At 60.8% G+C, this 57671-nt stretch carries 42 protein-coding genes and 1 tRNA gene (1 of these 43 running past the window's edge); 22 read left to right on the forward strand and 21 right to left on the reverse strand.

Features of this window, described 5'->3' with window-relative positions:
- The first annotated feature begins 402 nt into the window (after nucleotides 1–402).
- Both MLD24_RS07420 and MLD24_RS07425 read left to right on the forward strand, forming a co-directional pair.
- Nucleotides 403–2034, forward strand: coding sequence for a methyl-accepting chemotaxis protein (locus tag MLD24_RS07420; RefSeq protein WP_248165770.1), 1632 nt, complete (start codon nucleotides 403–405; stop codon nucleotides 2032–2034).
- Nucleotides 2035–2328: 294 nt separating this feature from the next.
- Nucleotides 2329–3582: an ABC transporter substrate-binding protein gene (locus tag MLD24_RS07425; protein ID WP_248165772.1), complete on the forward strand. Its 1254-nt coding sequence runs from the start codon at nucleotides 2329–2331 to the stop codon at nucleotides 3580–3582.
- 69 nt (nucleotides 3583–3651) lie between these two features.
- Here MLD24_RS07425 and MLD24_RS07430 read toward each other — a convergent pair whose 3' ends face one another.
- The 3 genes from MLD24_RS07430 to MLD24_RS07440 all read right to left on the reverse strand — a co-directional run bounded on the left by MLD24_RS07430 (nucleotide 3652) and on the right by MLD24_RS07440 (nucleotide 6413).
- The gene (locus tag MLD24_RS07430) at nucleotides 3652–4635 is read right to left on the reverse strand and encodes a c-type cytochrome (RefSeq protein WP_248165775.1); all 984 of its coding nucleotides are present in this window, start codon (nucleotides 4633–4635) and stop codon (nucleotides 3652–3654) included.
- Complete coding sequence (locus MLD24_RS07435) at nucleotides 4632–5303, reverse strand: c-type cytochrome (RefSeq protein ID WP_248165777.1); 672 nt, start codon at nucleotides 5301–5303, stop codon at nucleotides 4632–4634. Before MLD24_RS07435 ends, MLD24_RS07430 begins: the two co-directional genes overlap by 4 nt.
- A 198-nt stretch (nucleotides 5304–5501) precedes the next feature.
- Nucleotides 5502–6413 carry a helix-turn-helix domain-containing protein gene (locus MLD24_RS07440; RefSeq protein ID WP_227175361.1) on the reverse strand — a complete coding sequence of 304 codons (912 nt, stop codon included), beginning with the start codon at nucleotides 6411–6413 and terminating at the stop codon, nucleotides 5502–5504.
- Between the two features lie 325 nt (nucleotides 6414–6738).
- Between MLD24_RS07440 and MLD24_RS07445 the strand changes: the two genes are divergently transcribed.
- From MLD24_RS07445 to eat, 3 genes are read left to right on the forward strand one after another with little or no spacing between them, the layout of a single operon-like run.
- Entirely contained in the window at nucleotides 6739–8151 is a 1413-nt protein-coding gene (locus MLD24_RS07445) for an ethanolamine ammonia-lyase subunit EutB (RefSeq protein ID WP_248165779.1), read from the forward strand.
- The gene (eutC, locus tag MLD24_RS07450) at nucleotides 8144–8980 is read left to right on the forward strand and encodes an ethanolamine ammonia-lyase subunit EutC (RefSeq protein WP_248165781.1); all 837 of its coding nucleotides are present in this window, start codon (nucleotides 8144–8146) and stop codon (nucleotides 8978–8980) included. The genes MLD24_RS07445 and eutC overlap by 8 nt, the downstream gene beginning before the upstream one ends.
- Before the next feature lie 19 nt (nucleotides 8981–8999).
- A complete protein-coding gene (gene eat / locus MLD24_RS07455) occupies nucleotides 9000–10433 on the forward strand; it encodes an ethanolamine permease (RefSeq protein ID WP_248165783.1) in 1434 nt (477 codons plus the stop codon).
- A gap of 71 nt (nucleotides 10434–10504) precedes the next feature.
- Here eat and MLD24_RS07460 read toward each other — a convergent pair whose 3' ends face one another.
- From MLD24_RS07460 to MLD24_RS07480, 5 genes are all read right to left on the reverse strand, one after another.
- A complete protein-coding gene (locus tag MLD24_RS07460; protein ID WP_248165785.1) occupies nucleotides 10505–13045 on the reverse strand; it encodes an ankyrin repeat domain-containing protein in 2541 nt (846 codons plus the stop codon).
- Nucleotides 13046–13204: 159 nt separating this feature from the next.
- Nucleotides 13205–15010: a class I poly(R)-hydroxyalkanoic acid synthase gene (gene phaC, locus MLD24_RS07465; RefSeq protein ID WP_248165787.1), complete on the reverse strand. Its 1806-nt coding sequence runs from the start codon at nucleotides 15008–15010 to the stop codon at nucleotides 13205–13207.
- 74 nt (nucleotides 15011–15084) lie between these two features.
- Nucleotides 15085–15477: a phasin family protein gene (locus MLD24_RS07470; RefSeq protein ID WP_248165789.1), complete on the reverse strand. Its 393-nt coding sequence runs from the start codon at nucleotides 15475–15477 to the stop codon at nucleotides 15085–15087.
- Nucleotides 15478–15558: 81 nt separating this feature from the next.
- Nucleotides 15559–16317, reverse strand: coding sequence for an acetoacetyl-CoA reductase (gene phbB / locus MLD24_RS07475; protein ID WP_248165791.1), 759 nt, complete (start codon nucleotides 16315–16317; stop codon nucleotides 15559–15561).
- 63 nt (nucleotides 16318–16380) lie between these two features.
- A complete protein-coding gene (locus MLD24_RS07480) occupies nucleotides 16381–17709 on the reverse strand; it encodes an acetyl-CoA hydrolase/transferase family protein (RefSeq protein ID WP_248165793.1) in 1329 nt (442 codons plus the stop codon).
- Between the two features lie 283 nt (nucleotides 17710–17992).
- Here MLD24_RS07480 and MLD24_RS07485 point away from each other — a divergent pair, with 283 nt between their 5' ends.
- Nucleotides 17993–19387 (forward strand): SLC13 family permease, encoded by a 1395-nt coding sequence (locus MLD24_RS07485; RefSeq protein WP_248165795.1) that lies wholly within the window; start codon nucleotides 17993–17995, stop codon nucleotides 19385–19387.
- A gap of 17 nt (nucleotides 19388–19404) precedes the next feature.
- Nucleotides 19405–20280 carry a LysR family transcriptional regulator gene (locus tag MLD24_RS07490; protein WP_248165797.1) on the forward strand — a complete coding sequence of 292 codons (876 nt, stop codon included), beginning with the start codon at nucleotides 19405–19407 and terminating at the stop codon, nucleotides 20278–20280.
- 43 nt (nucleotides 20281–20323) lie between these two features.
- Here MLD24_RS07490 and MLD24_RS07495 read toward each other — a convergent pair whose 3' ends face one another.
- Nucleotides 20324–21289 carry an AraC family transcriptional regulator gene (locus tag MLD24_RS07495; RefSeq protein WP_248165798.1) on the reverse strand — a complete coding sequence of 322 codons (966 nt, stop codon included), beginning with the start codon at nucleotides 21287–21289 and terminating at the stop codon, nucleotides 20324–20326.
- A gap of 487 nt (nucleotides 21290–21776) precedes the next feature.
- Nucleotides 21777–21853 (reverse strand) — tRNA-Pro (locus MLD24_RS07500).
- Nucleotides 21854–22501: 648 nt separating this feature from the next.
- On the opposite strand from MLD24_RS07500, the gene MLD24_RS07505 reads away from it, so the two are divergent.
- Both MLD24_RS07505 and MLD24_RS07510 read left to right on the forward strand, forming a co-directional pair.
- Nucleotides 22502–24091 carry a BCCT family transporter gene (locus MLD24_RS07505; protein ID WP_227175377.1) on the forward strand — a complete coding sequence of 530 codons (1590 nt, stop codon included), beginning with the start codon at nucleotides 22502–22504 and terminating at the stop codon, nucleotides 24089–24091.
- Nucleotides 24092–24159: 68 nt separating this feature from the next.
- Complete coding sequence (locus tag MLD24_RS07510) at nucleotides 24160–24354, forward strand: hypothetical protein (protein ID WP_248165799.1); 195 nt, start codon at nucleotides 24160–24162, stop codon at nucleotides 24352–24354.
- A 28-nt stretch (nucleotides 24355–24382) separates the two neighbouring features.
- On the opposite strand, the gene MLD24_RS07515 is transcribed toward MLD24_RS07510, so the two are convergent.
- The 4 genes from MLD24_RS07515 to MLD24_RS07530 form a co-directional block, all read right to left on the reverse strand.
- Nucleotides 24383–25342, reverse strand: coding sequence for an alpha-L-glutamate ligase-like protein (locus tag MLD24_RS07515; protein WP_248165800.1), 960 nt, complete (start codon nucleotides 25340–25342; stop codon nucleotides 24383–24385).
- The gene (locus MLD24_RS07520) at nucleotides 25339–26853 is read right to left on the reverse strand and encodes an inactive transglutaminase family protein (protein WP_248165801.1); all 1515 of its coding nucleotides are present in this window, start codon (nucleotides 26851–26853) and stop codon (nucleotides 25339–25341) included. The genes MLD24_RS07515 and MLD24_RS07520 overlap by 4 nt, the downstream gene beginning before the upstream one ends.
- The gene (locus MLD24_RS07525) at nucleotides 26850–27656 is read right to left on the reverse strand and encodes an ATP-dependent zinc protease family protein (protein ID WP_248165802.1); all 807 of its coding nucleotides are present in this window, start codon (nucleotides 27654–27656) and stop codon (nucleotides 26850–26852) included. Before MLD24_RS07525 ends, MLD24_RS07520 begins: the two co-directional genes overlap by 4 nt.
- 203 nt (nucleotides 27657–27859) lie before the next feature.
- Nucleotides 27860–28216: a hypothetical protein gene (locus MLD24_RS07530; protein ID WP_227175383.1), complete on the reverse strand. Its 357-nt coding sequence runs from the start codon at nucleotides 28214–28216 to the stop codon at nucleotides 27860–27862.
- 578 nt (nucleotides 28217–28794) lie between these two features.
- Between MLD24_RS07530 and MLD24_RS07535 the strand changes: the two genes are divergently transcribed.
- Both MLD24_RS07535 and MLD24_RS07540 read left to right on the forward strand, forming a co-directional pair.
- Entirely contained in the window at nucleotides 28795–30129 is a 1335-nt protein-coding gene (locus MLD24_RS07535; RefSeq protein ID WP_248166014.1) for a DNA recombination protein RmuC, read from the forward strand.
- Between the two features lie 27 nt (nucleotides 30130–30156).
- Entirely contained in the window at nucleotides 30157–31023 is an 867-nt protein-coding gene (locus tag MLD24_RS07540) for a hypothetical protein (protein ID WP_248165803.1), read from the forward strand.
- Here MLD24_RS07540 and MLD24_RS07545 read toward each other — a convergent pair.
- On the reverse strand, nucleotides 30998–32035 hold the full coding sequence (locus tag MLD24_RS07545; RefSeq protein ID WP_248165804.1) for an AraC family transcriptional regulator: 1038 nt from the start codon (nucleotides 32033–32035) through the stop codon (nucleotides 30998–31000). The two genes, MLD24_RS07540 and MLD24_RS07545, sit on opposite strands and share 26 nt — an antisense overlap.
- A 225-nt stretch (nucleotides 32036–32260) precedes the next feature.
- On the opposite strand from MLD24_RS07545, the gene MLD24_RS07550 reads away from it, so the two are divergent.
- Both MLD24_RS07550 and MLD24_RS07555 read left to right on the forward strand, forming a co-directional pair.
- Nucleotides 32261–33412, forward strand: a complete 1152-nt coding sequence (locus MLD24_RS07550) for a CaiB/BaiF CoA transferase family protein (protein ID WP_248165806.1) — start codon at nucleotides 32261–32263, stop codon at nucleotides 33410–33412.
- A 130-nt stretch (nucleotides 33413–33542) separates the two neighbouring features.
- Complete coding sequence (locus tag MLD24_RS07555; protein WP_248165814.1) at nucleotides 33543–36176, forward strand: penicillin acylase family protein; 2634 nt, start codon at nucleotides 33543–33545, stop codon at nucleotides 36174–36176.
- Between the two features lie 309 nt (nucleotides 36177–36485).
- Here the strand turns inward: MLD24_RS07555 and MLD24_RS07560 are convergent, their stop codons facing one another.
- Together MLD24_RS07560 and MLD24_RS07565 are read right to left on the reverse strand one after the other, a co-directional pair.
- Nucleotides 36486–39320: a hypothetical protein gene (locus MLD24_RS07560; RefSeq protein WP_248165816.1), complete on the reverse strand. Its 2835-nt coding sequence runs from the start codon at nucleotides 39318–39320 to the stop codon at nucleotides 36486–36488.
- Nucleotides 39321–39631: 311 nt separating this feature from the next.
- Nucleotides 39632–40405: an enoyl-CoA hydratase gene (locus MLD24_RS07565; RefSeq protein ID WP_248165818.1), complete on the reverse strand. Its 774-nt coding sequence runs from the start codon at nucleotides 40403–40405 to the stop codon at nucleotides 39632–39634.
- 300 nt (nucleotides 40406–40705) lie between these two features.
- Between MLD24_RS07565 and MLD24_RS07570 the strand changes: the two genes are divergently transcribed.
- Nucleotides 40706–42220, forward strand: coding sequence for a fumarate hydratase (locus MLD24_RS07570; protein WP_248165820.1), 1515 nt, complete (start codon nucleotides 40706–40708; stop codon nucleotides 42218–42220).
- A gap of 108 nt (nucleotides 42221–42328) precedes the next feature.
- Here the strand turns inward: MLD24_RS07570 and MLD24_RS07575 are convergent, their stop codons facing one another.
- The 3 genes from MLD24_RS07575 to MLD24_RS07585 all read right to left on the reverse strand — a co-directional run bounded on the left by MLD24_RS07575 (nucleotide 42329) and on the right by MLD24_RS07585 (nucleotide 46024).
- Nucleotides 42329–43078 (reverse strand): DUF3726 domain-containing protein, encoded by a 750-nt coding sequence (locus MLD24_RS07575; RefSeq protein ID WP_248165821.1) that lies wholly within the window; start codon nucleotides 43076–43078, stop codon nucleotides 42329–42331.
- Between the two features lie 11 nt (nucleotides 43079–43089).
- Nucleotides 43090–44724, reverse strand: coding sequence for a hypothetical protein (locus MLD24_RS07580; protein WP_248165823.1), 1635 nt, complete (start codon nucleotides 44722–44724; stop codon nucleotides 43090–43092).
- A gap of 367 nt (nucleotides 44725–45091) precedes the next feature.
- Nucleotides 45092–46024 carry a LysR family transcriptional regulator gene (locus MLD24_RS07585; RefSeq protein WP_248165826.1) on the reverse strand — a complete coding sequence of 311 codons (933 nt, stop codon included), beginning with the start codon at nucleotides 46022–46024 and terminating at the stop codon, nucleotides 45092–45094.
- Nucleotides 46025–46154: 130 nt separating this feature from the next.
- Here MLD24_RS07585 and MLD24_RS07590 point away from each other — a divergent pair, with 130 nt between their 5' ends.
- The 5 genes from MLD24_RS07590 to MLD24_RS07610 all read left to right on the forward strand — a co-directional run bounded on the left by MLD24_RS07590 (nucleotide 46155) and on the right by MLD24_RS07610 (nucleotide 52432).
- A complete protein-coding gene (locus MLD24_RS07590; RefSeq protein ID WP_248165828.1) occupies nucleotides 46155–47597 on the forward strand; it encodes an aldehyde dehydrogenase family protein in 1443 nt (480 codons plus the stop codon).
- Nucleotides 47598–47610: 13 nt separating this feature from the next.
- On the forward strand, nucleotides 47611–48612 hold the full coding sequence (locus tag MLD24_RS07595; RefSeq protein ID WP_425562302.1) for a dipeptidase: 1002 nt from the start codon (nucleotides 47611–47613) through the stop codon (nucleotides 48610–48612).
- A gap of 107 nt (nucleotides 48613–48719) precedes the next feature.
- Entirely contained in the window at nucleotides 48720–50291 is a 1572-nt protein-coding gene (locus tag MLD24_RS07600; RefSeq protein ID WP_425562301.1) for a BCCT family transporter, read from the forward strand.
- A gap of 95 nt (nucleotides 50292–50386) precedes the next feature.
- Nucleotides 50387–50761, forward strand: coding sequence for a RidA family protein (locus MLD24_RS07605; protein ID WP_248165832.1), 375 nt, complete (start codon nucleotides 50387–50389; stop codon nucleotides 50759–50761).
- Nucleotides 50762–50863: 102 nt separating this feature from the next.
- On the forward strand, nucleotides 50864–52432 hold the full coding sequence (locus tag MLD24_RS07610) for a methyl-accepting chemotaxis protein (protein WP_248165834.1): 1569 nt from the start codon (nucleotides 50864–50866) through the stop codon (nucleotides 52430–52432).
- Nucleotides 52433–52449: 17 nt separating this feature from the next.
- On the opposite strand, the gene MLD24_RS07615 is transcribed toward MLD24_RS07610, so the two are convergent.
- Nucleotides 52450–53904 (reverse strand): protein adenylyltransferase SelO, encoded by a 1455-nt coding sequence (locus tag MLD24_RS07615; protein ID WP_248165836.1) that lies wholly within the window; start codon nucleotides 53902–53904, stop codon nucleotides 52450–52452.
- 243 nt (nucleotides 53905–54147) lie between these two features.
- Between MLD24_RS07615 and MLD24_RS07620 the strand changes: the two genes are divergently transcribed.
- The 3 genes in view from MLD24_RS07620 to MLD24_RS07630 are tightly spaced (at most 51 nt apart) and all read left to right on the forward strand, a layout consistent with a single transcriptional unit that may run on beyond the window.
- Nucleotides 54148–54951 carry an HAD-IIB family hydrolase gene (locus MLD24_RS07620; protein ID WP_248165838.1) on the forward strand — a complete coding sequence of 268 codons (804 nt, stop codon included), beginning with the start codon at nucleotides 54148–54150 and terminating at the stop codon, nucleotides 54949–54951.
- Nucleotides 54952–55002: 51 nt separating this feature from the next.
- The gene (locus MLD24_RS07625) at nucleotides 55003–56244 is read left to right on the forward strand and encodes a glycosyltransferase family protein (RefSeq protein WP_248165840.1); all 1242 of its coding nucleotides are present in this window, start codon (nucleotides 55003–55005) and stop codon (nucleotides 56242–56244) included.
- Between the two features lie 25 nt (nucleotides 56245–56269).
- On the forward strand, nucleotides 56270–57671 hold the 5' portion of the coding sequence (locus MLD24_RS07630) for an alpha-amylase family glycosyl hydrolase (RefSeq protein ID WP_248165849.1). 332 nt of this gene lie beyond the right edge of the window; 1402 of the gene's 1734 nt are visible here — the first part of the coding sequence; it begins with the start codon at nucleotides 56270–56272; its stop codon lies off the right edge, out of view.

A 57671-nucleotide genomic window follows, 5' to 3' on the forward strand; every position in this document is an offset into this window, starting at 1 on the left:
TCGAGACAGACCATCTCGAGTTCGTGTTGTTGTGGGGAGGGCTCTTTGAGCATGGGGCAGCCTCTGGAAAGTCGCTGACCCCAATTACAACAAACCCCCGCTGCCATGGCGAGGGTTTGTCAGCAGTCTGAGGCGGGTGACGACAGTCCCCGCCTTTTTCTTTGCGTTACTTCCCCTCCTGTTTCAGACCTTTTTTGGCTCGGCCGCGCAAGGTTTTGCAATATCTGACATTTGCCTGCCCTTGACCTGATCTATATCAGGTTGAAAATTGACGCATATCTATAAAGTTTTTCGTCATAACGCCGTCTATGTTTAGTAGGTCGCCCAAAAAATCGATGAGAGGCGAGCGCTTACAATAATCACCACGCCGCCCGGAACTGGCGGACAGGCTAATGGGTCACCATGAAAAAACACTATTCCATCCGTTTTCTCCTGCTTGCCGCCCTGGCGGTGGCGTTCTCCCTGGTGCTGGTCTTCACGGTGCTGTACAGCGCCCAGGCTCAGCGTGCCCACCTGGAGGATTACACCCATCGCTACGTGGACGGCCTGGCCAAGTCCTACTTTGATGCCCTCAACACCATGATGGTGACCGGCACCATTGGTAATCGGGCAATGTTGCGGGAGAAGGCCATGGCCTCGGAGGACGTGCTGGACGTGCGGGTGATCCGCAGCGATCAGCTCAATGCCATGTACGGGGCCGGTACCAAGGCGGAGCAGCAGCGCGGAGAACTGGGTGAACGGGCCCTGGCCGGAGAGCGGGTGGAAGAGTACTCCAGCAACGATCAGGGCCGGATCTACACCCTGATCGAACCGGTGATCGCCCGGGAGAATTACCAGGGTGTGAACTGCCTGGGCTGTCACCAGGCCCAGGACGGCGATGTGCTGGGGGCGATCCGGGTGGACTACTCGCTGGCCGAAAGTGATGCCCGACTGAACCAGCAACTGCTCACCAGTGGCAGCATTCAGGTGTTGATTTTCGTGGGCGCCTTCGCCCTGACCACGCTGGTGCTGGGGCGTTTGGTGTTCTCCCGGTTGCGTCGGTTGCGGGACCGGATGGACGAGATTTCCTCCAACTCCGATCTCACCATCGAACTGGACGTTACCCGCAACGATGAGATTGGCCTGGTGTCACAGTCCTTCAACCGCATGATGACCCGCATTCGTGACAGCATGCACACGGTATTGGACAACGCCCGTCAGGTGGAAGAAGCGGCTCGCAGTATCGCGGAGAAATCCGACACCACCGAGCGGGAGGTGCTGGCGCAGAAAGACAACACCGACCAGGTTGCCAGTGCCACCACCGAGATGGCGGCGTCTGCGGTACAGGTGCGGGAAAATGCCATCAACACCGCCCGCAAGTCGTCGGACACCGCCGAATCCGCCAACACTGGCGAGCGTCTGGCCCGTACCGCGGTGGAAGGCATACAGGCTCTGAACGGCGAAGTGCAGGCCGGCGCCCAGCGTATTGAGGAGCTGGATGAGCGCACCAGCCGCATGAACGACATGCTGGAAGTGATATCCACCATTGCCGACCAGACCAACCTGCTGGCCCTCAACGCCGCTATTGAGGCCGCCCGGGCCGGTGAACAGGGCCGTGGCTTCTCGGTGGTGGCGGAAGAGGTGCGGGCCCTGGCATCGCGGACCCAGGACTCCACCGGCGACATTCGCGCCACCATCGACAGCCTCAAGGGCGAAGTGGTCGACTGCGTTGCCACCATGCGTCACGCCTCGGAAATGGCGGGGCATCAGGTCGATGCGATTCTGAAGGTGGAAGCGGAGCTGCAGAGCATTGCTGCGGCGGTGCGGGAGATCACCGATCTCAACCAGGAGATGGAGAGTGCCGCCAATGAGCAAAGTGAGGTGTCGGAGTCCATCAACCACAACGTGATCGAGATCAGCCGTTCTGCCGAGCAGACCTCGTACGACGCCCAGCAAACTGCGCAGATTGCCGGAAACCTGCTGTCCATGGCGGAGACCCTGCGTCAGACCATCGCCCAGTTCCGGCTCAGCCAATCCACCGAGCAGTCGGATTGACCTTAACAGACACGCACAAAGGCCCAAATTCACCAGCCTTTGTGCGTTTGTTAGCCTTCTTACATATGGTAACAATAATTACCATGCCTACCTTGTTGGTTTGATTGATTATATGTGCCCTCAAGGAGCCTAGGCTCCTTAAACTGAGACTATTCGGTCCCACAACAAATCCAAGAAATGGTACCGGTCTCCAACAGGCTCTCTGGACGATGTCAGGGGTGCAGGAGCGCCCACCGCGTCAGGAAGGTTCTAGCGGCACAAGACCGGTACAGGCTAATAAGGAGAATTCAGCCTATGAACCGGACACGCCTGTTGTTCCTGGGAGCTGTGCTGTTGCTCAGCAGCTTCCAGTTGATGGCGGACAGTATCAAGCTAGGCCTCAACTACCCCCAGACCGGCCGCTATAAAGATCAGGGATTGCAGCAGCGGTTGGGCGCTTTCCTGGCGGTTGAGGAGATCAACAACACCGGCGGCATCATGGGCCGTCCTGTCGAACTGATTATTCGCAACACCACCGGTGACCCCGAGCGGGGCGCAGCCAATACCGCCGAATTGATTGACGACGAAGGCGTCGACATGGTGTTTGGTGGCTCCTCCAGCGCGGTGACCATCGCATCCGGTAAGGTGGCCCGTGACCGCGGTCGAATCTACTTCGGTGCCCAGACCTCCTCCAACGCCACCACCGGAAGCGAAGGGCATACTCACATGTTCCGGGAGTATCCCAACGCCTGGATGACCGCCAGCGCTCTTGGCAAGTACCTGAAGGCCAACTTCGCCAGCGACGAGTACTTCTACCTCACCGCAGACTACATCTGGGGCTGGTCCACCGAAGAGTCCGTGCGCCGGTTCACGAATACGGAGAACGTTCAGGATCATGGCCGCGCACTGACCCCTTTCCCCGATGCCTTCATCAGTGACTTCAGCGCGGCACTTGAGCAGGCGGCAGCCAGTGATGCCACGGTGTTGGTGCTGGTGCTGTTTGGCGACGACATGGTTCGGGCACTGCGCCTGGTTCATGAAATGGGACTGAAGGAGCGGATGCAGATTGTGGTCCCCAACATCACCCTGGGGATGGCAAAGAAAGTGGGAGCCACCATCATGGAAGGCGTCATTGCCACCACGCCGTGGGAGTGGATGATTCCTTACCAGTTCGACTTTGCCCGCGGCCAGGCCTTCGTCGAGTCCTTCAGCAATCAGTTCGACCTGCGTCCGTCGTCAACCGCAGCGACCGCCTACAGCATTGTCTATCAGTACAAGGATGCGGTGGAACGTGCCGGTACCACCCGCACCGACGCCCTGATCCGGGAGTTGGAGGGGCACAGCTACAGCCTGCTCAAGGATACCCAGCAGTGGCGTGACTTTGATCACCAGAACCTGCAGACCGTTTACGTGGTGCGCAGCAAACCCCGGGAACAGGTGGTGGTTGATGACATGCGCAGCGACTTCTTCGAAGTGGTGGACTCGATCGGCGGGCTGGAAGCGGCGCAGACACTGGAACAGTGGCAGCAGGAGCGCCGCGCCGCCAACAAGCCGCTGACCCTGCAATAGGCCCGGCGGCTCATGGCTCAACTGCGGTAAAAAACCGGTGACTGCCCCGATTGGGGCAGTCCGGCGGTCTCACTCGAAAGTACGTGGCCGCAGGTTGTCGGGTTTCAGGAAGGGTTTGTGGCCGGTGTTGTCATGGTCTCCCAGTAACTGGCCATTCACCTCGGTGCCATAGTTGGTGTGTTGGTGGAAGTTGTAGAACTGCTCCCGGGTTTCACGGACATCGCCGGTATAGCGTGGGTCCTGTGGGCGTTCCTGGGAGTTGATGTAGTTGGCCACCTGCCAGGCGTCGTCGTCTGACAGTGAGCCGGGCTTGCCCAGTGGCATGTTGTTCTTGATGAACGACGCCGCAGTGAAGATGCGGGTCATCCCCGCGCCCCAGTTGTAGGAATCGTCTCCCCACAGTGGTGGAAACACCACCTGGCCATCCTTGTGCTGGCCCTGGCCATCGTCGCCATGACACACCGCGCACTGTTGTTCATACACCTCACGGCCACGCCCATAGTCCAGTTCCGGACGTTCCCGACCCAGATGGCTGAACCCCCGGCCGGCAATGTTGCGTTCGTACACCGGTGCGGAGCGGGCAAGCCATTGGTGATAGGCCACCATGGCCAGCATGTCGTCGCTGCCATAGGCTGGCGGTTGGCCGTTCATGGAATAGGCGAAGCAGCCAGCGATGCGTTCCTCCACCGAGTTGACGTGCCGATTCTTGCCACGGAAGTCCGGCAGGGTGGTGACCGCCGGCCAGACCGGTCCGGACCAGTTCATTCGGCCCTCGCCCATGTGGCAGGACTTGCAGGTCATGTCGTTGAAGACGTACTCGCCGCGGAACTGCTGGGTGTTGAGGAACATGTCCCGGCCCTTGAGGATCACCTCCCGCAGCTCCGGATGCAGACTCTCATCGGCCATCAGGTCTTCGACGGTGGGAGCCTGGTGGACGTACTTGCCTTCCTCGTAGGTGGGCAGGTTGACCGGAACCTCGGTCTGTGCGGCCAGTGGCGTTGTCAAACTCAGCACCATGGCGGTGACAGCGGTGGTGTAGCGCAGACTGTTCATGGTTTGATCTCCCCGTCGTCGCTGGCGTTGAGGCGACCTAGGTACGCCGCCACCGCTTCGATCTGCTGATCGCTCAGTCGGGTAGCGACGGCCGCCATCAACTGGTTGGGGTCGTTATGGCGCTGACCGCTCTGCCAGGCTTTCAGTTGCTGACTGAGATAGTTGGGGCTCTGCCCCGCCAGCGCCGGGAAGCTGGCGCCGACGCCGCGATTGCCGGGGCCATGGCAGGTGGCGCAGGGGGGAATGTAGCTGTCCCAGTCACCGTTGTTGGCAAGCGTCTCACCCAGTGCCAGCAGCTCGTCACTGACGGTACCGGTGACGGTAACCGAGCGACTGGGCAGGCCGGCGTAGTAGGCTGCGAGGTCGCGGATCTGTGCTTCGCTGAAGCTGTCCACATTGGGTTGCATGATCGGGCTGACGCGGGCACCGGAACGGTAGTCCAGCATCTGTTTGGTCAGGTAGTCGGCGTCCAGACCCGCCAGGCGGGGGAAACCGCCGGCGTCGTTGCCCTCGCCATTGGCACCGTGGCAGGCCAGGCAGGGGGCGCCGCTGCCGTCGCCCTGGCTGGCCCATTGCTGGCCCCTGGCTGCATCTCCCTGGGCCAGGGCCGGGCTGCAAGCCAGCGCCGACAGGGCACCTGCCAACAGCAGGTGTGTCGAATATCGCATGGTGGTCCTCTCTATCCGTTTTCTGTTTTTGTAACTTGCAGGAATAACTATATTCCTTGTTGTGATGGTTGCAATGGACGCTTGAGGTCCTCAATCACTTTCCAGTGAGGCGGCCTTTGGTACGGGTAAAACCGGGCCGGGGAGCGGTGCAGAGGATAGGTGCGGGGAGAGCAGCGGGGGCGCGGTGCCCCCGATGCGTCAGGCGGGGATCGCGCGGTTGCGAAGGGTGGTTGACGGAGTCTCGCCGAACAGCTGCTTGTAGTCGGCGGCGAACTGGCTCAGGTGATAGAAGCCCTGGCTGGCAGCGGCGTCGGAGACGGTGGTGGTATCCGGGGCGGTTAACCGCCGCTTTACCCGGTTCAGCCGGGTGACCCGCAGGAACTGCACCGGGCTGATGCCGAGAATGCTCTCAAAACTGTATTGCAGGGTACGACGGCTGACGCAGGCGACCTTGCACAGTTCGGTAACCGTCAGTGGCCCTTCGTCATGGCTGTCCATATAGGCCTTGATGGTGTCCACCACGGTACGGCGATGACGATAGCTGGGCGCCACCGACGGTGTTGGCGTGTCCTGGGCCAGAACCTCCAGCAGCGCGGTCAGCAGCAGATCCCGGTGGATACGGCCACTGAATTGACTGGTGTCGGCGCAGGACAGGCGACGAATCAGATAGCTCAGCTGCTGCCGGGTGTTGTGGGGCAGGGTCAGCCGGGGCTGGTGCTCGAGGATGGCCGGCGATAGCGCGATGCCCTGGGCTTCGGCCACGGCCTGGAGCGCCTGCCTCGGTACCACCAGCCCGAGGATTTCCTGTTCGGGCGGTGTTACCAGCTCAAACAGGGTGTCTCCTGGGCGGCAGAACAGATCGTTCCGGCCCAGAGCCTGGCCATTGATGCGGCATTCCGCGTGTTGGCTGGGGATACCGATCCACAGACTGTCGGACCAGACCTGGCATTGCTGGCGCAGTGCCTGGCTGGTGCTTTCCCGATACACCTGGAGGTCGCCCAGGTGCAGTTCGTCAATCCGGCCGTGAAAGTGGCCGGGGCTGATCTGGTCGTATTCCTGATGCCATCGACTGAGGTACCTGGCCTGTCTGTGGGCATCCTGGCTTAACATTGTGCACCGCCTTGGTGCGCACTGGTTGTTGTTGTCGTGCACCGCTGGCTCCCTGTGGTTGGAGATCTCTACCAGCTTGGATGCGGATGGTGTTTTTCGCCACTCTTTGCCTGGACCCTCGCTGACAACCGCGTCGTCTGGCCCCGTGCCTGAATCTGCGGCTGGAGCGGCGCCCAGCCACGAGTCCATTGATGAAGCCATGCGGCCGGCCATTGCCCTCGGGTTTGCCAAAATTCGATAACTCCTGCGTGCTGTCGTCATTACAGTGAAGTGACTGAGCAAGATCCATTCCCGCTGCGGCGGGCGCGATGTCACAGGAGTTCCGATGAGCAGTCGCTATGTCTACACGCTGGGGCCCCGAACCTGGCGTTTTCGCAACCTGGCGGAGTTGATGGCCAAGGCGACGCCGGCGCGGTCCGGAGATCGCCTGGCCGGTGTGATTGCCGATTCCGCCGAAGAGCGCGTGGTCGCTCAGATGTGTCTGGCGGAGGTACCGCTGAAGCGGTTCCTGTCTGAAGCGCTGATTCCCTATGAGGACGATGAAGTCACCCGACTGATCCTCGATCGCCACGACCCCCTGGCGTTCCAGGCCGTCGAACACCTGACCGTGGGTGACTTCCGCAACTGGCTGTTGAGTGACCTGGCCTCCAGCGAGGCGCTGACCGGTCTGCGACCGGGGTTGACCCCGGAGATGGTGGCGGCCGTCAGCAAACTGATGCGCAACCAGGACCTGATCCTGGTCGCCCGCAAGTGCCGGGTTGAAACCGCCTTCCGTAACACCATCGGTCGCCCCGGCCACCTCTCGACCCGGCTCCAGCCCAACCATCCCACCGACGATGAAACCGGCATCGCCGCCAGCATTCTCGACGGTCTGCTGTATGGCAACGGCGATGCGGTCATCGGCATCAACCCGGCCACCGACAACGTGGCTCAGGCGATCAAGCTGATGCGGCTGATGGACGAGGTGATCCAGCAATACGACATCCCCACCCAGTCCTGCGTACTGACCCACGTCACCAACACCCTGGAAGCGGTGGAGCAGGGCGCACCGGTGGATCTGGTGTTTCAATCCATTGGCGGTACCCAGGCCACTAACGAAAGTTTCGGCTTCAGCCTGGCCACCCTGAGAGAGGCCCAGGACGCGGCCCTGTCCCTGGGGCGGGGGACCGTCGGCGAGAACGTGATGTATTTCGAAACCGGGCAGGGCAGTTCGCTGTCCGCCAATGCCCACCATGGCCTGGATCAGCAGACCTGCGAGACCCGGGCCTACGCGGTGGCGCGGGAGTTCAGCCCACTGCTGGTGAACACCGTGGTGGGCTTCATCGGGCCGGAGTACCTGTTTGATGGCAAGGAGATCATCCGGGCCGGGCTGGAGGACCACTTCTGCGCCAAGCTGCTGGGCGTACCCATGGGCTGCGACATCTGTTACACCAACCACGCCGAGGCGGACCAGAACGATATGGACAACCTGCTGACGCTGCTGGGCGTGGCCGGGTGTACCTTCATCATGGGCATTCCGGGCTCGGACGACATCATGCTCAATTACCAGACCACCTCTTTCCACGATGCCCTCTACGCCCGCCGGGCCCTGGATCTGCGTCCGGCGCCGGAGTTTGAACACTGGCTCGAGCGCATGGGGATCTTCGACGATGTCCGGCGCCATGAGCCCAGTGCGGCGATCCCACCGATGTTCGGCCGCCGCCTCGCGGCGCTGGACGGGGAGGTGCGCCGTGGCTGATCAACATCCCTCCCCGGTGGTCACCAATCCCTGGCATCACCTGCGCCGTTACACCGACGCCCGCATCGGCCTGGGCCGCGCCGGGATCAGCCTGCCAACCCAGCAACTGCTGGAGTTCCAGCTGGCCCACGCACGGGCCCGGGACGCCGTCCACCTGCCGCTGGACATTGACCGCCTGACCGGCGACCTGGCGTCGCTGCCCGGACTGACCGAACCCGGCGAACCGGTGCTGCTGCACAGCCAGGCTGTGGACCGATTCCAGTACCTGCAGCGGCCGGATCTGGGGCGGCGTCTGGATGACGCATCGCGGGAGCGGCTGGCGGACCGGGCCAGCGCCAACGGAGCCGACCTGGCGCTGGTGGTGGTGGATGGCCTGTCCTCGTCCGCGATCCAGGCCAATGTGGCGCCATTTCTGGCCTGCTTTCTCGATGTTCTGGGCCAGACCGAACCGGACTGGCGTCTGGCGCCGCTGACGGTGGTGCAGCAGGGACGGGTTGCCATTGGCGACGACATCGGCCAGTTGCTGTCGGCGCGGGCGGTGGTGGTGCTGATCGGCGAACGCCCCGGCCTGAGCTCCCCGGACAGCGTCGGGATCTACCTGACCTGGAATCCGAAACCCGGGCTGACGGACGCCAGCCGCAATTGCATCTCCAATGTGCGGCCGGCGGGGCTCAGCTTCGACCAGGCCAGCGAACGACTGATCTACCTGCTGCGGGAGGCCCATCGTCTGGGCCTGTCCGGCGTCGGCCTCAAGGATCGTACCGGCGAGGTTGTGATCGACTCTTCCACCAACAACAAGAACTTCCTGACCAACGACGGCCAATCATAACGACTTGTGGAGTGACTGCATGACAAACACGGTTGATAACGACTACCTGGCCAAGCGCCAGCTCAAGAAAGGCACCGCCGGCTGGATACTGCTGGCTGGTCTGGGGGTGTCCTATGTGATTTCCGGCGACTTTGCCGGCTGGAACTTCGGGATTGGCGAGGCCGGCTGGGGCGGTTTTGCCGTTGCCATGGCGTTGATGGCAACGATGTATTTTGCCCTGGTGTTGGCGCTGGCTGAGATGTCGGCGGCGATTCCGGCCGCTGGCGGGGGCTACAGCTTTGCCCGTCACGCCATGGGACCGGCCGGGGGTTACCTCACCGGACTGGCGGTGCTCATCGAGTATGCTCTGGCGCCTGCCGCCATCGTGATCTTCATTGGCGCAGCGGTGGAAGAATTGCTTGGCATCAACGGCCCCTGGGTCTACGCCCTGTTCTACGCCATCTTTGTCGGCATTCACCTGGCGGGCGTGGGCGAGGCGCTCAAGGTCATGATGGTGATCAGCGGGCTGGCGGTGTTTGCCATCCTGGCCACCGCGGTGGCGTTGGTGGGGGATTTCGACTCCGCCAACCTGTTCGACATTGCGCCATCGGCCGCGGCCGGTGCCAGTGAAATCCTGCCATTCGGCTGGTACGGGGTCTGGGCGGCGCTGCCCTTCGCCATGTGGTTGTTCCTGGCGGTGGAAGGTGTGCCACTGGCGGCGGAGGAAGCCAAGGACCCGGCGCGGGATATGCCCCGGGGCATCATCGGCGCCATGGTGTTCCTGCTGGGCACCGCACTGCTGGTGGTGATCCTGCTGGCCGGTGCGGCCGGTGCTGAAATGATTGGTGCCAGTGGGGTGCCCCTGGTGGATGCCCTCAAGGCCACGGGTAGCGGCTCTCTGGCCACGGTGATCAATGTGCTGGGGCTGGCCGGTCTGATCGCGTCGTTCTTCTCCATCATCTATGGTTACAGCCGACTGGTGTTCGCGCTGTCCCGGGCGGGCTACCTGCCACGCTTCCTGTCCCTGACCAGTGAGCGCAAGGCTCCGGTGTGGGCGTTGGTGGTGCCGGGGATCTTCGGGTTCCTGGTGTCGCTGAGCGGTGAGGGGGATCTGATCCTGGGTATGGCGGTGGTGGGGGCGACCCTGTCCTACGCGCTGATGGCGCTCAGCCACATCCTGCTGCGGTTGCGGCAGCCGGACCTGGCGCGGCCGTACCGGACACCGGGTGGAGTCTTCACCTCCGGTCTGGCCCTGGTGCTGTCGCTGGTGGCGATGACCGGGGTCTACGCCTTTGACCCCCGGGCCTTCAACTACACCCTGGTGCTGTTTGTGGTTGGCGCGCTGTACTACGCCCTTTACGGTCGTCACCAGCGGGTGGCCGGCACTGCCGAAGAGGAGCTGGCGCTGGTGCTCGATGCTGAGCACAGCCTCGATGACGACAGCCTTGCCGATGCGCGAACCGCAGGCGCCTAGCGCCGACCGCGCTTAACGTCTGACGGTTCTGCCAAGCCGCCCCACGGGGCGGCTTTGTCGTTTGTCACCGGCTACCGTTGGGCGACGGGTTGCTGCTCCCGAAGCAGTGCCAGACAGTCCTCGGCACCCACCCGCACCGCTTCATCAGCGGCGGTGCTGCCGGCATTGTTGGTGATGCCGGTGTTGGCTCCCTGTTCGAGCAGGGCGGCGACCAGTTTGGGGCGGGTGTTGCGGACGGCGAGGATAAGCGCAGTATTGCCATCGACATTGCGACTGTCGGGATCGGCGCCCGCGGCCACCAGGTTTCTGATCAGGTCCGGATCTTTCTGATGTTCGCGGTACCATTCCAGAGTCACCCTGGCAATCAGATGGAGGCTGGTATCACCGGTTGCGGTGACCTTCGCGTTGGGGTCCGCGCCGTGATCCAGCAATATGGCGGCGGGTTCATGGCGGCCATTGAGAACCGCGTAGAGCAGCGGGGTCCAGCCAGCCCTGGTGGGAATGTTGGGGTCGGCACTGGCTGCCAGCAGGGTCCGGGTCGCACCGGCATGGTGGGTGGCCAGAAAGAGCGGGGTTTTGCCTTCATGGTCCTGGGCATCGATATCGAGGCCCGCGTCGATCAACGGTTGTATGAGGTCGGCGTGGTGGGTGAAGGCAGCAATGTGGAGCGCGGTTCGGCCACTGCTCTCGTCGGGGGCCAGATTGACCCCGGCCGCCAGCAGTTTCTGGACGGATTCGCGTTTGCCGTGAGACGTTGCCCGTCCCAGCAGCGAGCCGACGTCAATCATGGTCGCGTTGGGGTTGGCATCCGCTTCAAGCAGCTGATCGCGTACCTCTGGAAAGTCATTCATCACCGCCATGAACAGGGGGGACAAGCCGTTGTCCGCCGGCAGGTTGGGATCGGCCCCGGCCTCGATCAGCAATCGTGTGATGCGTGCTGGTGCCGACCTGTCGTCAGGTTCCTTGTTGGTGACGGCTTGCTGGAGAACGCTGCGGCCAAGGTCGTCCCGCTGGTTGGCATCGGCGCCCACGGCCAGCAGTTTCTCCACTGAGGTCACCTGGCCGTAGTAGGCGGCAAGGCCCAGTGGTGCCCAGCCATTATTGTCGTCAACGCCGGGATCGGCCCCGGCGGCCAGCAGGACGTCGCGCATATTCGCCCGCTCATTGATGATCGCCAGGGCCAGTGGCGTGAAGCCATCGCTGTTGCGCGGGTTCAGGTTGGCACCTGCCTGAATCAGTTGTTGCGCCAACAGACGGTCGTACTTCCGATTGCCGTGCTCCAGGGTGTTGGTGGTGTAGTGCAACGGTGTCCAGCCGTTCTCGAATGTGGTCTCGAGGTTTGCCCCGGCCTCAATCAGGGCGATGGCGGCAGCCTCCCGGCCCCAGAACACCGCCTCATGGAGGGGCGTCCAGTTATCGTGCGTGCCGATGTCCGGATTGGCCCCCGCGGCGAGTAACTGCTCTCTCACGTGTGGCCGGTCATTGGCAATCGACCAGTACAGCGGGGTGGTGCCTTTGTGGTTGCGGATGTCCAGGCTAGCGCCTGCAGCAATCAGCCGTCGGGCCAGTTCGGGGTCATTTTCAAGGCCGCTCAGGCAGCTGGTATCGGCGGTCAGGTGAAGTGCCGTTGCGCCGTCATCGGTCTGCAGATCCGGAGTGCTGCCGGCGGCCAGTAGTGCCTGTGTCGTGGCCAGGTCACCCCTGTCGACTGCCGTCATTAGCGGTGTCCAGAGCCGGTCAGTTGCGATGTCGGGATTGGCGCCGGCCGCTAGTAGCTGGTCCCGCAGGTGTGGCCGGTCAAGCCGGATGGCATTGTGCAACGGAGTTCTGCCCTGGTCATCGCGGATGTCGGGGTTGGCGCCGGCGGCCAAAAGCGCGTCGACAACCCGGGGGCGATCGTTGAGCACCGCGAGCTGCAGGGCGGTGACGCCGGAAGGGGCATTGGCATCGAGCTTGGCGCCGGCCTGAACCAGCAGCTGGATCAGCGCCAGGTCGGAAGCGCGCTGACCGCTCAATTCCGGGCTCGCTGTCAGGTGCAGGGGGGTAAGCCCTTTGGCGCTTGCGTCGTTGACGCCGGCACCACCTGCAATCAGCAACCGGGCATTGGCGAGGCTGCCGAAACGAATCGCCTGCATCAGCGGAGTCAACTTGTCATCGCCGAAGCGGGTCTGCGGACTGGCACCATGATCCAGCAGCACCTGAAGGTGGTCCTGGAAGCCATAGCCGGCGGCCAGGCTGCTGAGCAGGGTGTGGCCCTGCTCATCGATGGGAACGTCGATGTAGAAGCGCTGCTGCGCCAGGTACTGGTCCAGTTCACCGGCCTTCAGCTGTCGCTGGCTGATCTGGCGGAGCAGGGCGATTGCGGTGGTTGAACTCTCCGCCAGCAGGCGCTCTGCCAGTGCCCGGGCATCGCTTCCCGGCGGTGACTGCAGACCCCGAACCAGCGGGGTACGGCCGTTGTCTGTGACCTGGTAGGGGGTGGTTTCCAGGGCTGCAACCAGGTCGGGCACGGGCTCGATTGTTGGCGTGGCAGCGGGGGTTGGCGGTTGCTGGGCGCAACCGACCAGAGTCGCCAGGGTGACGGCGAGGGTCAGGGGCCGGTAGGCAATCACTGTGAAAATCCTTTTCCAGTGTGGGTGGTTTGATCGCTGGCATGCTACCGCAAGTTGCAGCCAGGGCCCAGAGGGGCGTCCGGCCGGCCCATGGCCTCAATCTATGAGTTATCTATGAGCTATTTATGAGGTCAGGGAGGTCATGGGCCGGCGTCTGGATCAGACCAGTCGCTTCTGGACGTAGTGCCCGGGGGCGTCCTCAACGACCTCCAGTTCCCCGTCACCGGGCAGCCGCGGTGCCACGTCCTCGCCCTGGAAGCGGCTGACCCAGGATTGCCAGTGGGGCCACCAGGAGCCCTGGTGATGCTCGCTGCCTTCGAACCAGTCCTCGGCGGTTTCGGCCTCGTCGCCGTTTTCATCGTTGTTGACGTTGTTGATGTTGTTGACATAGTAACCGTACTTGCCCGGTTCCGGCGGGTTGATGATGCCGGCAATGTGGCCGGACTGTCCCAGTACGAAGTGTTTCTCGCCGCTGAACAGGCGGTAACCGGCGTAAGTGGATTTCCACAGGGCGATGTGGTCCTGCTGGGCGGACACGAACATCGACGGGGTGTCGACGCTGGCCAGGTCGATGGGAGTGCCGGCGATGGTGAGGGCATTGGGCTCACGCAGGCGGTTGTTGATGTACATTTCCCGCAGGTAGTACTTGTACATGGTGGCCGGCAGGTTGGTGGAGTCCGAGTTCCAGTACAGCAGATCAAACGGCAGCGGTGGCTCACCCTTGAGGTAGTTGTTGACGAAGTAGGACCAGATCAGGTTGTTCTCCTTCAGCGAGGAGAAGCTCAGGGCAATGAAGCGGCCGTCGTAGTAGCCGATCTTGTCGATGTAATTCTCCAGGGCCTGAACCACCCGCTGGTTGAGGTAGACCCCGATCTCGCCCGGATCACTGAAATCCAGCAGGGTGGCGAAGAACGTGGAGGATTTCACCCGGTCGTCACCGGCTTTCTTCAGATGGGCGAGCGTCGTGGCCAGCAGGGTGCCGCCAACGCAGTAGCCGATGGTGTTGAGCTGACGCTCACCGGTGGCTTTCTCCACCGCGTTCATGGCTTCCAGCACGCCTTCCTGAACATAGTCCTCAAAACTGGTGTCGCGGTAGGACTCGTCCGGGTTCACCCAGGAAATCATGAACACCGTGTGGCCCTGGGCCACCAGCCAGCGCACCAGCGAGTTCTTCTGCGCCAGGTCCATGATGTAGTACTTGTTGATGAACGGCGGCACCACCAGCAACGGCGTCTTGTGAACGGTGTCGGTACTTGGCTGGTACTGGATCAACTGGAACAGGCGGTTCTGGTACACCACTTTGCCCGGCGTGGTGGCTATGTTCTCGCCTACCTTGAATGCCTTCTCGTCGGTCATTGAAACGTTGAGCAACTGACGGCTGCGGATGATGTCGCGGTAAAAGTTCTCCAGCCCCTGTACCACACTCAGGCCCCAGGTCTGACGGCATTTGCGTACCGCTTCCGGGTTGGTGATGAAGAAGTTGGTGGGGGCGAGGGCGTTGACGAACTGGCGCACCAGGAAGGTGAGCTGACGGCGGTTGGCGTCGCTGAGGCCATCGAGATCGTCCGTCAGCTTGTCGAGGTACTCGGCGTTGATCAGATAGCTCTGGGCGATGGCGTAATAGAAGGGGTTGCGTTGCCAGGCCTCGTCATCGAACCGGTGGTCGCTGCGCTGGGGCGCAACCACCGGGTCTGTGGGCTGGCGCAGTGCGGTCAGCGCCACGTTCTGGGTGAGCTGCCAGTATTTCATCGCCAGATCGGCGTTGTCCTGCATGAGTTTTGACGGATCGATGATGGCCTCGCGAAAGGCGGCGGAGAGGCTGCTGCTGACATCCTGAACAAAGGAGCTGTCCGGGGTGGAGAGTTTGGCCGGGTTGAGGGTACGGGCGACCGTATCCTGGGACAGTTTCAGCAGGGCGGAGGCATGACGAACGTAGTCTTTCGCGAACTTGGTCAGGGATTCCATCGGGGACCTCTGGGGCAGGAGCATAGAAATGCCACCGGGGAAGCCCGGTGGCGGTTGGCCGTATTGCGGACCGACTAGCTGGCAGGCGTTGCCGTTTTCTTCTGGGCAGTCTTGGCGGGCGCCTCTGGCTTGGCCTCGGCAGTGTCTTCGGCATTGCTGGCGACGGACTCCTGGAACAGCTGGCTGGCTTCGTTGCGGAAGTCCTCGGCCACTTTGCTGAGTTGCTGGAAGTCCTCGGACACCCGGTTGACCAGCTGGTTGAAGCGCTCGGGCTGGCTCTCAATGAAGCCTTTGACGCCATCGGCGTCACGAATCGAGGCCGCAGCCCGGGTCTGCTCCTCAATCAGCCCCAGGTAGCCCTTCAGGCTTGCCATCTGGGCTTCAACAACGCCTTCGCAGGTGTCCATCATCAGCTTGTTGACGCGGGTCATCGGTTCGGAGGAAAACTTGAATGAGTCAGTGAACATCGCTTGCTACCTTTTCGGTTGGGTTCGTCGTGCATGCGCCTGTACACAGCAACAGGCTCGGTCGTTACCGGCGGTGTCTGCTCAGTGCATGAACATGCCGCCGTTGATGGAAAGATCGGCCCCGGTGATGAAAGACGATTGCTCGTCCGCCAGGAACGTCACCAGCCGGGCAATTTCCTCCGGTTGACCGAAGCGGCCAACGGGGATCTGGGCTTTGATCTGCTCGCGGATCTTCTCGTCGATAGCCCGCACCATGTCGGTTTCCACATAGCCGGGAGATACCGTGTTCACGGTAATGCCCCTGCGCGCAGTTTCCTGGGCCAGTGCCTTGGTGAATCCGTGGATGCCCGCTTTGGCCGCGGAATAGTTGACCTGGCCAAACTGCCCCTTCTGGGCGTTGACGGAGGAGATATTGATGATGCGGCCATAGCCCTGGGCCAGCAGGGTGTCGAGGAAACAGCGGGTGACGTGGAAGACGCCGTCCAGGTTGGTGTGGATGACATCGTGCCAGCTCTCCAGTGGCATTTTCTTCATCACTGCATCCCGGGTGATACCGGCGTTGTTCACCAGCACATCCAGGCGACCGTAGCGTTCCAGCAGTTCGCTGGCCGCGTGCTCGCAACTGTCGGCGTCGGCGATGTCCGTCTTCACCAGGTCGATCTCCAGACCGTCATCCGCCATGCGTGCCTGCCAGTCCCGGGCGTCCGGTTCCCGTTCCTCGTTGCGGTAGGTCGTCACCACCTGATAACCATCGGTCGCCAGCGCCCGGCAGATGGCCTCGCCAATGCCCCGGGTGCCGCCGGTGACCAATGCAATGCGTGAGTTGTTGCGGGTCGTCATTGCTTACCTCCCTGTGTGTACAAGAATTGAACTAGAAACTGGCTGGTTGTTTTTTGTCCTGGATCAAAGCAGCCCCATTGAGGCGGCCTCGTTTTCCAGGCTTTGCCGAAATTCCGGTGCCGCCAGGTTAATCAGTGCCCGGGCCCGCTGGGGAATCGACAGCCCCTTTAAATTGACGCAGCCGTGTTCGGTCACCACGAAATGCACGTCGTTGCGTGGATCGGTCACAGTGCCCCCGCGCAAACGCGGCACCACCCGACTGAGCCGGCCGGACTGGGCGGTTGAACGCAGAGCGACAAAGGAGCGGCCGTTGCGGGCGGAGTAGGCACCGCGAACAAAGTCCAGCTGGCCACCGGCACCAGAGAAGGGGCGATCGCCGAGCTGTTCGGAATTGATCTGGCCAGTGAGGTCAATCTCCAGCGCGGAGTTGATGGAGACCATGTTGTCGTTGAGGCGGATGATGTCCGGGTTGTTCACCCAGGACGCTGGATAACCGACGATGGCGGGGTTGTCGTCGAGGAAGTCGTAGAGCGCCCGGTCCCCCAGGGCAAAGGTGAACACATGTTTGTGTTGCATCCAGGTCTTACGACGACCGTTCATGACGCCGGACTGGATCAACGGCATCATCGCCGGTGAGAACAGTTCGCTGTGCAGGCCCAGATCGCGGTGATTGGCCAGCTTGGCGAGCACCGCGTTGGGAACACCACCAACCCCGATCTGGAGGGTGTCGCCATCTTCAATACGCTCGACGATCCGGTCGGCGATGCGCAGGTCCACGTCGGTCGGCGGGTTTGGGGTGGCCTCCACCAGCGGATGGTCGTGCTCCACAATATGGTCGATCTCGGAGATGTGGACCGAGCATTCTCCGAACGTCCGTGGCATCTGGCGATTCACCTCCACCACCACCTTGCGGGCCTTGCGGATGACCGACGCGCCGTAATCCGCGTTGGTGCCAAGGCTGAAGTAACCATGGCGGTCCATTGGCGACACCGTCACGAAGAAGCAGTCCGGTTCGATGTGCTCGGTCAGTAGCCGCCCAACCTGATGCAGCATGGCGGGAACGAATTCCACCCAGTTGGGGGAGGCGGACTGGGCCATGGCGTCCCGGTCTGCCGGGCTCAGGAACAGCGGTCTTGGGGTGAGCCGGTCAGCGAGCTCCGGTATCAGCAGGCTGCGGCGTAAGGCGTCGGTCCCGTGCAGGTAATAGAGCGCGAGGGGGCCGATCAGCCGATCCTTGAGGGCATCGGCGGCAGCCGCCATCAGGGCGGGCGGTTGGGCCGCGCTCATGCCCAGAATCAGGTTGCGACAGTCTGCAATCTGCAGCACGGCGTCGGCTGGCGTCAGCAGCCTTTGGTGATAGAGCGCCTTTAACTCCGGGTTCCAAGCATCCATTTGCCACCGGCTCCTTAAGGGTCCAAGTCTGGCCTAATCTGCCTGAGGGTTATGACCGTATGGTGACCAATATATGACCAGTGGCGCTTTGGGCATCAGCCATTGGTCGAGTACTGACCGCCGATTGCCGCCGCCCTCACGAACCCTGATACCAGACCTCAGATCTTACGATTGGACCGTTTCAGCACGGTTTGCCATTGTCGTTATCCAATGACTCAGGCGGGAGATCGGCGCATCTCCCGGGTGTATTGATAGCCGGTATGGTCCGGTTTGGGAGAGTGCGATGGTGGGGGTGTTAACGAAGTACTGGCCGGGGCAGCATGGCCAGGTGTTGCTGATAATCCTGGCGGCGGTGGTCCTGTGGGGCCTGGGCCATCAGTACCTGGCCTGGGATGTGGCCGTGGTGGCAGGCCTGACGGTGTTCTGCATCGGCAGCTGGGCCACCGGTGCGATACCCGACTATTGGGCCGCGTTGGTGTTCATGCTGCTGGCGGTGCTGACCCAGGTGGCGCCAACGGAGGCGGTGTTTGCCGGTTTCCGCTCGTCCACGTTCTGGCTGCTGTTCAGTGGCATGGTGATCGGTGCCGCGCTGAACTACACCGGCCTGGGCAAACGCCTGGCGTCGCTGCTCGCCCGCTGTATGGGGCAGAGCTATGGATCGGTGCTGGCGGCGACGCTGGGGTTCGGCATCGCGCTGTGCTTCGTGATGCCGTCGTCGATGGGACGGATGGTGCTGTTGATGCCGCTGGTGCTGGCGCTGGCGGACCACCTGGGGTACGAGCCAGGTAGCAATGGCCATACCGGGATGTCGCTGGCGGCGCTGGTGGCGGTGTTCTTTCCCGGCTTTACGATCCTGCCGGCCAATGTCCCCAACATGATTCTTTCCGGCATGTCGGAAACTCTCTACGGCGCCGAACTTGCCTACCTGGACTATCTGGTGCTGCATCTGCCGGTGTTGGGCCTGCTGAAAGCCCTGGCGGCTCTGTTGCTGATCCTGTGGTGGTTTCCGGCCGATCCTCCGCGGCAGCGGGCCGACTCGTTGGTGACGGAGCCCCTGAGCCGGCAGGGTCGGCACATGGCTGTGGTGATGGTGGTTTGCCTGGCGCTGTGGATGAGCGATGGCTGGCACCATATTGCGCCTGGCTGGATCGGCTTGGGAGTGGCGCTTTATTGCCTGTTTCCCGGCGTTGGGCTGGTCGGTAAGGACACCCTGAACCAGAAAGTGCAGTATGGCGCGCTGTTCTTCGTGGCGGCGATCATCGGGCTGGGCGCGGTGATGGCAGAAGTAGGTGTCGGGCAACTGGTGATGGATGCCATCGCCGACCATGTGCCACTGAACAGCGACCAGCCGGTGGCCAATGTGGCGCTGCTGGCCCTGGTGTCCTCGCTGGTTGGCATGGTCACCAACCTGCCGGGAATTCCACTGATACTGACGCCGATCAGCCAGGAGCTGGCCAACACCAGCGGGCTGGCGCTGGCGACCGTACTGATGACCCAGGTGTTGGCCTTCTCCAGTGTGCTGCTGCCTTATCAGGCGCCACCATTGCTGGCCGCGGTGCAGATGGGGTATGTATCTCTGGCGGTGCTGAGCCGGTTGTGTCTGGCGCTGTTTGCGATCACCGTGGTGATTCTGCTGCCGCTGGATCTGGTTTGGTGGTATCTATTGGGCAGGCTCTGAACGGCGAGGCATGACACTTGGAAATACATCAATTGCGAACCCTGGTGGTGGTGGCCAGGGAGGGAAGCATCACCCGGGCGTCGGAGCAGCTGTATCTCAGCCAGCCGGCCGTCAGTGCTCACATCAAGGCGATTGAGGACAGCCTCGGCGTGCCCATCTTCGCCCGGACACCCCGCGGTATGGAAATCACCCCGGCCGGCGAGCGTCTGTTGCAGCGGGCCCACGAAGTGATGGCGGCCCACCAGACGTTGATGTCCGAGGCCAGCCGGATTCGGGGCCAGTTGATCGGGCAGCTGCGCCTCGGGGCCAGTGGTGACACCAACACCAGTCGGGTTGGCGAGCTTGTAAAAAGCGTGACGGAGCACTTTCCGGAGCTCGACGTTTCCCTGAGGTACTCCACCCAGGTTCAGCAGGACATTCGCCATGGCCTGTTGGATGCGGGCTTCTACAATGAGACCGGCAACCGGGAGCCCGGGTTCTCCGCCCTGGAGGTGGAAGACTTTTCCATCTATCTGGTGGCATCGTCGGGGCTGCTTGAGAAGCCGGAGGTGCTGGACTGGAAAGCACTGGAAGCCTTCACCTGGGTGCTGCCGAATGCCAGAACCTGCTGCGGCCGAACAGCCGAGGCGTTGTTTGAAGCGCACGGCATCCGGCCCAGAAAGATCATCAGTGTGGATCGTGAACGCCACACCCGAGCCCTGATCGCCAGCGGAGTGGGGATTGGCCTGCTCCACGGCGAGTCCACCCGGCTGGGTCAGCAGGCCGGCGAACTGGATGTGCTTTGTCCCGCCACCGAGTCCGCAAAGGTCCTGTTCACCTGGCTGGCCAGTCGTGATCAGGACCCGTTGGTCGCAGCCGTGGTGAGTCTGCTACGGTCGCAGTTATTGGCGTAGGCTCATCAGTGTCCGGTTCGGTCGGCCAGACGGAGCACTGGTGCTAGTCGGCACCGGTAGTTGCTCGCCGTAGGGTTCTGGCCGGGGTCTCACCAAAGCGGGCGCGGTAGGCGCGGGAAAAATTACTGACGTGGTTGTAGCCGACCATGCCCGCAACGTCTTTCACGGCCAGCTCGCCACTTGCCAGCCAACGGTTGGCGGCCACCATCCTCTCGTTGCGAACATACTCGGCACAGCTTTGCTGGAATTTCTGGCGAAAGAGTTGATCCAGGCGGTTTTCGGACATGCCGGCCTGGTCTGCCAGGCTGGCAATGGATAGCGGGCTGTCCAGATGTGTCTCGATGTGCGTGATGACATCCGCCAGGGCCTGGGCTTCCCAGACGATGATGCGGTCGTCTGTACTCACCTCGTCGCAGAAAAGCTCAATGATCTCCGCCAGAAAAAGATTGGCAATGCCCTCCAGTTTTAACAGTCGGGCGCTGCCCCGTGCATGCTGGTCGAAGAGGTTGCCCCCCAGTTGTCGCAGGCGCTTGCTGGGTGAGAACGATTGGCCGAGCTGAAAATCACCAAAGTCTTTGTCACCGAACAGGGCGAGCCGTTCCGGCAGCTCGCCGCCAAACCGGGCCTTCAGGGGCGCCTGTGTCGATGCCACGCCGACATGGCGGATGAGCTGACCCTTGAAAAGGTTAAAAAGGCTGCCGGAAGGGTCCACACGCATCAGCAGGGCGGAATCGGGTGTCAGGGTAAAGGTCTTGCCGTTGGGGTAGGACAGCTCCGAGTGTCCCTGCAGGTGCATGGCCGACCCCAGCCAGGGTTCGCTGAAGCTGTTCTGGACCTGCACCGAGCAATCCTCCAGGGCCTCGTATTCCATGCGGTAGAGCACCAGGCCACTGGCAAACTCCAGACGCTCCATGCGACCGCGAATTCCGGGCAGATCAATCGCCTGCCCCCCATTCATGTCCGCCCGAACCGTGGGCGTGTCGTTACCGTTCTTGGAATTGTTTTTCATGGTGCAATGTTACCTGAATTACTCGGCTTGATCGGGTGTTGGTGAACAGGATCAGACCCTGAAGAAGGAGATAAGTGCCATGTGGGTTTTGATACAGGAGCTATCCGGCTTGTTGCCCGGCTAGAGGCGAACCTGGACAGGCCGTGAGGCTCTTGGTTTAGCGGTAGCTGAAGTGCGGCTCACCCAAGTTCTGGCATGGCTTATAAGGGGAGGGGCTCTGGGTATCCTTGGAAGATCAGATAACCAAAACGTATAAACAGCTGAGATCCAATAAAACACCGGGAGGCGTCAATATGCGAGGCTTGTTGACTGGGGTAACTGCCGTTCTGGCTCTCACGCTGTCTGAATGACAGCACTCTGTCACCGGGTGGCGCAATCAGGCAAGAGAGGGCGGGGCAGGGTTTTGCATATGTTTTGCTTTTATTTTGCTTGGCCCAAAAACGAAAAAAGGCAGCCACCCGTAAGTGACTGCCTTTCTTGAGGTATTTGGTCGGGACGGCAGGATTTGAACCTGCGACCACCTGCACCCCATACAGGTGCGCTACCAGGCTGCGCTACGCCCCGAGACGCTTCCAGACTCTGAGCAGAAAGCCGGGCTTTCTGTGAGCTGGTGCCAGGAAGTTTTTGACAACTCCCAATGGCTTAGCGGGAGCGAATACTACACTAGCCTTTTTGAAAAAGAAACAGGTTTTGTGGCAATTGATGCTGCAAACGGCCGATTCCCGGCCTGGTGGTTATCCTGTCGCCAGAAAGACCTGCCAAAAATCGGGGTTAATCATTAGTGGTGTAATCAGTCTGCCATGGGGGAGCGCCTACTCTGGTTCTCACTGGAGTCCTTTTCCTGTTCATTTGCGGTTTTTGTTTGCTCGATTTTTGATCGTTTGGCCCCCGTTGAGCAAGGGTTTTAGCGCTTCGGGCTCAGCTCAGGAAATTGAACTACGCTTAGAGCTAAGGGATAGCGCGTATGGAGTCTTTTGATATTTTGACGTCAAAAGAATAAAATCCGCCGCGTTACAACTTTGTAAATCATGGACTCGCCGGAGTCCCTGAATTACTCCTGGATCTCCTCTGCCGCGCAGGGCGTCTGCCATCGGGTTTGAGCGGGAGGCTCCGCACCCGGACCAGTCGGCGTTTTGCTGGCTGGTTGAGACGCTTCAGGAGTTGTTTATGGGCTCCCAAGTCGACACAAACACGAAATAGGAGACTCCATTCGTGGGAGACGTAGTCAAAGACGAGTACCAAACCGACTACGTGGTAGGTCAGGACAACATCAATCCTTTGGGTCTTGACCTCCACGCACCGGTTTTCCCGATCGCAGCCGTTCTGGTTGTGCTGTTCGTGGTGGGCACCCTGATCTTCCCGGCCGAATCCAAGGAACTGCTGGATGGCGCCAAGTGGGGGGCCATCAATACCTTCGACTGGTTCTTTCTGATCAGTGCGAACATCTTTGTTGTGGTCTGTCTGGCCCTGATCTTCATGCCGGTGGGTAAGATCCGCCTGGGCGGTCAGGATGCCAAGCCGGAATTCTCGACCATGTCGTGGTTTGCCATGCTGTTTGCCGCAGGTATGGGCATTGGTTTGATGTTCTGGGCTGTTGCCGAGCCGGTGGCCTATTACACCGACTGGTACGGCACGCCGCTGGGCGCTGAGGCCAACAGCGAAGAGGGTGCGCGGATGGCCATGGGTGCCACCATGTACCACTGGGGTCTGCATCCCTGGGCGATCTACGCGATCGTGGCGTTGTCACTGGCGTTCTTTGCCTTCAACAAGGGCATGCCACTGACGATCCGCTCCGCGTTCTTCCCGCTGCTGCGTGATCGCGTCTGGGGCTGGCCAGGTCACCTGATTGATATCCTGGCTGTGCTGGCCACCATTTTCGGCCTGGCCACGTCTTTGGGCTTCGGTGCTCAACAGGCGGCCTCCGGTATGGATTACCTGTTCGGTATCTCCAGCGGTATCGGCGTGCAGATGACCATCATTACCGGGGTAACACTGGTGGCGCTGCTGTCTGTTCTGCGTGGCCTGGACGGTGGTGTGAAGGTGCTCAGTAACATCAACATGGGCCTGGCAGCCTTGTTGCTGTTCTTCATCATCTTCGCCGGTCCGACCATGACCATCATCGAGACGCTGTGGGTGACGTCGTCCACGTATGTGGCGAACATCATGCCGCTGAGTAATCCGTTCGGTCGTGAAGATGAGACCTGGTTCCATGGCTGGACCGTATTCTACTGGGCCTGGTGGATTTCCTGGTCACCGTTCGTTGGCATGTTCATCGCCCGGGTGTCCAAGGGTCGTACCGTTCGCGAATTCGTGACCGCGGTGCTGATCATCCCGACGGTGATTACTGTGTTCTGGATGAGTGCCTTCGGTGGCAGCGCCCTGGATCAGATCCAGAACGGTATCGGTTCGCTGGCAGCCAACGGCCTGACGGAAGTGCCGCTGGCCATGTTCCAGATGCTGGAGAACCTGCCGCTGACCGCGATCACCTCCTTCATCGGCATTGTGCTGGTATTGGTGTTCTTCGTGACCTCATCTGACTCCGGTTCGCTGGTCATCGACAGCATCACCGCTGGCGGCAAGACCGATGCACCGACGGCCCAGCGCGTGTTCTGGGTCATCATGGAAGGTGCCATTGCAGCGGCTCTGATCTTCGGCGGCGGTGCAGATGCCCTCGGGGCTATTCAGGCAACCGCCATCACCGCAGGCCTGCCATTTACGCTGATCCTCCTGGCGATGACCTGGGGGCTGCTGAAAGGCCTGACGCACGAGCGCAAGCTGCTGGCCTCGCAAGGCAAGCTGTAAGCGCCCCGAGCTAAAAAAACCCGGGCATTGTCCGGGTTTTTTTATGCCCAAAGAACGGCGCCGGTGAGATGGCGGGGGGCGCTGTTGCCCTGCAGGTGGTGCCCGATGCTCCAGTTGCCCTGGAGAGCGTGCTGAGGGCAGCTATGGCCGGTGGCTTCCAGTTGGCCATGGCAGTGGCCGGGCTGGCGTGTGTGACGGCCATGGTTTTGGTGATCTGGTCGCCGGCCAGGGCCGCTGCCGACCCGGCTAAGGTGTTGTCCTGAGACCGGTCTGCCTGCAGGCTCTGCGGTCTCACGCCTGTTGGACAGGCTGGGCGAAAGTCTCCATGGCAAAGGCGACCCGGCCTTCGGGTGTAAAGTGCGGTCGCTTCAGGCGCTCCACGGCTTTCAGGCGGGTCAGCAGGCCGCGACCGTTGGCCATCTGGATGGCGAGGCCCGGGCGGGCATTGAGTTCCAGCAATAGCGGCCCTTTCTGGGCATCCACCACCAAGTCGACCCCCATGTAGCCAAGGTTGGTGGCCTCGTAACAGCGGGACGCCATCAACAGCATCTGTTGCCAGTCTTCGATGGCGATGTTGGCGAGATTGAGGCCGGTGTCCGGGTGCAGGTGGATGGCCTTGTTGAACTGCACCGCATTGAGGCTGTGGCCGGTGCCGATATCCAGGCCGACGCCGACCGCGCCCTGGTGGAGGTTGGCTTTGCCATCGGAATCCCGGGTGGCTAAGCGCAGCATCGCCATCACCGGGTAGCCCTGGAACACCACGATGCGGATGTCCGGCACGCCCTGAAAGGAGTAGTCCGCCAGACTGGCGGACGGCTGCACCAGGTCTTCGACAATCGCCACATCCGGGGTGCCCCCAAGAGAGTAGAGCCCGGCGAGGATGTTGGACAGGTGCCGCTCCAGCGTGGCCAGGGTGACCTTGGCGCCGGAGGCCTTGACGTACTGATCGCCGTCGCGCCGGGTGATCACGGTAATACCCTTGCCGCCGGACCCCTTGGCTGGCTTGATGGCAAAGCCGTCCAGCTCATCCACCAGTTCCCGGAAATGGGAGATCTCATGTTGCTGGCGTACGACCTGCAGCAGCTGGGGGGTGCTCACGTCGTACTCGGCGGCAATCAGCTTGGTCTTGAGCTTGTTGTCCACCAGCGGGTAGGAGGCGCGGTCGTTGTAGCGCCCAATGTAGTCCACGTTGCGCCGGTTCATGCTGAGCATGCCGGCGCGTTGCAGGCGAAACGGTGAGATCCAGCTCATGGCTCATAGGCCTTCATGGGATGGAAGCGCCTGAGTTCGCTGAGTTTGTAGCCGGTGTACTGTCCCAGCAGCAGGATCAGGCCCAATACCACCAGGTGCAGTTCCGGGAAATTGAAGGTGAGATGGCTTGCCAGCGGTGCGCTCATGGCCAGGTAGGCCACAACCGCAACGAACAGCGAGCCGAAGCCCTGGATCAGAACTTCCCGTGCGCCTTCTTCCTCCCAGAGGATGGACATCCGCTCGATGGTCCAGGCCAGGATGATCATCGGGAAGAAGGTCACCGTCATGCCGGTGTTGAAGCCCATCTGGTAGCCCACGATGCTGAGCCCGGTGGTGATGAAGATCACCAGGATGATCAGCGCCGATATGCGCGATACCAGCAGCAGGTTGAGGGCGGACAGATAGCCCCGCATCAGCAGGCCGAGGCACACCACCGCTATGAACGCGATCAGCCCCGGCACCAGAGAGGTCTGCACAAAGGCGACGGCGATCAGGACCGGCATGAAGGTGCCCGAGGTGCGGATGCCGATGACAATCCGCATAAACGCGACCACCAGGGCGCCAATGGGTAGCAACAGCAACATCCGAAACATGCTCTGTTCTTCGATGGGCAGCTGGTAGAGGCTGAGGAAGCCGAGACCGTTGTCGTTTGCCTCGACCCTGGCCAGTTGTAGGGCCGGCACGGTCTGGCGCAGCATCGAGAAGGTGACCTGGGAGTCGCTGCCGCCCATCACGTCCAGCAGAGAGACCGCTGTCTGGCGCCACAGCACTACATGTTCAGGCAGGCCCTGGGCGCCGGTGTGGGGGTTGAATGTCAGCCAGCGTTCGCCATTGTAGATCTGCAGGAACGGCTTGAGGGTCTGGCGCCGGCGGGCATCCTCCAGTTGCAGACCGTCGGCGATGCGGGCGGGAATGCCGGCGTGATTGAGCATGCGCTCTAGCAGGCTGACGTAATTGGTACCAGAGGTGAGCAGGGTGGTGTTCTGCTCCGGCGTCTCTGGCTGCATCAGCTTGATCAGCTCGCGTGTGAGACTCTCCGGGTTGGACGACTTGCTGCGGGCCTGTTGCAGGACTTCCCGGACCGCCGTGGCCTGGGGCTCTTCCCAGAACACCGGCTTGGCCACCGGTGCCGGCCCGCTGGGGGTGTCATCGCCAACGGTGTCGGGAATCAGTTGGGCCTTGAAGTAGAGCGTTTGAGGCCCTTCGGCGAAGCGTTTGGACCATTCGGCCCGGCGATTGCCGTCATGCTCAACGATGGAGAAGCCGTAGCCGGGAGACGCGGCCTGCTCCGACAGCAGCAGGAAACCGGGGGGCTGGTCCGGAATGTTCAGGCTCGCCAGCACGGGTTCCTGCTGGGCCTGGAAATCAACTCGGGCTTCCACCAGCCAAACCGGACGCTGTTCGCCGGGAAGCCACGGAATGCCCAACTCCACATGACGCAAAACCGCCAGAGCAAGTCCGGCGGTGATCAGTACAAACAGGGCGAAGTAAAAGGGCGCGCGGGAGGTCAAGACGGGTCATCCTCGCCATTGGTCAGGGACGTCGGCAGTTCGGTGGCGAATTCCTTGCCAACGTCGATCAGCATGACGTCGCGAAGGATGTTACGGCCGATCAGCACGGTGTGGCTCATGTGTTCACGGTTGGACAGGGTGAACTCCGCCTTTTGGCGATGATTGCCGATGGCAAACTGCAGCTCCACCACCGGGCGGCGTTCGTAATCCTCCTCATTGGACTGGATGATTCGAACGTTCCGGGCGATCTCCCGCTCGAGCGTGTACAGCTCGCCGTCCTGCTCCGGGTTGGGAATGTCGAAGCGTACCCAGTTCTGGCCATCGCGTTCGAAACGCTGGATATTGCGGGCGTCCAGGGATGACGTTTCGGCACCACTGTCGATGCGAGCGGTGAAGGTGAACTGGGGATCGATCAACAGAAATTTCTCACGCTCACCCACCACCAGCTTGCCGGCCAGTCGGTTGGCATAACCCTCTCGCTCGGCGGTTACCGCAGACTGGTCCGGATGGCAGGCGGCAGGCTTGGGCGGCGGCGGACACACCGGTGGTTTGACCCGTTCGTCGATGGCGGCAAGCACGGTGTCGGTCGCCAGGCGGTTCTGGCGAAGCAGGGTGTCGTGTTGCTGGGCGGAAGACATCAGCAGCGTCTGCAAACCGATCTTTTGCGTTTGCAGGGTGGTGTCCAGGTCCCGGATATCGTTGTTGGACACCAGGTAATAGCGATCGTTGGCGCAACCTGCCAGTGTCATGGCGGCCAGCAGACAGGCCACCGATGCCTTGCCCGGAAAAATGCGAGCGTCCATTCAAAACCTCTGAATTTGCAGCTGGCCGATGTGTCTGGGCTCGATCCCGCTGTCGTCATGCATGCGTGGGCCGGATAGCCATTTTTCGGGGCTCCGGTCGTTTGCCGCGGAGTATACCTCAGCTACGGAGCCTGTTGTTTTACGGATGGTTAAGGTGAAAGCCGCATCGATTTGGGTCACCGTTGCCGGCGCAAATCAGGGCGTCAGCGATCGTCGTCTCGGTCGTTGCGGACCAGAAAGTGGTCGTCGCCCAGAATGTCGCCAGACCGGAGATAATCCTGGATCACCGGCGAGCAGTTGAGGTAGAACAGCAACAACTCCCGTTGCACGTCCTGATCCTGGATTCGGGCCGCGTAACGTATCAGCTGACGAATGGCGTCATCGCCCTGTGGTTCCTGGTCCAGGTTATAGCGGTCCTTCAGCAGCCTGGTGAGCCGGTCGAGGTGGAACTCGCCGGTGTGCGTCAGGTGTGGCAGTAACCGTACCTTGGTTGCCTTGTCAGAATGCTTGGCCGACAGGGCTGGGTGTCCCAGTGTCTTGCGCCAGAGTTCTTTGAGCATCCCCGATCCCGTTGTCCTGATGTGTCGACGTCTCGTCAATCCATGACGAAAAGCCTATTTCAATGTCTAGCCCATACTGTAGGCAGCGTCCAACCCGGCGCGGATCAAGTCAACCGCTTTCCCGTTCAAGTCGTTGAATCTGCGACCTGTGCCCTGAGGTAGTCAGACGAAGCGCACAGTTCCCGGGAAATGTCCCCTGCTAGAAAGGGATACGTTAGACTGTCGCGATAGGATCTTCCTCGCCGGAGTCCCCTTGGTTTGTTTTCTGTTCAGTGAAGAGGTTTGTGCAAGTGTCTGAAATGTTGCAGTCGTTCCTGGCATCCCCGGGCTGGGTCTGGTCCACTCTGGCGATCCTGGCGGGGCTGTCATTGCTATTGGCCGTCACCGCGCTGCGACAGAAAAAAGCATTGGCAGCGCTGAGCCGGGAGCATGACCAATACCGGCAGCAGGTCACCGAGCTTGAGCATGCCCTGGCGCTGGAACGCCAGCGTGAGGAACAGCTGGAAGTCCGTTGTGACGCCCTGGCTGACGACTGTGAGCAGCAACGTCAGACACTCGATCAGGCCCGCCGCCAGGCGATGGCCCTGGAGAACCGCCTGGCGGCGGCGGATGCCGAAAGCCGGGCTGCCGGCGATCGCCTGGCGCAGCTGCAGCACGAGCGTGAGGAGCAGGCCCGGCGGCTGGAGCAGACCGGCCGCGATCTCCAGGACGCACGGGTGCAGTTGCGTGAGAACGAGGTGGTCATTGAGCGCGAGCGACGTGCGGCCCAGGAAAAGCTGGAACTGCTGGAGCGAAACCGGGATGCCCTCAAGCAGGAGTTCGAGAACCTGGCCAACCGCATCTTCGAGCAGAAGAACGAGCGTTTCAGTGAGCAGACCCGCAGTAACCTCGATACCCTGCTGAACCCCTTCCGGGACCAGCTACAGGATTTCCGCAAGCGGGTGGAAGACGTTTACACCACCGAAACCAAGGATCGCCAGGCGTTGCGCAGCGAGATCAAGTCGCTGCAGGAGCTGAACCGCCAGATTACCGAGGAAGCGGCCAACCTGACCCGGGCCCTCAAGGGCGACAAGAAAATTCAGGGCAACTGGGGGGAGCTGATACTGGAGCGGGTGCTGGAGCGTTCCGGTCTGCGCAAGGGCATAGAGTACGAGACCCAGGGCAGCTACCGGGATGAGCATGGCAACCTGTTGCGTCCGGACGTCATCGTACATTTGCCGGACAGCCGCAACCTGGTGGTGGATTCCAAGGTCTCGCTGGTGGCCTATCAGCAATGGATCAGTGAGGACGAGGATGAGCCCCGGGCCGCCGCACTCAAAGCCCACTGTGAGGCGGTGCGGAACCACATTCGCGGCCTCAGTGAGAAGGATTACAGCCAGCTCAACGGCTTGCATTCCCCCGACTTTGTGCTGCTGTTCATGCCTATTGAACCGGCGTTTGTGGCGGCCTTCCAGGAGGACGAAAACCTCTTTGCCGAGGCCTTTGAGCGCAAGATTATTGTGGTGACCCCGACCACCCTGTTGGCGACCCTGCGTACCATTGAGAACATCTGGCGCTATGAGCGGCAAAGCCAGAACGCGCGGCGGATTGCGGACCGCGCCAGCTCGGTTTACGACAAGCTGCGGGTGTTTGTGGAATCGATGGAAAAGCTTGGCTCCCAGCTGCAGACGGTTCAGGGCACCTTTGATGGCGCCATGAACACGCTGACCCGGGGGCGCGGTAATCTGGTGTCCCAGGCCACCCGTTTTGTCGATCTTGGGGTTCGTGTTAAAAAAGAGTTACCGAAATCCATTCTTGACCAGGCGGAACTGGCCACGGACGAGGAGGATGGCACAGGGACGGAGCTGGCTGGACAGCCTGCCGTTGACGACGGCGACGGGGCAGTGACCTCGGCGGCGATCAGTGAGAAGTGATTTCAGGAATTCAGTGAGGAACGCGGTATGGCAGCAATTCAATCAATCGCACGGGTTTTCTTCCGTCCGGCCCGGGTGGTGATGGCGGTAGCCGCCATGACAGCGGCGTCCGGCGTCCAGGCGCTGGCACCAGAGCATGAAGTGCGGCGGCTGATGCTGGCCACTGAGGCTGCGGTGGCGGACGAACGTTGGGGCGACGCTGGCGAGTATCTCAATCGCCTGCAGGTGCTTCAGGCCAACAAGCCGCCGGCTTACATGTTCTATCGCGGCCAGGTGATGCTGGAAGGTGGCCATTTCAACGAGGCCCGCTCCGCGCTGGAGCAGTATGTGTCGTCCGCCGGGAATGACGGTGCCTACTACGACAAGGCCCTGGAGATGATCACCCGTATCGAACGCCAGCAGCGCAGCAATGGTAACGGTGTCAACGGCCAGCCTGCGGATGGCGAGCCGGTGGCAGTGATTGAGCCGGCCTCTGAAGAAACGGTGGACTCCCTGCGCAAGCTGTATCTTGCCGATTCGGACACCGGCGCCCTGGCGATGCACCTGAACAGTCTGCTGGCGCTGAATGGCTGGCGGGACGATCACCGCATCGTGCGTGCGGACCGGCCGGCGGATATCGAGTACCGGGTATCGGTGGGTGATGGCCAGATCCGCATCCAGGAGTCCCGGCTGGCCGATGCGGGAGATCGCCGTCAGGTGTCCACCGAGGTGCTGTCAGTCTATGGTGTCAGCCCGCTGGTACGCTGGGACTGCGAGCCGCTGAACAAGGCCTGCTGGATCTATGATCCAAGGGACGGCGCGCGGCTGATGCAACTGGGCACCGATCGGGATCACGCCCGCAATGCCGCCCAGACTCTGGGGCGGCTGATCAGGACGATGCAGAATCCGGCTTGAGGCTGGCGTCCCGTTCACCTTCCCGATAGGCACCGGGGGTGACCCCGGTCCATTTCTTGAACGCCCGGTGGAAGGTCGACGGTTCGGTGAACCCGACCCGATGGGCGATGTCGTTGATGGGCAGGTCTTCCCGGCTCAGCAGATAGATCGCCAGATCCCGCCGTAGCAGATCCTTGATCTCCTGAAACGAGGTATTTTCCTGCTTGAGCCGTCGCCGCAGGGTCTGCGGGCTGGTGTGCAGCTCTGCAGCAATCCACTCGAAGTCCGGTAACGGTTGCGACAGATCGCGGCCAATCAGCGCCCGGATCTGGCCGGTGTAGGTGTTGCTCTCATCCGGTCGCGACAGCAGGTCCGCCGGGGAGGTCTTGAGGAACTGGTGCATCTCGGGCCGGTCGCGGATCACCGGTGCCGCCAGAAAGCGCGCGTCAAAGCTGAGGCTGATGTCGGCTGCCTCGAACGCCAGCGGGCAATGAAAGATGTGCCGGTACTCGTCGCCATGGGGCGGTCGCGAGTAGTCAAAGGTTGCGCCGGTCAGTTCCACTGGCTGGCCGATCAGCCAGCTCCCCAGCCGATGCCAGATGACCAGCAGGCTTTCCCGCAGGAAACAGGTTGGATCGTCAATATCCCCCTCAATCACCGCCACCAGCCGTGCCTGGTCTCCGGTCTGTTCCAGCCGCATACAGATGGTGGGGTCAAACAGCCTGGAGAACTGGTACGCCCGTTCGAATACCTCACCCAGGGTCGCGCTGTCGATCACCAGTGCGCACATGGTGGCGAAGGTGCCGGGCCGACAGCGCCGTGAGCCCATGCCCATGAACTCGTCGGCCATCTCTCCCCAGATAACCTGCATCAGCCGGCTGTACTGCTGGCTGTTGACCCGGGCTTTCTCAATGCGGAGCAGCTCCGGGGCAATGCCTGCCCGGCGCAGCATGGCGTCGGTATCGTAGCCCTGCCTCCGGGCTCCACTCAGGGCGGCCTCAACAAAATGTCGGGAGACGGTCAACTCAGTCATGATGGGGTTCCCTGCGGGTCCGGCCGGGCGTCGGCCGATGTCCGTAACGCGTTGGTTGGTCGGCGATCATCTTAAGTGGGCAGGCGATCATTGCAAGTGTTGTGGCAACGCCCATGCTCATCATGCTGGTAGAAATGGCCAATTGGAATGATGCAAGCGGCGGTTGGCCTGAGCGGGAAATCCCGGCAGCATCACCAACAGACAGGACAACAACAAGGAGATGCCATGACCGGTCCACTGAATCATCTGAAAGTACTGGATTTCAGTACCCTGCTGCCAGGGCCCTACGCCACCATGATGCTTGCCGATATGGGGGCCGATGTACTTCGGGTGGAAGCTCCGGACCGGCTCGATCTGACCCGGGTGATGCCTCCCCATGATGGGGGTGTCAGCACCGCTCACACCTACCTTAACCGGGGCAAGCGTTCGGTGGGGCTGAACCTGAAAGCGCCGGGCAGCGTGGAGCGCATCAGGGCCCTGGTGGCGGATTACGACATTGTGGTGGAGCAGTTCCGGCCGGGGGTGATGGACCGGTTGGGACTCGGCTATGAGGCACTGAAAGCGGTCAACCCGAAGCTGATCTACTGCGCCATTACCGGCTATGGCCAGACCGGTCCCTACCGTGATCGCGCCGGCCACGACATCAACTACCTCGCCCTCGCCGGCGTCAGCAGCCACAGTGGGCGTCAGGACGCCGGACCGCCGCCGCTGGGTATCCAGGTTGCCGATGTGGCCGGCGGTTCCCACCACGCCGTGATGGGGATTCTGGCGGCAGTGGTGCACCGTCAGCAGACCGGCGAAGGCCAGTTCATCGACATCAGCATGACCGACGCGGCCTTTGCCCTTAACGCCATGGCCGGGGCGGCCAGCCTCGCTGGCGGTGCCGAACAGCGGCCAGAGGGCGGTCTGCTCAACGGTGGCAGCTTCTACGATTACTATCGCACCGGCGATGACCGCTGGATCTCGGTGGGCAGTCTGGAGCCCCAGTTCTGCGCCCGTCTGTGCGAGGTGATTGGCCAGCCCGAGCTGAAGAGCCTGGGGCTGAGCCAGAACCCGACACATCAACAGCAGCTCAAATCCGCACTGCGGGAGGCGTTTTCCGGTCGGTCTCTGGCTGAGTGGGAGCAGATCTTTGCGGACCAGGACGCCTGCGTGGAGCCGGTCCTGACCATCTCGGAGGCGGCTGAGCATCCGCAGCTTCAGGCCCGGGGTATGGTGATCGATGTGGCCCGGCCGGACGGTGGTGTCCAACGGCAGTTGGGGCATCCGATCAAGTTCAGCGCAACGCCTTGTCAGAGCCGTTATATCGGACGCACCCTGGGGGCGGACAACCCGTCGGTGTGGCCGTCGGAGGGTGATGATTCAGGGGCTGGCTGATCAAGATGTAGTCAGACGTGACAATGGGTTTCGACTCTGTGGTGGCTTTTGGTACATTGCAATGACACGGCCCTGGTTTCCCGAATAGGAGAACCGGGGCCGTGTCCACAATAACGATAAGGAAACCATCATGAAGTACAAATATAAAACCGCCCAGGACGGTCGCCAGCGTCCCACGGTCCGCCTGTTGGCTGCGGCCATTGGCACGGTCATGCTGGCAGGTTGTTTTGATGGCGACAGCGACTCTTCCGGAGACAACAACACGGTCGACAAGGGCCCGCTGCTTCCGTCCAACGGCCAGTACCAGGCTGATATTCGTCGAACCACCAATGGGGTACCACACATCCGCGCCAATGACCTGGCGTCCGCCGCTTTTGGACATGGCTATGTCCAGGCGCAGGATAACGTCTGTTTGCTGGCTGAGGCGGTCGTCAAGGCTCGCAGTGAGCGTGCCAAGTACTTCGGCCCCGGCCCGGACAACATCAATATCATCAATGATTTCAGCTTCAAGGCCCAGAAGATCCTCAGTGGCGCTGAAGCGGAGTACCCAACGCTGAGCGATGAGAGCAAGGCGATGGTGGAGGGCTTTACCGCCGGCTACAACAAGTACGTCAGCGATACCGATCCTTCCGACCTGCCGGCCGAGTGTCGTGACCAGCCCTGGGTGAAAGAGATCGCGCCAACCGACCTGCTCGCCCATTACCGCATCGTTGGCCAGTACGCCAGTGGTGCGCTGTTCTCCACCGGCGCCGTGTTCCTCGCGATTCCCGGTGAAGATCCGGCTGCAGCACAGCCGACCCCGGTCATGGCCGCCAAGAGCGATACGGCGTTGCCGGATGTCTCTGCCAGCGCCCGGGCTCTGGCGTCATCCCGCGACAATTACCAGGAAACCGGTCTCGCCAGTAACGCCTGGGGTGTCGGTGGCGATCTGACCGAGCAGGGGCGCGGCGCGCTGCTGGCCAACCCGCATTTCCCTTACACCGGCCATCGCCGGCTGTATCAGGTGCAGATGACGGTGCCTGACTACCTGCACATCAACGGTGCCGGACTGCTCGGTACGGCGCTACCGCTGATCAACTTCAACGATCGCCTGGCCTGGTCCCACACGGTGTCCACCAGCCGTCGTTTCACCATGTACGAGCTGACGCTCAAGCCGGGTGACAACCTCACCTACATCAAGGACGGTGAAGAGAAACCGATCACCTCCGAGACCTTCCAGATTGAAGTCAACACCGGTGGTCCCAACCCGGTGACGGTTGAGCGTACCTTCTACTTCTCCGAGTACGGCCCGATGCTGTCTGCCAACGCGGTCACCAGTGGCGGCCTGCCGAAGTGGGGGGAAGCCGGCACCGCGTACACCTACCGCGATGCCAACGAGAACACCAGTGGCCTGCTGGATACCTGGCTGGGCATGAGCCGTGCCAATAACCTCAACGAGTTTCAGGATGTGTTCCGCAACTGTGGCACCACGTTGTGGGTGAACTCGACCTACGCCGATGCTGATGGTAACGCGTTCTACATCGATAGCAGCTCGGCACCGCATCTCTCTGAAGAGGCGTTGGGCGTCATCGAGTTCAAGCGTGGGCTGAGTCCTGAGTACAATCAACTGTTCGATGCTGGCCTGACCCTGCTGGATGGCAGCACCTCAAGGGATGACTGGGTCGAGGGCGAATGCGCCGGCCTGACCCCGTATGAGAAGAAGCCCAAGCTGGTCCGCAGTGACTGGGTCCAGAACTCCAACAGCAGTTACTGGTCCACCAACCCGGCTGCCTTCCTGACGGGCTATTCGCCGCTGTATGGCGCCGAGGAAGCGGAGATCAACCCGCGTACTCGTCTGGGCATCAAAATGCTGCAGAACCCTGCTGATTCGGGCTTCCCGGACGCGCCGGCGCCCGCCGGGCAGGACGGCAAGTTCAGTGCTCAGGAGCTGATCAGTGTGATCTGGAACAACCGGGCCTGGTATGCCGAGGCATTCCTGCCGGAACTGCGGGAACGGTGCACCATGATCGGTGCCACGCCGGTCAACGGTGTTGACCTAACGCCCTGGTGCGGACCGTTGCAGACCTGGGATGGTCTGTATGACCTGGACAGCGTCGGTGCCCATATCTTCCGGGTATTCATTGGTAACTATCGCAATCAGTTTGACGCCGATCTGACCGTGGCCTTCGATCCGGCCAACCCGGTTTACACGCCGGCAGGCCCTTCTGCTGCCGGTAAAGGCACGGCCAACGACGCGATGTTGCAGGCACTGGCCACTGGGGTGCAGGCACTTGAGGCTCAGGGGATAGCGCCCGACGCCCAACTGGGTGCGGTGCAGTACTATCGTCCTTCCGGTGATGTGCCTCCGGGTGGCACACCGGTGTTCCAGTCCCAGCCGATTCCCTGGCATGGTGGCGACGGTAATGTGGACGGTGCCTTCAACGCCATTGGCGTGGTCACCGACAACGTGGCGGAAGACACCATCTTCCCACGCATTGCCCCGTCGACCATTGCCAATACCGCAGGTCTGTCAGACGGCACCGGCGGCGTGGATGGCTGGCTGATTGCCCGTGGCACCAGTTGGCACTTTGGTCTGGAATTCACCGATAATGGCCCGCAGGCCTACGGTCTGGTGAGCTACTCCCAGTCGTCTGATCGTATGTCGGAGTTCTTCACTGATCAGGCTGAGCGGTATTCCAACAAGGATTTCCGCAAGCTGTATCTGGATGAATCCGAGATCGAGGCCAATGTGATCAGCCGCATGGAGGTCAGCGGCACCCGCTGATAACTATTGTCGGCCCTTGCCGGGGCCGGCTTCCCAATAACCCCGTTGTGGTCATGGCGACCCCTCGGGGTTTTTTGTGTCTGGAGATCGAGGCTGAGGTTTCCTGCTGTGGAGGAGACTGCTGAGGAGGTTGCTGGCCACTGAGCAAGGCGCGAAGATTGTGCCTGTGCCTGTGCCTGTGCCTGTGCCAGGGAGGGGAGGGGAGGGGAGGGGAGGGGAGGGGAGGGGAGGGGAGGGGGATTTTCTTCAGGTACAAAAAAGCCCCCGCGTGGCGGGGGCTTGATTGGTCAACCTTTGGATTGGCCCCGGTTAGGGCGTAAAGGTCGCATCGGCACCGAGCACCATGGTGGCGAAGGCCGAAGCCGGCTCACCGGAAACCGGTGTGGCGTGGCTCAGCGGATCACCGCCTTCACTGGCCGGGAAGTTCGCCTGCGTCATGGCGTTGTACATGACGTCTGCGACGCCGTCCACGTACATCATGCTCAGCGGGCGGCTACCTGCCAGAGGCGCGTTGAAGCTGTTCACGGTCACCGATACCGGCAGTCCGCTCTGAGAGCCTGGCACGGTCGCTGACAGCGACGGAATGCCCCAGACAGCTTCATCAGCAGCGTTCGGAATCACTGTGTCACCCTCAACCTCAAACTGGGTGTAGGCCGGGGTGGAGGCTGCCAGGTTGTCGACAAAGTTGATCGGGTCCGCGGTGTCGATGGTGGCCTGGAACACGTTCAGGAAGGCTTCCAGGCTGGCATCGCCCTGGGCCAGGCCGTTTTGGCCCAGGCCCGCGAGGATGCGCGGTGCGAAGGAGCGGGAGTTCTCCAGCAGGCGAACCACACCGCCGCCAGGCGTCAGCATGGTGACGGCGTCGATGTTGTTGTAGCTGGATGGTACCGGACCGCCGCTGGTGACAACTGCCGGCAGTTGATCGGTGTTAACCGCTGACACGAACGGCGCACCCGTGATGGTACCCAGGGAGTGGCCGACGAAGTTGAAGCGGGCATTGCTCAGGTCAGCACCACCCAGTGGTCCCAGATCCAGGTCAGCCAGGCTCACTCGCAGGTTCATCTGATCGACGGCGCTCTGGCGCATGTTGTCCCGGGTGTTGGTGAAATTCAGCAGGTTGATGAACATGCTGCCGGAATCACCGGTACCGGCGTCATAGTCGATGGCAGCCAGTGAGCCGGGTTGTGGGGCAAAGAAGCCGAAGTGGCGTTCGTTGCCGGTCATCGGTGCCAGGCCCGGAACGGTGCTGCCGGCGTTGGCGACGGTGTTCTCTAGCGACAGGGCGCTACCCAGAGCCGTCTGGGCGTCAGCACCGGCGTTGCCGGCCAGCACGGATTGCAGCGCGGCGTTGATCTGGGCCTGATCGGTCGGATCGGTGATGCCCAGAGCCGGAGCGGGCGCTCCGCCAGCTTCCAGCTGTGCCTGGATCTGCATCAGGACGCCAACCTTGAAGGTACCGGCGATCAGGGCGGCGCGGGTTTCGGCGTCGTTGCTGATGGCCGGATTGGCGGCAGCGGCCTTGGTCAGCAGCTTGCCGGCCAGCGCATCCTGCTCTTCGGCGGTGAAGGCAGCAACACCGTGTACCGGTTGATCAATGGCAACCACGGTGTAGCCAAGAGTCGCCATGGCGGTGCCGAAGCTCAGGGCCGCACTACGGTCGGTGGTGATGCCGTGTTGGTACATCACCACGCCCTTGGTGGCGTTGCTCTGCGGGTAAATGATCAGCACCGGAACGTCAACGTCAGCCGTTTTCTTGGGGAATGGGAAGACGTAGTTGACGGATGTGGTGCGGGTCGGATCGGCGTGCGGGATCTGCAGACCGATATCCTTGAACTGGTCGTTCAGGCCGGCGGCAATGACGTTGTCGGCCTTCCAGGAGTCCGCCAGGATGTCCTGGCCGGAGGTGCCCAAGTAGTAGGGCAGGGAAACTGTGCCCTGAACCGCCAGCACGTCAGGTGCGGTGCCACCACCGGCTTCCACCTGTGCCTTGAAGGAGCTGTAAACGGAACCGGCAACGGCCGACACCATGGCGACCGGTTGCGGGGTGCCCAGATTGAAGTCGCTGGCGTCGCGGTTGTCCGGCGTCGGTGTTGGCAGGATGCCGGCAATCTGGGAGGCGATGCCCGGCGCGATACAATTGATCGCGTTCTCGCCACTCAGGCCCTGACAGCCCTGGGGTGGAGGCACGTCAAAGGCCGGTGCCAGAGCGGCCTTGATGCCATCGCTCGGGAACGCGTTCAGTGCACCGTTGACGGCGGCGGAAACCTGGTCGAAGCCCTGGGCGCCACCAGCAACTGCAGCCTTGGCGGCAGATACCTTGACGAAGGTCAGCAGCTGGTCGGCAAACCAGGCACCCGGCTCGGCAATGTACTGCAGCACTTTTTCGTCGTTGGAAGTGGTGAAGCTGTAACTGATGGCAATGTCGTCAGCGGTCAGCGGGATTTGGGCTGCGGCAAAGAAACCTTGCGCCGTTGCTTCCCACAGGCCATTGATCAGCGCCTTGACCGGTGCCAGTGCCGGGTTGCCCAGAGCGCCGTCAGGGTCGGTCAGGCTGGTGTAGCTCGGCGAGGAGACGATCGGGTCGCCGTTGATGTCGGTAACGCCCTTGGTCACCACCGCAACGTAACGTTTGCGTGGGTTCAGCGGTTTCAGCGGCAGGATGCGGATTGCGGACGTACCGCTCAGGGTTTCCACATCGGCGCGGGCAGTCGCCAGCCCGGCCACGGTAGGTGGCTCCTGATTACTCAGACCCTGGACCGGGTCGCCACTGGCATAGGCCAGCTCAACCAGGAACACGGTCTGGCCGTAAACGACGGTGCTGGGGTCCAGCTGACCGTTGAACTGAATCACGGCCGGGGCGACGGTGGAAGCGCCGGACAGCTCGTTCAGCGCGGTGGTGACCGGCGGCGTGGTGTCGCCAACGCCAAAGGTTCCATCCCCCTGCTCGGAATCAAAGAGGAGGTCGTTCGGCACCGGCAGTTCACTGGTCAGCGGATTGAAAATTGGCCAGGTCTTACCTGCAAAGTCGGGGTTCTCAATTGGGTAGTCCGGATTGGCGTTCTTTCCGGTTGTTCCGTCGCTGAAACAGCCGGTCAACCCAACGGAAGATGCCACGGCAAGACTGAGTAAGGTTTTCTTGAACATGGGTGGAACCTTTTCCTGTTGTTGTGTCGTTATAGGTGGCGACTGGCGGGGCCGGCTGTGTTGCTCATCCGGTAAGCCCGTTGCCAGTGGCCTTGTTTGTCTGAAGTACTAATCAGCAAGTTACGCCACTTTATAATTTATCAGCCTGACTATATCGAAACTGGGTGGATACTGTTGATCGCTCTAAAGTGTGATTCTGTCCTTTCCGGGGGAGGGCTCCCTGTCACTCTGGCGACTGCCCTGGGGCAACTTCAAAGAAAGTAGTTGCTTGTCAGGTATTTGTCGAGCCGGAGGTGGGGTGACCGGTCGGCTCAACTGAATCGGCTGAAGTCCGGCTGGCGCTTCTCCATAAAGGCCCGGAACGCCTCGGCGGCTTCTGGCGAACGCAGCCGTTCGCTGAACAGATTGCCTTCGGTTTTAAGGGTGTTTTCAACGGCCTGGCGTTGTGGCCGATTCAACAGTGCCTTGGTGGCGCGGATGGCTTCCGGAGCCTTGCTGGCCAGCGCCTGGCAGGTGGCGATGGCCCGGACTTCGGTGTCTTGCGCCGAACAGATGCCATTGATCAGTCCCAACTGATCGGCCCGCTCGGCGTTGAACGCATCTCCCAGCATCAGCAGTTCGGATGCTCGCACCCGGCCCAGCCAGGCAGGTAACAGCAGACTGGACGCGCCCTCCGGGCACAGCCCCAGGTTGACGAACGGCATCTGGAAACGGGCATTGTCGCCCGCGTAGACAAAATCGCAATGCAGCAGCATGGTGGTGCCAATCCCGACGGCCGGTCCGTTAACCGCCGCCACGATGGGCTTGGACGCATTGGCGAGCAACATCAGGAAGCGTCCCACCGGGGTTTGTTCAAACTCCCCGGGCATACCGGCAGCAAACTCCGCCAGATCATTACCCGCGGTGAAGCAGTCGGACTGACCGGTGAACAGCAGGCAGCGCAGTGCCGGCTCGTCTTCCAGTCTTTGCAGGGCATCGCCGAGGGCGCTGTACATGGTGTGGGTGAGGGCGTTGCGGCGCTCAGGGCGATTGATGCGTACGACCAGAACCTGGCCCTGTTGCTCAGTAAGAATGGTATCGGTCACCGTGGTCTCCGGTTGTTGTAATTAGCTTGATTGTTGTTTTTCGGTGCTTGCACCTACAGATCCAGATTCAGATCCGTGGAAGGTGGCACGGTCTGATTTAACCGTAATTGCCAGAGCGGTGCAAAGTAGATAGCTGGCTAACAGTGGTTCGCCGATGGTCGACGGGTGGGTTGCTGTATAAACGCCGGGGCGGCTGGTAAACTTGACGTCCGTTTTTCCGACAACTGGCTCCGGACCACCGCTGGGCTGGTCCCAGTTGCCTCTCGCCATAACCAGAATGTTCAACCTGATGAGACGCCTATGACGACCGTAATCCGCCAGGACGACCTGATCGAGAGTGTAGCGGACGCGCTACAGTACATTTCCTATTACCATCCCAAAGACTTCATCCAGGCTGTGCACGAGGCCTACCAGAAAGAAGAGTCCCAGGCGGCAAAAGATGCCATGGCGCAGATTCTGATCAACTCGCGCATGTGTGCCATGGGCCACCGGCCGATCTGTCAGGACACCGGTATCGTGACGGTTTTTGTCAATGTTGGTATGGATGTGCAGTGGGAATGTGACATGCCGCTGGACGATGTGATCAACGAAGGCGTCCGCCGGGCCTACACCCATCCGGATAACGTGCTGCGGGCGTCCGTGCTGGCAGATCCTGACGGCGCTCGCGCCAACACCAAGGACAACACCCCCGCCATCATCCACTACAAGCTGGTGCCGGGTGACAAGGTGGAGGTTCATGTTGCCGCCAAGGGCGGTGGTTCCGAGGCCAAGTCCAAGTTCGCAATGCTGAACCCGTCCGACTCGGTAGTGGACTGGGTGCTGAAAATGGTACCGCAGATGGGCGCCGGCTGGTGTCCGCCGGGTATGCTGGGTATTGGTATCGGCGGCACCGCCGAGAAGGCGATGGAGCTGGCCAAGGAAGCCCTGCTGGACCCGATCGACATTCACGACCTGAAGGAACGTGGGGCGTCCAACCGCTCCGAAGAGCTGCGTCTGGAGCTGTTTGAAAAGGTCAACGATCTGGGCATCGGCGCCCAGGGCCTTGGTGGTCTGACCACCGTTCTGGACGTGAAGGTGAAGGACTATCCCACCCACGCCGCCAACAAGCCGGTGGCGATCATCCCGAACTGCGCGGCCACCCGCCACGCTCACTTCGTACTGGATGGCACCGGTCCGTCGCTGCAGACGCCCCCGAGCCTGGAAGACTGGCCGGAAATCACCTGGGAAGTGGGGGACAACGTCCGCCGCGTCAACCTGGACACGGTCACACCGGAAGACGTCAAAGAATGGCAGCCGGGTGAAACCGTACTGCTGTCCGGCAAGATGCTCACCGGCCGCGACGCTGCCCACAAGAAGATGGTGGACATGATTGCCAACGGTGAAGAACTGCCGGTGGACCTGAAAGGACGCTTCATCTACTACGTCGGCCCGGTCGACCCGGTGCGTGAAGAAGTCGTTGGCCCAGCCGGCCCGACCACCGCGACACGGATGGACAAGTTCACCCACACCATGCTCGAGAAGACCGGCCTGACTGGCATGATCGGCAAGGCCGAGCGCGGCCAGGTAGCCATCGACGCTATCAAGGAATTCGGCGCGGTTTACCTGATGGCCGTGGGCGGCTCCGCGTATCTGGTGTCCAAAGCGATCAAGAACGCCGAAGTGGTTGCCTTCCCTGAGCTGGGCATGGAAGCGATCTACGAGTTCGAAGTGGAAGACATGCCGGTAACGGTCGCGGTGGATTCCAAGGGAACCTCCGTGCACCAGACTGGTCCTGTCGAGTGGCAAGAGAAGATTATCGCTGCCAAGGCGGTTTGATCTTTAGTTGTCGAATGCCCTGCCTCCTCTTGGGGAGGCAGGGAGAATACGGGGGGGTGGGAAGTATGTTTCTTTCGCCCCCTTTCTCCTTTCCCTTTATCTAGTTATCTAGCGTCCTCCCGCTCCCAGCCGTGAGTGCTCACTGTTCTCCACCAGAACCCCTGCACCAATCCGATTGATCTGTGACCAGAGTTCTTCATCGATAGATAGGCCCTGATGGATGCTTTTCCGTTTATTGCGGGCAACCTGCTCTGGCGAGATAGTGAAAACTTCCCGGTTGCCATCAGATTCCTGTAGCGACGATGTCAGATCCACACGGGAACTGCAGATAATGGTCAGGGCTTGGTGATCTTCGGGGGTTGTATCCAGGCTTGTCTTGGCCTCGCTGTAGCTGGGATAACGCTGTCCGGCCCTGATGGCGGCGGTGTGTTCCATCACGGTATGGCTGCCATTGCGCCAGTATGCGGCCACGCTGATGCCGCGTCGACCACAGTCTGTCAGGGCCTTGAGAATGAAGCGGCGATTGTGGCAATTGTGCACAGTGATCGTTGCAATACCGCTCTCCAGGGCTTTGGCATGGGCCAGGTCAACAGACGCGGCGATGCAGTTGAGCGCGCTGCGGTCGTGACTGTCGATGATGGCGGATGTGCTATCCTCGTAGACCACGCTGCTCAATGGTTTGTCCCGATCATGGCCGATATAGGGCAGGGCCATCTCAAACTCCTGAAGCCCGTTGAGTCCGTGTTTCTCTAGCCAGAGCACCATGTTGGCGGCATCCTCGTAGTTGCCGACGAAGTATCCCGTGGCTTCAAGGCAACGCCGTAATCCGGCTTTCAGCTCATTCATTGAAATATGCATGGAGTCTCTCCTTACTGCCTGGGCGCCAACGGCATGAACCAGTCGTCGTCAAACATCTTGCCAATGTCTTCGAGCAGCGGTGCGCCCTGGAACATGGTGTTGCGGACCCAGAGCCGGGACCGTGGATCAAATTTGCTGACACCGAAAAAGGCGAGCTTGCAGCGCAGCAAGTGAATGGGGAGCATATCCCGATCAAGCAGGTTGGCCTGAATGTCGCCGTAAGTGCACTTGTTCATGGTCTGAATGCGGCGGACGATACCTCGCATTTTGGGACGGGCAACCATGAAGCGCGCTGTGGTGTGGTCCGGATAATCCGCCATATACTCACAAAGCTGTACGTAGCACTTCTGCACAGCACAACCCACGCCAAGCGCCATCTGCTTTTTGCGTGCATTGACGTCAGCGATACTGCCAAGGCGTGGCTCCATCTTTTCTTCAGACCGGTACCAGCAAGTTTCACGTGCGCCTTCAGCACCGAAGTCTATGTTCAGGGCCCAGGCATAGCGGGTTTCGATGATCGATTTGAGTCGGTGTAGCGGCATCAGGGGGTCGAGGTCGAGGAACTCATCGGTGCAGTGGTACTCTTCCAGGTCGTCCACCAACTCCGGATACAGTTCCAGCAAAATGGATACCAGCAGTTCCTGGCTTTGAACCGAGCAGTTGCGTTCACTCCAAAGCAGCAGGTCATCCCATGTTGTCAGGCTTTCTGATACATACGCAGCCAGACCCGCCAGGTCGGCCAGTATCTGGCGGTTGTTGTCTGTTTGCCAACCATCCTCTGTCTTGGTTTCCTGTGTGTGCCGAATACAGCGGTCGATCAGGTCATCAAGGTTGCACCGAACCCGCTGATTGATCTGCCCGAGTGCACGAACTCGAGCCAGCGCCAGCTCCCTCATCTCGATCCACCGATTAATCAACTGGGGATGGTTGACCAGGTAGGGGGCCATGCCCAGTCCCGTTGAGTTGCCTATACCGAAGTAGCGTTTGATGTCAGGCGCCATCTTGACGAAAGTGTCGGGAGCGCGATGGTAAGCAATGTGCTCGGCCTGCATGAGACTGAAGTTACGAAGCATCAGGCAAACAAACATCTCCGCGGCAAACGGGCGTGCGAAATCGCCATAGGTGCTGGACACCTTGTCCCAGTCAGCCATACCAAGCTTGCCGCTACCGTAGACTGCGGTGGTACGGTACAGATAACCCACCCGGGTAATCTGGGTGATATCGGGCTGATGGCCGTTCGCCAACTGGTCGACGACATAGTCGAAATTGCGGGTGCTGCGGTTTGCCCGTGACAGAACGAAGACCCGGGCATCGACGCGGCCTGCCTCCTGTTTGGGAACGTTCAGTCGAAGCTTCTCCAGGTATACGTCGTCTACGTCGCCTTCCACCAGGGCCATGGTGAGGTCCCATTTGGTGGCAATGACCCGGTCATTGCGGTCTTCGTCCGTTAACTGGTTGGAAAAGACGACAAAGTTGTAATGCCCCTGAGGTGCCTTGATCCGGTATATCACGCTGCCGTAGCCCTGCGAATCCAGCTCTATTCGTGAGGGCTCAATCTGCCAGCGCTCCCGCATGATGCAGCGCATCAGCGTCCGCATGAAGCTCAGGCGACTCTGGTGCATGGCGCCCAGTCTCTCCAGGTTCATGACCTGGTGTGGTGGGCGTAGGGGGAGGGCGTGGTCTCCCCTCAGTGAACTCTCGATAGCGGCAGGTGTTGTCATTGTTTTGACCCTAGTAAGTCGACAGATCGTTTATCGAGTTAATGGTGGGTCAAAATATCACCAATGCTCAAATCAAAAGCTGCTATCAGTTGATAAGCTAAGCTTATTGTTGCTGATGAAGCTATGACTTTTTCTTAGGGTCGGTTAACTCCCGATCACTTCTGGGGTTCTGGAAGGGCGCGCTGGGGACTACACCTGCGGCGTCGCAGTCCCGCAGTCAAGGGCGACGGCCATTGGCGTCGAACCGCGCCTTGTCTCGGCAGCCCTCAGATCGCGCAGAGTCGATTCGGCGTTAATCGGAGCCTCTCTGGTTGTCCGGTTTGCCAGGGCAGGGGTGCTGGCTGTTATCAAGAATAAAGTTGATTAATGCTTCGGCGGCTGGCGGCAGTGAGCGATTGCTCATTCGGACAATACCGATCTGTCGTGTCACTGAGGGCTTGGTCAGTGGAATAAACGACAGGGTCTGGCTCTCTCTGGGAAACGCAAACCAGGGGAGGGTGGTAACGCCCAAGCCCTGTTCCAGCATGGCTACCAGGGAAATCATGTTGGAGATGTAGAATTGTCGTGCGCTCAGCAGGGGCTCAGCTTCAGTGCCCTCCAGCAATCGGGAGGTTCCATTGCCTATCAGCCTGTGTTCGCGGAGGGATTCCCAGTTCAGTTCCGCGCAATCCGCGAGCGGGTGGTCACTGCGGCATACAACGCCCACCTGGTCCTCCCACACGGGTATAAACGACTTGTCACTGTGCTCATTGGCCTGCCAGAGACTGGCGATGCCGAAGTCGACCTGTCGGTTTTCAACCATCTGCAGCACGGCGGAGGCATTGTCATCGTAGAAGCTGATGTGCAGATCTGGTGCATTCTCGATAAACCGGGACAGGATTTCCGGCAGCATCCGGCTGGCAATGGATGGCACCGACGCCAGTCGTAAATGCCCGGTTCGGTGCTCAGCCAGGAGCATCATGTCCTGGGCGATGCGGTCGTGGTGTGCTATCAGCTCTTTCGCCTGTGGCAAAAAGTACTGACCGTAGGGTGTCAGTTCGGCATTGCTGGATTTGGCGTTGCGCTTTTCGAATAGGGGTTCGCCAAGCTTGTGTTCCAGGTCCTTGATCGATAGCGAGATTGCAGGCTGGGTTCGATGGGCCTTCTCGGCGGCGGCATGAAAACCCTTGAGTTCGGCCACCCAAACGAAATGGCGCAACTGGGCAATTTTCAGTTCTGGAGACATGGTGGTCCTCCGACGTTTTTGGGGGCAATGACTCTTTGATAAGTATGGCTTACCGTAGGATATTATTTATTAATTTTTATTATTATCGTGCCACTCCTAAGATGACTTCATCAACTTGGTGGAGGTCATTATGTCTGATTCAGTTTTCCGTAATTACATCGCAGGTGAATGGGTTGATGGCGCCAGTACCGTAGCCAATATCAGCCCGGCGGATATCAGTGATGTGATTGGCTATTATGCCCAGGCCGATGCCACCCAGACCGAGGCGGCCATTGCAGCGGCGATTCAGGGCCAGCAGGAGTGGCAGCGCAGCGGATTGGAACAACGCTATTCGGTGCTGATGGCCATAGGTGATGAGCTGATATCCCGTAAGGACGAACTGGGTCGTCTGCTTTCCCGTGAGGAAGGTAAAACCCTGGCTGAGGGGGTGGGGGAAATCTATCGCTCTGGTCAGTTTTTCCACTATTACGCCGCCGAAGTACTGCGTCAGATGGGTGAAACCGCGGATTCGGTTCGGATTGGCGTAGAGGTGGAAACTCGCCGTGAGCCGGTCGGCGTCGTAGGTATCATCACGCCCTGGAATTTTCCGGCAGCCACTGGAGCCTGGAAGATTGCTCCTGCCCTGGCTTTTGGGAATGCCGTGATCTGGAAACCAGCCAATCAGGTACCGGCTACGGCCTGGGCGCTCACCGAAATCATTGCCCGACAGAACTTACCGGCCGGCACATTCAATCTGGTGATGGGGCCCGGGGCCCAGGTTGGGGATGTGCTGATCCACTCCCGCGACATCAATGCGCTTACTTTCACCGGGTCTCTTGAGACCGGTCGCAAGGTCGCGGCGGCGACAGCCACCAATCTGGTCAAGTGTCAGCTTGAAATGGGCAGTAAGAACGCCCTGGTGGTATTGGATGACGCCGATCTGGACAACGCGGTCGAGTGCGCGGTTAACGGTGCCTTCGGTGGCACTGGCCAGAAGTGCACGGCGTCTTCGCGGCTGATTGTGACAGAGGGTATTCATGACCGGTTTGTCGAGGCCGTTGTTGAGCGGATGAAGCAACTTGTGGTTGGTCACCCTCTGAAAGACGGTGTGCATATTGGCGCAGTCGCAGACGCCCGCCAGCTGTCGCAGAACCAGGAGTACCTGGCACTGGCAAGGCAGGAAGGGGGCACGCTGGCTTATGGCGGCGAGGTGCTGTCAGAAGAGTCCGATGGTTATTACATGCAGCCGGCACTGTTTGTTGATACCAGCAATGACATGCGAATCAACCGAGAAGAGGCTTTTGCCCCGATCGCCTGTGTGATCAAGGTGAAAGACTACGAGGAGGCATTGGCAACATTGAACGATACCAACTTCGGCCTCACCGGCGGACTCTGCACCACGTCCCTGAAATACGCCAACGATTTCAAGCGCCGCGCAAAAACCGGTTGTGTGATGATCAACCTGCCCACCGCAGGCACGGATTATCATGTGCCATTTGGTGGCCGAAAGGATTCCAGCTTCGGTCCGCGGGAGCAGGGCAGCTACGCCAGGGAGTTCTACACCGTGGTCAAGACCACTTATATCCGTGCGTAACCGGGGTGCTGCCATGAACCAGGAACTGCACAAAGACCTGATCGTGATCGATGGACTCCAGTACTCCAACTGGAACCGCGAGATCTTCGAGCAACTGCGTCAGGGTGGCGTCACGATGGTTCACGTCACCATCGTCTACCACGAGCAGATACGCGAGACCCTACTGAGGATTGCTGAGTGGAATCGACTCTTTGAGACCAACGCGGACCTGATCATGCCGGTAAAGTCGGCAGCGGATATCCGCCTGGCCAAAGCGTTGGGCAAGGTGGGCATTCTATTCGGTGCCCAGAACTGTTCTCCGATTGAAGACGACATCGGCATGGTAGAGGTTATGAGGGAACTCAACCTGATGATCATGCAGCTTACCTACAACAACCAGAGTCTGCTGGCATGCGGTTGTTATGAAACGGAGGACAGTGGCGTTACCCGCTTTGGCAAGCAGGTAATTCGGGAAATGAATCGGGTGGGAATGGTTGTGGATATGAGTCACAGCGGTGAGCGCAGTACCCTCGATGCCATTGCGCTGTCCGAGCGGCCGATTGTGATTTCCCACGCCAACCCCAGCAGCTTCCACGCTGCCAAGCGGAACAAGTCTGACCATGTCCTGAAAGCCTTGGCCGAGTCTGGTGGTCTTTTGGGGTTCAGTCTGTATCCATTCCACCTCAAAAACGGCTCTGACTGCACTCTTGAGACCTTCTGCGACATGGTTGCCAGCACGGCGGATCTGATGGGGGTGGACCGGATTGGAATTGGTACCGACCTGTGTCAGGACCAGCCGCTGTCGGTGCTCGAATGGATGCGTAACGGGCGCTGGTCGAAAGAAAAAGATTACGGGGAAGGCTCCAAGTCCAATGCTGACTGGCCCCGCCCGCTGCGGTGGTTCCGCGATAGCAGGGATTTCCCGAATCTCACCGCTGGCCTGCAAGTCCGCGGCTTCAGTGACGAAGACGTTGCCAAAATCATGGGACTGAACTGGCTGACCTTTCTGGACGAAGCTCTGCAACCCCAGGGCTGAGACTCTCCCGGAACTGGTTCTCTGAGGATCCGGTGCCCGCGGGTTTCCGCGGGTACGGGACCGATCTCCAATACATCACAAGTACATAAGCCCAACTGGAGACTACCATGAATACAACAACCCAAGCCTCCGCGGATTGTCGGGAGCATGTCGTGCCAGATAAGTCTTTGCTCAGTGGAGTGGATCTACCCGTTTTTCTGATCAGCGGCGGCGTCTTGATACTTTTTGCGGTGCTGGCGCTGTATGACATTGATCTGGTCTCGAGCTCGGTCAATACGGCGTTCGCCACCTCTACCAAGCTCTTTGGTGCTTACTGGCAGATCCTGTTACTGCTTACCTTCATCATCGGAATCGTGTTGGCCGTCGGACGGACCGGATCGGTTGTTCTCGGTGGTACCCGTGAAACCGACATTTCCACCTTCAAGTGGATCTCCATCATCATGTGTACTCTGCTGGCCGGGGGCGGTGTGTTTTGGGCGGCGGCAGAGCCGATGGCCCATTTCACTTCCCCTCCTCCGCTGTTTGCGGCTGATGGCGCCGAAGCTGGAACCATGCAAGCGGCCTATAGCGCACTGGCCCAGAGTTTCATGCACTGGGGGTTTTTGGCGTGGGCGATTCTTGGCAGCCTCACTGGCATCGTTTTCATGTACCTGCACTATGAACGTAACCTGCCGCTGAAGCCCAGGACCCTGCTGTATCCGGTTTTGGGAGATCGGGTTATGACCGGACCGCTGGGGGTGATCGTGGATTCCTGCTGTGTGTTGGCGGTGGTGGCCGGGACCGTCGGGCCCATCGGATTTCTGGGCCTTCAGGTCAGCTTTGGCCTGGAGAAGCTGTTTGGTATTCCGGATACCTATGCCACTCAGTTGGCCATTCTGGTCGGCCTGATTGGTATTTATACGTTGTCGGCTGTCAGTGGCGTGACCCGGGGGATCCAGCTGTTAAGTCGGGCGAACGTGGTATTGGCCGTCTTGTTGATGGCCTTCATCCTGCTGTTTGGACCCACCGCCTTTATCGTAGATGGGTTCCTGCATTCATTTGGGCTTTACCTCAATGAGTTTATCCCAATGGCCACCTTCCGCGCTGATACCGGCTGGCTGGACTGGTGGACGGTGTTTTTCTGGGGATGGTTCCTGGGCTACGGTCCGCTGATGGCGATGTTTGTAGCTCGTATTTCCCGTGGTCGCACGATTCGTGAAATGGTGATGCTGATTTCGGTGGTCGCGCCGGTTATTACCTGCTTCTGGTTCACCATTGTGGGTGGCGCAGGTATCTCGTTTGAGCTGGCGACCCCGGGTGTCATCTCGGAACCGTTTACCGGCTTCAACCTCCCGGCGGCCCTGATGGCGATTACCGAACAGCTTCCCATGGGCTTTGTGATCACCTTGCTGTTCCTTATTCTGACCACCATATTTGTGGCGACCACCGGTGACTCCATGACCTACGCGGTTTCCATGGTGATGACTGGCCACGACCACCCACAGAGCAGTGTGCGAGTGTTCTGGGGCATCATGATGGGCGTTACCGCGGCAATTCTGATCTACATCGGTTCTGGAGGCATTTCCGCCCTGCAGTCCTTCATCGTGGTGACCGCGGTGCCGGTCTCACTGGTGTTGCTGCCGTCACTCTGGACCGCGCCACAGATTGCCGCCCGTATGGCCCGGGAACAGGGCCTCTAGTTAACCGTCGATGCCTCTCTGGGTGCTGTTGCCAACCGGGCAGCACCTTTTATCCAGAGCAAACCTAGTCTTCAACTGTCTTTCAGGGAGCTGTCATGAAAACTGCAGTCAAAACCGATTTGTTTGCCTCCAAGGCACCACTGGAATGGGCCGTTGTGTCCAACGGAACACTCTATACGGCGCAGATACCAATCGATCAGCAGGGCAACGTCGTTACCGGAGGCATCGAGAGTCAGGCCCGGCAAACCATGGAAAACCTCCGGCACACGATTGCCGCAGCAGGCCTGACCATGGCGGATGTCACCCAGGTGCTGATTTACGTCACAGACCGGTCGCAGCTGCCGGTGTTTAACCGGGTTTACGGAGAGTACTTTGATGCGCCGTACCCAAATCGTGCGGCCATGATTGTTGCTGGTCTGGCCCGGGAAGAGATGCTTTGTGAGATTGTGGCTTACGCTTCGGCGGCGTAAGCCCGGTGTCTGGCGTCCGTACAACCCGCAGCCAGGATCGGTTGTTGATTGAACAGTCGGTCAATATCATGCCCTCGTGAAATCACGGCGAGGCCATCTGTTTTGAAGAAAGTCATACTGATTGTGGTGTGTGTGATGTTTGCCATTGCGGCCATCGCGAGCATCTCCGCAACCTCCTATATCTCCCATCAGGAAATCGACCAGATCATCCTGAAGAAGTCCCGGGCTCAGGCTGAGCAGTTGGCCGAGCATGCGCGCTATATACTGGAGAATTCGTCCCAGCCAGAGGCGGATCTGCAGACCTTTGTGCAGTCATTGAAGCGTCGGGATGACATCAGCTACGCGGTGGTGATTGACCGCAACATCACCGCCATCGCCCACAGTGATACCGCCAAGCTGGGCAAGACCTACGACGACAGCTACACCATTGCCGGCGCCGGCGAGGGGCAGGCCCAGCACTCGAAATGGTACGCCGACATCCAGGACGTCTGGGTTTACGACATCATGATGCCGATTCATGTCGATGGTGCGCTGTTTGGCTCCTTCGACGTCGGTATTCCGATTACCGAGGTCAGTGACGCGGCAAAGGGCATCGCCATGGCGCAACTGGCGGCCATTGTGGCGATCTTCGCGCTGTGTGCTGGCGTGCTGCTGTGGGTGCTGGGACGCCTATTCAAGCCGTTGACGGCGTTGCAGCGGGCGCTTGCTGACATCTCGCGGGGGGATGGCGATCTTACTGTCCGGCTGCCGGTGAAGGGCACCGATGAGATTGCGGAGATCTCCGCCGCCTTCAACACCTTTGTGGGCAAGATTGACGACATCGTGGCGCAGGTTGTGCAGACCGGCCGCGGCCTGGCGGATGCGGCCACCGAACTCCAGCAGCAATCGCAGGAGGCCCTTGCCCGTGGTCAGGCGCAGAGCGATCAGACCCTACAGGTGGTCACCTCAATGAACGAGATGAGCGCCACCATCAATGAGATCTCCCGCAATGCCGCAGGCGCGGCTGAGGCGGCGGAAGGTGCCAATAGCGAGACCCAGGCAGGTCACCGAACGCTGCAGGGTGCGGCTTCAACCATTGAGCGACTGTCCGGCGAAATGACCGCGATGTCTTCAGTGATCGCGGTACTGGCGGACCGGACCCAGTCCATTGGCTCGATTCTGGATGTCATCCGCGGTATCTCCGATCAGACCAACCTGCTGGCCCTGAACGCGGCGATTGAAGCTGCGCGTGCTGGCGACGCGGGTCGGGGATTTGCGGTGGTGGCTGACGAGGTTCGTGAGCTGGCCAAGAAATCGGCGCAGTCCACCGATGAAATCCAGACCATGATCGACCAACTGAGGCAGGAAGCCCGGGATGCGGTGGTGGCCATGGAGAGCAGTCAGTCGCTGACGGACGAGGGAACCGCATCCACCCGGCAGGCCCTGCAGGTGCTGGAAACGATTGCGACGCGGGTGGTGTCCATCGTGGACATGAACACTCAGGTTGCTACGGCGACCGAGGAGCAGTCGAGTGTGGCGAATGAGGTCAACCAGAATATGGAGACCGTCAATCAGGCCATTCAGGAAGGGCTGGACGCCAGCCACCGACTGGAACTGTCCAGCCAGCAACTGACTACCCTGGCCCAGACCCTGGACCATCATGTCGGTGCATTCAAGGTATCTGCGAGCTGACCGGACCGGGCACTGGCTCAGGATGAGCAACTGATGTTCAGGTGCTTGCCCCAATCCGGGGGCAGCGCCGCGTAGGCTTCGTTTTCCGGTTGTTCATCATAGGGCCGCTTAAGCACGTCGAGTAGCTGCTGCATGGGCTCATAGTCACCATTCTGGGCCTCCTGGATCACCAGTTGGGCCAGGTAGTTGCGCAGGATGTACTTGGGGTTCACCGCGCACATGGCGGCTTCCCGCTCGGCGTCCGAGCGAGTCTCTTTTTTCAGGCGTGTCTGGTAACGGGCCAGCCACTGGTCGGCAGCCTTGCGGTCGACAAACAGGTCCCGCACTGGAGCCTCGCCACGGGACGGCAGGGTGGACAGGCCTCGGAAGAAGCGCGTGTGGTCCACCTGATGCGACTGCAGCAGATTGAAGGTGTCCATGATCACTTCAATGTCGTTCTCTTCCGGTTGCGCCAGCCCGAGCTTGTCGCGAAGGTTTGCCAGGAAGCTGTCGTTGTAGCTGGTTTCGTACTGGCGCAGGGCTCGTCTCAGATCGTCCTCATCCATCACCGGGGCCAACGCCCGGGCGAGGTACTGGCAATTGACGAAACCGATCTGCGGCTGGCGGTTGTAGGCGTAGCGGCCGCCCTGGTCGGAGTGGTTGCAGATGTGGCCGGCGTCGAACTCGTCCAGGAACGCGTAGGGGCCGTAATCGAAGGTATCCCCGATAATCGACATGTTGTCGCTGTTCATCACGCCGTGACAGAACCCCAGCGCCTGCCAGCGCGCGACCAGGCGGGCGGTGCGTGTTACCACTTCTTCCAGCCACAGCCGATACCGAGCCTCCTCAGGTTGGTGCAGCAAGTGGTGGAAATGCAGCGCAATGGTGTGGTCCAGCAGTGACCGCACCGCCTCTTCGCCTTGGTGGTAGGCGGCGTATTCGAAATGCCCAAAACGCAGGTGGCTCTGGGCTACCCGCATCAGGGTGGCGGCGGTTTCAATGGATTCCCGCTGTACCGGGTCACGGGCGCTGACCATGAACAGGGCGCGGGTGGTGGGAACGCCCAACCCCGCCATGGCTTCACTGCACAGGTACTCCCGGATGGTGGAGCGCAAAACCGCGCGACCGTCGCCAAACCGAGAGTAGGGCGTCATCCCGGCCCCCTTGAGGTGCCAGTCCCAGCGCTGGCCGTCCGGGCCCCTTGTCTCCCAGAGCAGCAAACCCCGGCCATCCCCCAGGTCCGGGTTGTACATGCCGAACTGGTGGCCGGTGTACTTCATCGCCACCGGGTCCATTCCTTCCAGCAGTTCCGTACCTGCACCAATGCCGGTCCAGTCCTCCGGATTGCCGGTGTGAATCCCCATCTGTTCCGCCAGTTCATGGTTGAAGCACACCATGCGGGCGTCCGTCAGCGGCGTGGGCTGAACCCGTGTGTAGAACGAGGGGGGCAGTTCCTGATAGCGATGTTCGATCTGAAAAGCATCCGGGGCCATGGCGATGGCGTGTCTCCGCTGTTGGCTGGGAATGGAGGGGACGAGGCGTCCAGCCCGTCAGTGTCTCAGACCGTTCCCTGGCAAACAAATTCCCGCCACGCCTGCCAGCGTCATCGGTGGTACGAATTCTGCACAACCGAGCTTAGGAGGTGATGGCGGAGGCGGAGGCCTGCTGCCATGACTCACAACGGGGCGGTCCCTTGCACAGACTTGGACGGCTGCACCAAAGGAGGGCGAAAGCCGATGACGCACACCCGACTTCTGTTGTTCAGTGACCTGGATGGCACCCTGCTGGATCACCACAGCTACGACTGGTCACCGGCCAGGCCGGCGCTGGCTCGGTTACGGGCCTCCGGGGTGCCGTTGATCCTGAGCACCAGCAAGACCGCAGCGGAAGTGTCGGCGTTACGGAGCCAACTGGCTGCGGACACGCCCTGCATTGTTGAGAACGGTGCCATGGTGCTGATCCCGGCCGACAGCGTGGGGCCCGGCCCGGAGCGGGCGCATTGCTTTGCTGACGATCACCCCGGGCTGCTGACGGTGTTGGCCGAACTGCGATCGCTGGGGTACCGCTTCCGCAGCTTCTCGGACATGTCGAATGACGAACTGTCTGGGCTGACCGGGTTGTCGCCGCAAGCCGCTGCCATGGCACGCCAGCGCGAGGGCACAGAACCGTTGCTGTGGCTGGGCTCAGACGAGGAGCGGGAGCGGTTTCGCCAGGCGCTACGGAAGCGGGGCTTACGACTGTTGGCGGGCGGGCGTTTTGACCACGTCATGGGCGACTTCGACAAGGCGGACGGTGTCCGCTACCTGGTTGAGCACTATCGCCGGGCCTGGCCCGAGGTGCATTGGGTAACGGTCGCGCTGGGGGATGGCCCCAATGACCAGGCCATGCTGGCGGCGGTGGATGTGCCGGTAATCATTCAGGGCGTGCGGTCAGATCAACTGCAGCTGCCGTCGGATCGCCACGTCATGCGTTCACTCAAGAAGGGGCCTGCGGGCTGGAACGAGTGTGTCCTGAACATTCTGATGGAATACGGCGTGTGAAGTGATTGCCTGCACGCTGCAAAACCACAAGCACCCCGACGGAGGTACGCCATGGGCGACTTTTATCAGAACGGTATCGTAACCACGCTCCACAACCTGTGTCGGCGACCGGTGGAGGAGCTGGAGGCGGAGTTGATGACCTTCAGCCAGTCCCGGCCCATGGCGCTGGTGCTGCCTTGCCTGTACTCGGAACTGGAAGGTCCGGCGTTGAAGCACATCGTAACAGAACTGGCGAAGGTGCCGTTCCTTGACCAGATCGTGATCGGGCTGGACCGGGCCAATGAGGAGCAGTATCGCCACGCCATGGCCTATTTTTCCGAGCTGCCCCAGCACGTTCGGGTGTTGTGGAACGACGGCCCGAGACTGCGGCAGGTGGACCTGCTGTTGCGGGAACAGGGGCTGGCCCCCACCGAGATGGGGAAAGGGCGCAACGTCTGGTACTGCTTCGGCTATGTGCTGGCCTGCAACCGGGCCAGATCGGTGGCGCTGCACGACTGCGACATCCTGACCTATTCCCGGGACCTGGTGGCACGACTGATCTACCCGGTCGCCAACCCAAACTTCAACTACATGTTCTGTAAGGGCTACTACGCCCGGGTGGCGGACGGCAAGATGAACGGCCGGGTCAGCCGCCTGCTGGTCACGCCGCTGATCCGCGCGCTGAAGAAAGTGTGCGGTCCCAGCGATTTTCTCGATTACCTGGACAGCTATCGCTACCCGTTGGCAGGGGAGTTTTCATTACGGACCGATGTGATCAATGACCTGCGCATCCCCAGTGACTGGGGGCTGGAAGTGGGTGTGCTGTCGGAGATGAAACGCAACTACTCCACCAACCGCTTGTGTCAGGTGGACATTGCCGATGTCTACGACCACAAACACCAGGAGCTGTCGGAACATGACTCCAGCCGGGGCCTGTCCAAGATGAGCACCGACATCAGCAAGGCGGTGTTCCGTAAGCTGGCCACCAATGGCGAGATCTTCTCCCAGGAGAAGTTTCGCACCATCAAGGCAACCTACTATCGCATCGCCCTGGATTTTATTGAGACCTATCAGAACGACGCCGTCATCAATGGTCTGAGCCTGGACCGTCACAAGGAAGAAAAGGCGGTGGAGCTGTTTGCCCGCAACATCATGAAAGCCGGTGCCTACTTCCTGGAAAATCCGATGGATACGCCGTTCATCCCGAGCTGGAGCCGGGTCAAGAGCGCCTTGCCCGACATCATGGAAGCACTGCACGACGCGGTGGAAGTCGATAACCGGGAGTACCGGCCCGGGATTGTCGAACCGTCGTGATAACCGTCAAAGGGGAGGGGCGCTGATGGCGCAGGATCTTCGTAACCGACTGATGGGAATGCTGGAGCTGATCTATCCGGACCTGGACAGTGGGTTCCTCGCGGATCGGCTGATCGCTACCATGGGGCTGGCGCCGGACAGTCCGGCGCCAGCGGCCCACCAGAACAACTGGACCGAAGCCGACGTGCTGCTGATCACCTACGCGGACACCGTTCAGGCCGAGGATGAAAAGCCATTGGCAACGTTGCGCCGGTTCCTGCGGGAGCAGTTGGCCGATTCCGTGTCGGCGGTTCACATACTGCCGTTCTTTCCCTACAGTTCGGATGACGGCTTCGCGGTGATGGATTACCTGGCGGTCAACGAATCTCACGGCGACTGGTGTGACATCGAGGCCATTGGTCGTGAGTTTCGGTTGATGGCGGACCTGGTGATCAATCACATGTCGGCCCGCAGCCGCTGGTTTGAGAATTTCCGCCGGCGGCTGGACCCGGGCCGGGATTACTTTGTCGAGGCCGATCCGGCCGCAGATGTCAGTCAGGTGGTGCGCCCCCGCACCTCGCCGCTGTTGAACCCGGTGCAGACGGACGACGGCGAGCGCCATGTCTGGTGCACTTTCAGCGAGGATCAGGTGGATCTGAACTTCCGCAACCCGGAGGTGCTGCTGGCGTTTGTTGGCATCATCCGCCACTACCTCGAGCGGGGCGTTCTGTGGTTCCGGCTGGATGCGGTGGCGTTTCTGTGGAAGGAGGTGGGCACCCGTTGTATCCACCTCCAGCAGACCCACGAACTGATCAAGGTGCTGAGGCTGCTGATTGAGCACCACACGCCGACGGCGGTGGTGATCACTGAAACCAACGTGCCCAACCGGGAGAACCTGACCTACTTCGGCAACGCCAACGAAGCCCATGTCATCTACAACTTCTCGTTGCCGCCATTGCTGATCCACACTCTGGTGACCGGCAACTGCCGCCACCTGAAAACCTGGCTGATGAGCATGCCCCCGGCCCAGCTGGGCACCACCTACCTCAATTTCATTGCCTCCCACGACGGCATCGGCATGAGACCCACTGACGGCCTGCTGAGCGACACCGAAAAGCAGCAACTGATCGCCACCATGGAGCGCTTCGGGGGCAAGGTGTCCTACCGCCAGGTGGCCGATGGCAGCCAGCAGGCCTACGAGATCAACATTGCGCTGTACGATGCCATGAAGGGCACCGTGGCGGGTGAGGGGGGCGATGCCTGGCAGTTGCAGCGATTCCTCTGTGCCCACGTCATTATGCTGGCGCTGGAGGGCATTCCGGCGTTGTACATTCACAGCCTGGTGGGCACCGGGAACGACTATGCGCGGATGGAGCACACTGGTCGGCTGCGTTCCATCAACCGGGCGCAGTGGCCACTGGATCGGTTGCAGGAGGCTCTGGCGAATC

This window comes from Marinobacter xestospongiae (genome assembly GCF_023156385.1).
GTDB classification, from domain to species: domain Bacteria; phylum Pseudomonadota; class Gammaproteobacteria; order Pseudomonadales; family Oleiphilaceae; genus Marinobacter; species Marinobacter xestospongiae.

Excerpts from the sequence above, each read along its gene's own strand:
- MLD24_RS07420 (WP_248165770.1), top strand. The coding sequence starts at position 403 with ATGAAAAAACACTATTCCATCCGTTTTCTCCTGCTTGCCGCCCTGGCG.
- MLD24_RS07425 (WP_248165772.1), top strand. The coding sequence starts at position 2,329 with ATGAACCGGACACGCCTGTTGTTCCTGGGAGCTGTGCTGTTGCTCAGC.
- MLD24_RS07430 (WP_248165775.1), bottom strand. The coding sequence starts at position 4,635 with ATGAACAGTCTGCGCTACACCACCGCTGTCACCGCCATGGTGCTGAGT.
- MLD24_RS07435 (WP_248165777.1), bottom strand. The coding sequence starts at position 5,303 with ATGCGATATTCGACACACCTGCTGTTGGCAGGTGCCCTGTCGGCGCTG.
- MLD24_RS07440 (WP_227175361.1), bottom strand. The coding sequence starts at position 6,413 with ATGTTAAGCCAGGATGCCCACAGACAGGCCAGGTACCTCAGTCGATGG.
- MLD24_RS07445 (WP_248165779.1), top strand. The coding sequence starts at position 6,739 with ATGAGCAGTCGCTATGTCTACACGCTGGGGCCCCGAACCTGGCGTTTT.
- eat (WP_248165783.1), top strand. The coding sequence starts at position 9,000 with ATGACAAACACGGTTGATAACGACTACCTGGCCAAGCGCCAGCTCAAG.
- phaC (WP_248165787.1), bottom strand. The coding sequence starts at position 15,010 with ATGGAATCCCTGACCAAGTTCGCGAAAGACTACGTTCGTCATGCCTCC.
- MLD24_RS07470 (WP_248165789.1), bottom strand. The coding sequence starts at position 15,477 with ATGTTCACTGACTCATTCAAGTTTTCCTCCGAACCGATGACCCGCGTC.
- phbB (WP_248165791.1), bottom strand. The coding sequence starts at position 16,317 with ATGACGACCCGCAACAACTCACGCATTGCATTGGTCACCGGCGGCACC.
- MLD24_RS07480 (WP_248165793.1), bottom strand. The coding sequence starts at position 17,709 with ATGGATGCTTGGAACCCGGAGTTAAAGGCGCTCTATCACCAAAGGCTG.
- MLD24_RS07485 (WP_248165795.1), top strand. The coding sequence starts at position 17,993 with ATGGTGGGGGTGTTAACGAAGTACTGGCCGGGGCAGCATGGCCAGGTG.
- MLD24_RS07495 (WP_248165798.1), bottom strand. The coding sequence starts at position 21,289 with ATGAAAAACAATTCCAAGAACGGTAACGACACGCCCACGGTTCGGGCG.
- MLD24_RS07510 (WP_248165799.1), top strand. The coding sequence starts at position 24,160 with ATGGCGGGGGGCGCTGTTGCCCTGCAGGTGGTGCCCGATGCTCCAGTT.
- MLD24_RS07515 (WP_248165800.1), bottom strand. The coding sequence starts at position 25,342 with ATGAGCTGGATCTCACCGTTTCGCCTGCAACGCGCCGGCATGCTCAGC.
- MLD24_RS07525 (WP_248165802.1), bottom strand. The coding sequence starts at position 27,656 with ATGGACGCTCGCATTTTTCCGGGCAAGGCATCGGTGGCCTGTCTGCTG.
- MLD24_RS07530 (WP_227175383.1), bottom strand. The coding sequence starts at position 28,216 with ATGCTCAAAGAACTCTGGCGCAAGACACTGGGACACCCAGCCCTGTCG.
- MLD24_RS07535 (WP_248166014.1), top strand. The coding sequence starts at position 28,795 with ATGGCCCTGGAGAACCGCCTGGCGGCGGCGGATGCCGAAAGCCGGGCT.
- MLD24_RS07540 (WP_248165803.1), top strand. The coding sequence starts at position 30,157 with ATGGCAGCAATTCAATCAATCGCACGGGTTTTCTTCCGTCCGGCCCGG.
- MLD24_RS07545 (WP_248165804.1), bottom strand. The coding sequence starts at position 32,035 with ATGACTGAGTTGACCGTCTCCCGACATTTTGTTGAGGCCGCCCTGAGT.
- MLD24_RS07550 (WP_248165806.1), top strand. The coding sequence starts at position 32,261 with ATGACCGGTCCACTGAATCATCTGAAAGTACTGGATTTCAGTACCCTG.
- MLD24_RS07555 (WP_248165814.1), top strand. The coding sequence starts at position 33,543 with ATGAAGTACAAATATAAAACCGCCCAGGACGGTCGCCAGCGTCCCACG.
- MLD24_RS07560 (WP_248165816.1), bottom strand. The coding sequence starts at position 39,320 with ATGTTCAAGAAAACCTTACTCAGTCTTGCCGTGGCATCTTCCGTTGGG.
- MLD24_RS07570 (WP_248165820.1), top strand. The coding sequence starts at position 40,706 with ATGACGACCGTAATCCGCCAGGACGACCTGATCGAGAGTGTAGCGGAC.
- MLD24_RS07575 (WP_248165821.1), bottom strand. The coding sequence starts at position 43,078 with ATGCATATTTCAATGAATGAGCTGAAAGCCGGATTACGGCGTTGCCTT.
- MLD24_RS07580 (WP_248165823.1), bottom strand. The coding sequence starts at position 44,724 with ATGAACCTGGAGAGACTGGGCGCCATGCACCAGAGTCGCCTGAGCTTC.
- MLD24_RS07585 (WP_248165826.1), bottom strand. The coding sequence starts at position 46,024 with ATGTCTCCAGAACTGAAAATTGCCCAGTTGCGCCATTTCGTTTGGGTG.
- MLD24_RS07590 (WP_248165828.1), top strand. The coding sequence starts at position 46,155 with ATGTCTGATTCAGTTTTCCGTAATTACATCGCAGGTGAATGGGTTGAT.
- MLD24_RS07595 (WP_425562302.1), top strand. The coding sequence starts at position 47,611 with ATGAACCAGGAACTGCACAAAGACCTGATCGTGATCGATGGACTCCAG.
- MLD24_RS07600 (WP_425562301.1), top strand. The coding sequence starts at position 48,720 with ATGAATACAACAACCCAAGCCTCCGCGGATTGTCGGGAGCATGTCGTG.
- MLD24_RS07605 (WP_248165832.1), top strand. The coding sequence starts at position 50,387 with ATGAAAACTGCAGTCAAAACCGATTTGTTTGCCTCCAAGGCACCACTG.
- MLD24_RS07615 (WP_248165836.1), bottom strand. The coding sequence starts at position 53,904 with ATGGCCCCGGATGCTTTTCAGATCGAACATCGCTATCAGGAACTGCCC.
- MLD24_RS07620 (WP_248165838.1), top strand. The coding sequence starts at position 54,148 with ATGACGCACACCCGACTTCTGTTGTTCAGTGACCTGGATGGCACCCTG.
- MLD24_RS07625 (WP_248165840.1), top strand. The coding sequence starts at position 55,003 with ATGGGCGACTTTTATCAGAACGGTATCGTAACCACGCTCCACAACCTG.